Origin of the sequence: Streptomyces sp. NPDC007901, assembly GCF_042959465.1 — a bacterium.
GTDB lineage: Bacteria > Actinomycetota > Actinomycetes > Streptomycetales > Streptomycetaceae > Streptomyces.
Window position 1 is genome coordinate 286,415 of sequence record NZ_JBIBKW010000006.1, and the last position, 55,713, is coordinate 342,127.

The following is a 55,713-nucleotide window of genomic DNA, read 5'->3' on the forward strand; positions in this document are numbered from 1 at the left end:
GCATCACCTGGGTACCGGACGCCACCCTGACCGCCGCCGGCTTCCAGGACGCCTCCACCGGCGCGGCCTACGCACCGGGCACCTACGGCTCCCACACCGGCGGGGTGTTCTTCGTCGGCGTCGAGGGCACCGGCATGATCCACGGCTACGTCCTCAAGGACGACGGCACGTACACCCGCGTCGCCTCCGTCAGCAGCGGCATGGCCGGTGTCATGGAACTCCAGTGGGACCCGCAGGCCGGCCGTCTCTGGGCGGTCTGCGACGACACCTGCTCCGGCCAGCACCGCACCCTGCAGATCAACGCGTCCGGTGTCTTCGCCACCACGGCGATCTACAACCGCCCCACCGGCATGGACAACTTCAACAACGAGGGCTTCGCCGTCTCCGGCTCCGACGCCTGCAGCGGCGGCAGCAAGCCCGTGTGGTGGTCCGACGACAGCAACGACAACGGACACGCGCTGCGCCGGGGCACGATCACCTGCTGACCCCCTGCCCGCGCGCCGACAGCGCGCTGTATCGTACGCGCGGCATCACCCGCACCATCGGCACATAGCGTCAACTCCCGTACCGGCACGTCGAGTTCACCGACGTGCCGGTTCCTTTCGCCGCTCCCGGAGGAACCGTGGCAACCAGCCGCCCCCACCGTTCTCGTGTGCCTCTGACCCGACGCAGATCCCTCGCCCTGACGGCCGCCCTCGCCGCCGTCTGCGGTGTCGCCCTCACCCAGCCCACCCCGGCCCGCGCGGACGCCGCCGACCGCGCCGCCCTCGCCCAGTGGTGGGCCCCCGTGAACTTCCAGGACGTCGACTCCACCGGCGAGACCGCGCTCGGCGGCAAGTCCGACTACCTCACCTCGTACGACTACGACGGTGACCTCAACGGCCGGAACAACTGGGAGAACACCAGCCAGTTCCCGCTCGCCGCCCACGTCTACTACTCGGTCGTGCAGACCCCGTCCTTCTCCTACCTGCTGTACACCTACTTCCACCCCCGTGACTGGTCGGACGGCGTCCTCGACAACTACCAGGAGGACCTGACCGAACACGAGAACGACGCCGAGGGCGTCCTCGTGGTCGTGGCGAACGACGGGTCGGCGCACGGCCGGTTGAAGGCCGCCGTCACCGTCGCGCACAGCAACTTCTACTCCTGGGTGCCCTCCGGCAGCGACTTCACCAGCGGTCAGGAGAGCGTCGACGGCACCCTCAAGCTCCAGGGCGACCCGCACGACGACGGCCACGGCCGCCCGTTCACCACCCAGCAGCCCAACACCCATGCCGCGTGGGCCGAGGGGTACCTCTCCAAGGAACGCGACCAGTACGCGAACGGCGACGGGGTCGTCTACTACCCCGGCGCCACCGCCGAGGTGCCCTCCGGCTCCGACGACCGGGACGTGCAGTACACGCTGACCGACGTCTTCGCCTCCGGCGGCATGTGGGACAGGCGCACGCTGACAACGTTGTTCGCGACCACCACCAACTTCGCCGGGGACGACAGCTCCAACCCCTACGGCGCCGAGTGCGGCGAGGGCGGTGTCCTCGGCCCCGCCAACGGCGCCTGCGACACCGACGCGGCCAACCCGCCCTGGGCCTGGGACGACGCCGACGACCTCCCCGGCCGGGGCTACCTCGCCACCAACCCCGCCGAACTCGTCTGGGACTACTTCGACTGGCCCGGCAAGCCCTCCGCGCCCGACCTCGCCTACACCTGGGACCAGTACAACGGCATCACCTCCTGATCGGGAGGCCCTGCGCTACCGCGCCCCGGCCAGGTTCGTCATCACCTGGTTCAGCTGCTCCTCGGACAGCGGGGGTGCGGGTGGCGGGTGGGCCGCCTCGGTACGCAGGCCGTCGAGCACGAAGGCGACCCCCCCGGCGCCAGGCGTCGGGGGCGCTGTCCTTGGCGGCCCGGGACAGCAGGGCGTTGGTGCCGAAGACGAACAGCAGGTCCGCGTGGGTGAAGTCGGGCCGCAGGGCGCCGGCCGCTGCGCACGCTCGATGACGCGCGACGCGGCGGTGTGCGAGCGCTCGCAGACGACATCAGGCGGGTGGCGTCCGGATAGCGGCCGGTGACCACGTCGCTGATCGCGGGGTCGGTGACCTGGAGTTCGCAGATCGTCTCCATGTAGAAGGCGAAGCCTTCCCAGGCGTCCTCGTGGTCCAGGGCCTGCCGGCCCGCCCGGTCGAACTGTTCCGCGCGGTGCTCCCCGAGCTCACCGAACGCGGAGCCGGCGCCCTCCTGATGACCACCGGCTTCACGGCCGCACAGCCGATGCCGCAGCTCAGCGGCCCGGGCCCGGTGATGGCCGCCGCCCGCAACTACGTGTACTCGCTCAACGCCGAACTCGCCGGTACCGGCGTCTACGCCGGCACCCTCTCCATCGCCGCCCTGATCATCGGCAGCGAGCAGGCCGAGGCGGCCGACAAGGCCCAGGAGGACGTCCGGGCCGCCGGCATGGAGGTACCCGTCGTCCACCCCGACGAACTCGCCGAGCACTACTGGGACATGTACACCCGCCGCGACCGCGTCGAGCAGGTCCACCCCGCGGCGGCCGCCGTATGAGCGCCGCCCCTGTGACGAAGAAGGGACACCCGGGGCCGACGCCCCGCAGCACGCCGCGACCGCCCCCGTCCTCACGGTTCTCGGCTCCGACGCCGCCGCCGTCTGCGCGGACGGGGTGTGCACGCTGTGAGGACGCTCCGCATCGACGTGTGGTCCGACGTCGTCTGCCCCTGGTGCCACATCGGCAAGCGGCGCCTGGAGACCGCCCTCGGCCGGTTCGAGCACGCCGACGAGGTCGAGGTGCACTGGCACAGCTTCCAGCTCGAACCCCGCCCACCCCCCGGGGCGACCGGCGGCCCGTCCTGGACACGCTCGCCCACAAGACCGGGGCGTCGCCCGCCCAGCTGCGGGCCATGATCCGCCAGGTCACCGAGCTCGCCGCCGCCGAAGGGCTGCGCTACGACCTCGAACGCGCCGTCGCCGTCAACACGATCGACGCCCACCGGCTGAGCCACCTCGCCGAGGCGCACGGGCTGGGGGCCGAGATGCACGAGCGGCTGCTCCGCGCCCACCTGGGCGAGGGCGAGGCGGTCGACGACCCCGACACCCTTCGTGCGGCTCGGCGGCGAGGCCGGCGTCCCCGAGGACGAGATCCGGCGGATGCTCGCAGGGGACGCCTATGAGGCGGCGGTCGCGGCCGACGTCCGCGAGGCCCGCCGGTACGGCGCCACGGGGGTGCCGTTCTTCGCTCTCGACCGCACCTACGGCCTCTCCGGCGCCCAGCCGGCCGACACGTTTCTCTCCGCCCTGCGCACCGCCCGCGCGGGTGCCGCCGGGGCGGCGCGGCACTGACCGGGGCTCGACGCGCGCGAACGGTCCGGAGCTGGTGTGCTGGGTGAGGGGGTTTTCGGACCGTTCCCGTCGACCCGTTCCGGGAGAGACGTATGAGTACCTACCGAGTCGCGCAGGTGGCCGCCGAGAGCGGGCCGTTCGAGATCGTCGAGCGGGAGGTGCCGAGACCGGGTCCCGGGCACGTGCGGATCGCCGTGGAGGCCTGCGGGATCTGCCACAGCGACGCCTTCTTCGTCAGCGCCGCGCTGCCGGGCATCACGTTCCCGGTGGTCCCGGGGCACGAGATCGCCGGCCGGATCGAGGAGCTCGGCGAGGGCATCGAGCACTGGGGCTGGCAGGTCGGCGACCGGGTGGGCGTCGGCTGGTTCGGCGGCAGCTGCGGCCACTGCAAGCCCTGCCGCCAGGGCGACTTCATCGTCTGCGTGAACATGAAGACGCCGGGCTGGACCTACGACGGCGGCTTCGGCGAGCAGGTGATCGCACCGGTCGACGCCCTGGCCCGCATCCCCGAAGGGCTGACCTCGGCCGACGCCGCACCCCTGGGCTGCGCGGGCGTGACCACCTTCAACGGGCTGCGGCGCAGCCCCGCCGAACCCGGTGACCTGGTCGCCGTCGTGGGCCTCGGCGGGCTCGGCCACCTCGGTGTGAAGTACGCGGTGGCGATGGGCTTCGAGACGGTGGCCGTCGCCCGCGGCGCCGAGAAGGCCGACTTCGCCAAGCAGCTCGGCGCCCACCACTACGTCGACTCCACGGCCCCGACCCCCGTCGCGGAGGCCCTCCAGTCGCTCGGCGGCGCCAAGGCCGTGCTCGCCACCGCGGGCAACTCCCAGGCGATCACGGCGGCCGTGGACGGACTGGCCCCCCGGGGCGAGCTGGTGGTGATCGGCGCCGACCCCGAACCCCTCGGGATCAGCCCGCTCCAGCTGCTCATGACGGGCCGGGTGGTCCGCGGTCATCCGTCCGGCACCGCGCAGGACGTGCAGGACACCATGGAGTTCAGCGCCCTGCACGGGATCCGCCCGACGATCGAGACCGTACCGCTGGAACAGGCCGGCGAGGCCTTCCAGAAGATGATGACCGGGGGTGCGCGATTCCGGATGGTGATCAGCTACGAGTGATCACACCCGGACCGCCCGGGCCGCCAGCAGCGCGATGTCGTCCTCGGAGCCGGCGGCCAGATGGGCGAGGACCGTGTCGAGGATCGTGTCCAGCGGGTCGGTGGGGCTCAGGGACAGCCCCGTCAGCCGCTCCAGACCGCGGTCGATGTCCTCGCCGCGCCGCTCCACCAGCCCGTCGGTATACAGGAGAAGCACACCGCCGCGTTCCGGGGTGACCCGCTGCTCGTACCGGCCGAGCCCGCTGCCCAGCGGCGGGCCGACCGGCACCGGGACCAGCTCCATCTCGCCCTGCGGGGTGAGCCAGACCGGCGGCAGATGACCGGCGCTGGCATAGGTGAGGGTGGCGACGTCCGAGTCGCCGAGGGCCAGGAAGCAGGTGGCCACCCGTTCGAAGCCGGAGTCGGCGACCATGCGGTCGGCATGCTGCAGGATCTGGCGCGGCGAGAGCCCGGCGAGGGCCAGCGCGCGCAGCGTCGCACGGTAGTGGCTCATGGCCACCGCCGCGTCCACACCATGGCCCATCACATCGCCGATGACCAGCATCGTGCGGCCGTCGGGCAGGGCCAGGACGTCGTACCAGTCACCGCCGATCAGCGAGCCGTCGTCGGCGGGCCGGTAGCGGGCGGTGGTCTCGACACCGGCGTGCCGCTGCAGCTGGCCCGGCTCGGTCAGCAGGGCCCGCTGCAGCTCCAGGGCCATGGTGTGCTCGCGCTCGAAGCGGACCGCGCGGTCCAGGGCGCGCGCGGCGCGGGCGGCGAGTTCCCGGGCCACGGTGGCGTCCTCGTTCGAGAACGGCGCCGAGTCCCCGGCCCGGGCCAGCATCAGGATGCCGAGCACCCGGCCGTCCGAGACCAGCGGCGCGAGGAGCACCGCGTGGACACCGGCGGTGATGCACGCGCGGGCCGGCGGCCAGCGCGGGATCAGCGCCCGCCACTGCGCCTCGGTGATCGCGTTGCGCCGCCAGATCCGGCCCGCCGCCAGGTTCCGCCGGGTCCCGGTGCCGCGCGGCCAGCCGACCAGCTCACCGCGCGCGTCCAGCGTCGCGAGCCCGGTGACCAGGCCGGGACGCGTGGCGTACGCCACCAGCTGGGTCGGCGCCCGGCGCGCCGACGGCGTGTCGGAAGGACCGAGTTCCACCCCGGCCGCGTCCGCCAGCTCCGGTACGACGAACTCCGCGAGCTCCCGGCAGGTCCCGGCGACATCGGTGCCGGTGCCGATCCGGGACGCGGCCTTGTCCAGCAGTGCCAGCCGCCGGTGGGCGCGCTCCAGCTCATACACGTACTGCTGCGGCTCGCTGATCTCCAGGCCCACCCCGGCGACGCCCACGACCTTGCCGCTGCTGTCGACCATCCGGTGGTACACACACCGCCACTCGCGCACCTGGTACGGCGAGTCCACCCAGGTCCGCCCGGTCACGATGATCTCGCGCGGCCGTCCGTCGCGCAGGATGTCCCGCAGCACCTGCTCGGGCCGCTGGATGTGCGGCAGCACCTCGTGCAGCTTGTGCCCGATGCAGGCGGCGGCGGGCAGGCCCGTCATCCGGGCCATGTGCGGGTTGACGTACAGATAGCGGAGGTCGGTGTCCAGGACCGCGAAGCCCACGGCCGAGTCCTCGACGATGCCGCGCAGCAGATCGATGTAGCCGATGCCGGCGGGTGGCGCGCCCGGGGTGACGACCGGCCGTGGTGAGGAGGTGTCCCTGTCCACCCGGTCCTCCTCGCCTGCCCCCGCCCTCGGCCGCCCTCATCGTGCACCAGGTCCCTTCGCGGCGCATCTCGGACGGTCCCGCTCACACCGCCCGGGGCGGGTCTGTGCGGCGGCCTTAACCCCCGTTGATCAGGAGCGGTGACGCCGGCGTAATCACCTGTACATACGGTCGAGGTCGAAGGGAAGAGGCTGACCAGCAAGAACAGGGGGCGCCCGTGGCCGCGTCGGACTCGCGCAGCACCGACACCGGCAAGGTGCGGACGGTCTGCTCGTACTGCGGGGTCGGCTGCGGCATGGTCCTGGACATCGGCAGCGGCCCCGACGGCCGCCGTACCGTCCTCAAGGCCTCCGGCGACAAGGAGCACCCCGCGAACTTCGGGCGGCTGTGCACCAAGGGCGCCACCACCGCCGACATGCTCGCCGCACCCGGCCGGCTGACCACCGCGCTGCTGCGGCCCGAGCGGGGCGAGGAGGCCGTCCCCACCGGCGTGGACACGGCGGTGGCCGAGACCGCGCGGCGGCTGCGCGCGATCGTCGACGAACACGGCCCGGACGCGGTCGCCCTCTACGTCTCCGGGCAGATGAGCCTGGAGGCCCAGTACCTCGCCAACAAGCTCACCAAGGGTTATCTGCGCACCAACAACATCGAGTCGAACTCCCGGCTGTGCATGGCCGGCGCCGGCACCGGCTACAAGCTCTCCCTCGGCGCCGACGGCCCGCCCGGCTCCTACGAGGACCTCGACAAGGCCGATGTCTTCCTGGTCATCGGCGCCAACATGGCCGACTGCCACCCCATCCTCTTCCTGCGCCTGATGGACCGGGTGAAGGCGGGCGCCAAGCTGATCGTCGTCGACCCGCGCCGCACCGCCACCGCCGCCAAGGCCGACCTCTTCCTCCAGGTCAAGCCGGGGACCGACCTCGCCCTGCTCAACGGACTGCTGCACCTCCTGTACGAGAACGGGCACACCGATCCCGCGTTCGTCGCGGCGTACACCGAGGGCTGGGAGGCGATGCCGGAGTTCCTCGCCGACTACCCGCCGGACGCCGTCGCCGCGATCACCGGCATCCCGGAGGGCGACCTGCGCGCGGCGGCCCGGCTGATCGGCGAGGCGGGGGAGTGGACCAGCTGCTGGACCATGGGCCTCAACCAGTCCACGCACGGCACCTGGAACACCAACGCCCTGGTCAACCTGCATCTCGCGACGGGAAAGATCTGCCGCCCGGGCAGCGGCCCGTTCTCCCTCACCGGCCAGCCCAACGCCATGGGCGGCCGCGAGATGGGCTACATGGGGCCGGGTCTGCCCGGCCAGCGGTCGGTCCTCGTCGACGCCGACCGGGCCTTCGTCGAGGACGTGTGGGGGTTGGCACCCGGCACGATCCGCGCCGACGGCGTCGGCAAGGGCACCGTCGAGATGTACCGGAAGATGGCCGACGGCGAGATCAAGGCCTGCTGGATCATCTGCACCAACCCGGTCGCCTCCGTCGGCAACCGCAGGACCGTCATCGAGGGCCTGGAGGCCGCCGAGTTCGTCGTCACCCAGGACGTCTTCGCCGACACCGAGACCAACGCCTACGCCGATGTCGTCCTGCCCGCCGCCCTGTGGACCGAGTCCGAGGGCGTCCTCATCAACAGCGAACGCAACCTCACCCTCGCCCGCCCCGCCGCCGACCCGCCCGGCGAGGCCACCGCCGACTGGCGCCTGATCGCCGCCGTCGCCCGCGCCATGGGCTTCGAGGAGGGCTTCTCCTACGACAGCGCGGAGCAGATCTTCGAGGAGATCAAGGGCTTCCACAACCCGCAGACCGGCTACGACCTGCGCGGGGTGAGCTACGACCGGCTGCGCGCGACTCCGGTGCAGTGGCCCGCCGCCTCCGCCGAAGGACCCGACCGCAACCCCCTGCGGTACGTCAACCCCGACGGCACCCTCACCTTCGCCACCGCCTCCGGCCGCGCCGTCTTCCACGCCCGGCCGCATCTGGACCCCGCCGAGATGCCGGACGACGACTACCCGTTCGTCCTCAACACCGGCCGCCTCCAGCACCAGTGGCACACCCTGACGAAGACCGCCAAGGTCGCCAAGCTCAACAGGCTCAACCCGGGCCCGTTCGTCGAGGTCCACCCCGAGGACGCGGCGGCCCTCGGTGTCACCGACGGCGACTCCGTCGAGGTGGCCTCGCGGCGCGGCCGGGCCGTCCTGCCGGCGGTCGTCACGGACCGGGTGCTGCCCGGGGCCTGCTTCGCGCCCTTCCACTGGAACGACCTCTTCGGCGAGTACCTCAGCGTCAACGCGGTGACCAGCGACGCGGTCGACCCGCTCTCCTTCCAGCCCGAGCTGAAAGTGTGCGCGGTGTCGCTGACCAAGGTGTCCACACCGGTGACCGTGCAGGCGCCGGGGACCGAGGAGACTCCGGCCGCCACCGTCGTCGTACCCTCCGCGGCCGTCGTCGCCCCCACGGCCGTGCTGCCCTCCGCCGCCTCCGTGTTCGGTCTCGACCCCGTCCCGCCGCCGGTCCTCACCGATCGCGAACGGCAGTACCTGGTCGGCTTCCTCGCCGGTATCCCGGCCGGCGTGCCCGGTGTGCCCGTGCTGCCGCCGGACGCGCCCTTCACTCCCGAGCACGCGCTGTGGGTCAACGGCACCCTCGCCGGCATGTACTCCCGGTCCGCCACGGCCCCCACGGCCCCGGCCGCCGCGCCCGCCCCCGGCCGTCAGGTGGTGATCCTGTGGGCCTCGCAGACCGGCAACGCCGAGGACTTCGCCGCCGCCACCGCCGAGCGCCTCACCGCGGGCGGCCACGCGGCCTCCCTCGTCGCCATGGACGAGGCCGACCCGGCCGCCCTGCCCACCGGCGCCGACCTGCTGCTGATCACCAGCACCTTCGGCGACGGCGACGCACCGGACAACGGCAGCGGCTTCTGGGACGGCCTCGCCACCCTCGACACCGGGCGCCTCACCGGCCGCCGGTACGCCGTGCTGGCCTTCGGCGACTCCAGCTACGACGACTTCTGCGGGCACGGACGGCGCCTGGACAGCCGGATGGACGAACTCGGCGCGGTCCGGCTCGCGCCGCGCACCGACTGCGAACCGGACTACGAGGCACAGGCGGAGGCCTGGCTGGACCAGGTCCTGATCGCCCTCAAGGGGGAGACCGCGCCCGCTCCCGTCGCGGCCCCCGCCCGCTCCCGCCGCCCCGCCCCCGTCATCGCCCGCCTCACCGGCAACCGGCTGCTCAGCCTGCCCGGCGCCGGCAAGGAGGTCCGCCGCTTCACCTTCGACACCCGCGACAGCGAGACCCCGCTGGTCTACGAGGCGGGCGACGCGCTCGGGGTCCGCCCCCTCAACTCCCGTGCGCTGGTGGAGGAATGGCTCGCCGTCACCGGACTCGACGCCACCTCCGGAGTCGAGGTCAACGGCGTCGGCGAGGTGCCCTTCGCCGAGGCGCTGTCACGGCATCTGGACATCACCCGGATCACCCCGGACCTGCTCCGCTTCGTCGCCGAACGCGCCCGCGACCCGCGCGAGTTGCGCAAGCTGCTGCGCCCCGACAACAAGGACGAGCTGGCCAAGTGGTCCTGGGGGCGGCAGGCGGTCGACATCGCCGCCGAGTTCGGCACCCGGGCCGGCGCGGCGGAGTGGGCGGGCGTGCTCGGCAGGCTGCAGCCGCGGCTGTACTCCATCTCGTCCAGCCCGCTCACCGACCCCCACCAGGTCTCGCTCACCGTCTCGGTCGTCCGCTACGAGAACCTGCGCGGCAGGCCCCGGCAGGGCGTCTGCTCCCCGTTCCTCGCCGACGCCGAACCCGGCACCGAGGTCCCGGTGCACGTCCAGGGCTCCCCGCACTTCCGCCCGCCCGCCGACCCGGCGACCCCGATGGTGATGGTCGGCCCCGGCACCGGTGTGGCGCCGTTCGTCGGGTTCCTGGAGGAACGGCGCGCCCGCGGCCACCGCGCCCCGAACTGGCTGTTCTTCGGCGAACAGCACCGGGCCAGCGACTTCTACTACGAGGAGGAGCTCACCGCCCTGCTCGCCGAGGGCACCCTGAGCCGCCTCGACACCGCCTTCTCCCGCGACCAGCGCGCCAAGGTCTACGTCCAGGACCGGATGCGCGAACACGGCCCGCTGCTGTGGTCCTGGCTCCAGGACGGCGCCCACTTCTACGTCTGCGGCGACGCCTCCCGGATGGCCAAGGACGTCGACCGGGCGCTGAAGGACATCGCCACCGTGCACGGCGGGCTGACCCAGGACGAGGCGACGGCGTACGTCAAGCAGCTGGCCACGGAGAAGCGTTACGTCCGGGACGTCTACTGATCCTCTACTGGTTCCTCTGCGGGTTCCTCTGCTGACTCCTCTACTGATTCCTCGTCAGGTGACGCATGGTGAGGGCGAGGTGGAGCCGGAACCGGCCGTGCGGGGTGCGCACCGACCAGCCCAGCAGATGCTCCGCGTGCGTCAACCGGTCCTGGAGCGTGGAGTGATGGACGTTGATCTCCCCGGCCGCCGCCCGCAGGCTCGCCGTCGACGCCACCGCGTGCAGGGTGCGCAGCATCCAGGGCGCGTCCGCCGCCGCGGTCTCCACGGCGCGGACGTCCGGTGCCGGTTCGGCACTGGGGACCACCAGGGTGGCGAGCAGCGCGACATCGCCCAGCTCGTCGGCGTGCACCACGGGCCGCTCCGGCTCCTGTCCGCCGCCGTCGGAGGTGAACCGCAGCGCGGTACGGGCCGCGTTCCACGAGCGGGGGAGATCCTCGACGGCCACGGCCGGCCCCACGCCCATCCGCCCGGACGCCGGCAGCGCCCGGCCGTCGGCGACGATCCGGGCCGGGCCGTCGGCGACCGCCACCGCCCGTACCCGCGTGTCCGGGCCGGTGCCGTCCAGCCCGAGCGAGCGGGCCGCGTGCAGCCGGGCCGGCAGCGGGGCGCCGGCGTCCAGGACCGTCTCGACCAGCGCGGGATCGTCCACCGGCGATGCCGGGGCCCGGCCCCGGGTGCGGTCGAGCACCGCCCGTACGGCCGCCGAGGCCCGCTCCAGGATCACCGCGTCGACCACGCTCGTCCCCGGGGCGCCGGTCCGCTCCAGCCAGAGCGCGGGCGGCCCGCCCGGCACCAGCGGCGCGCACGGCCAGCCGGGATCGGGCGTGTCCCCGCTGTCGGCACGCCGGCCGTCCGGTTCCACCCGCAGCCGGACCCGCCGCTCAGGGTCGGCCAGCCGTGCCGGGCAGCCGGCGAGCACGGCGGCCCCGCGCACCAGCGCCTCCAGACCGGCCCGGGACTCGGCCAGCCGGTCGAAGTAGGTGATGACCGTGACGGCGGCCCCGGCGTCCGGGTCCACCGCGGCCAGCCGCCCCGCCAGCTCTTTCATACCGCCATCATGCGCCATCCGGCCGCAGGGGGAAGGGGTAGGCAACCGATGCGGTCGCCCGCCCCTCATAGCTGTCGAGACAGCCGTCGACGACAGGAGCCTCTCCCTTGGACCGCAACGCGCCCCCGCGGGCCGCCGCCGGGCCGTCCCGCCGGAGATTCATGGTCTACACGGTGGCCGCGGCCACCCTCACGGTCGCCGCCCCGCTCGGCTGCGACACCTCCGAGGCCGACGGCGCCACCGCGGCCCCCGGGGTCCTGGTCACCGGCACCGACGAGGAGATGCTCGTCCTGGAGGTCACCGCGGACAACAAGGTCGTCGTACGGCTGCCGCGCGTCGAGGTCGGCCAGGGCATCACCACTGCCGTCGCCATGATGATCGCCGAGGAGCTGGACGCCCGCCTCACCGACGTGCGGATCCCCCTCGCCGACGCCCGCAGCAAGGGCAACCAGTACACCGGCGGCTCCAGCTCGGTCAGCTCGCTGTACGGCCCGGCCCGGCAGCTGGCCGCCACCGCGCGGGCCCGGCTGGTGACCGCGGCCGCCCGCCGCTGGCACCTTCCCGCGCACTCCCTGCGGACCTGGCACGGCCGGGTCCTCGCCCCCGACGGCCGGACCGCCACCTTCGGTTCGCTCACCGCGAGCGCCGCCCGGATCCGCACCCCGGATGTGTCGAGCAAGCCCAAGCCGGCCTCCCGGCACAAGGTGATCGGGAAGCCGACGACCAGGATCGACGCCCGGGACATCGTCACCGGCGCCGCGAAGTACGCGGGCGACCTGGCGGTGGCCGGGGCGAAGCCGACCGTGGTGGCCCGGCCGCCGACGCTGCGCGGCAAGCTCGTCTCCCTCGACGACACGGCCGCCCGCGCCCTGCCCGGCGTGCACGCGGTCGTGAGGATCTCCGGCGGGGTCGCCGTCGTCGCGGACACCTTCCACCACGCCTTACAGGCCCGGGACGCCCTGAAGATCACCTGGGCGCCGGGCCCGCTGGCCGCTCTCTCGGACAAGGAGATCCGCTCCCGGCTGCGGGCGGCGGTACCCCGCCTCGGCAGCCCGCCGCGCGGATCGACGCAGATCGAGGGCGAGTTTGCGTTCGCCTTCGTCAGCCACGCCCCGATGGAGGTGCTCACCGCGATCGCCGACGTCCGCTCCGACCGGGCCGAGCTGTGGTTCTCCACGCAGACGCCGATGGACGCCCGGGAGACGATCGCCGGACTGCTCGGGCTGCCGAAGACCGCCGTGCGGGTCCATGTGATGCGCGGTGGCGGCTCGTTCGGGCGGCGGCTCAACTTCGACGCGGCCATCGAGGCGGCCCTGATCTCCAAGGCGGCCAGCAAGCCGGTGAAGCTGATGTGGAGCCGCAACGACGACACCCGGCACGGCAGGATGCGCCCCGCGAGCCACCACCGGATCCGGGCCAGCGTGGCCGGCGGCCGGGTGGTGGCCTTCCAGCACATGACGGCCTCGGTGGGGGAGTCGTCCGACGAGACCGCCCTGACCGCCCAGTCGGCCGGGGTGCGGCCGCTGCCCAGCGACAGCGGCCTGTACAACTTCGGCCGCGTGGGCGGCGATTCGGGCGGCATCGAGCTGGCGGTCCCGCTGGGCGCCTGGCGGTCGGTGGACTCCGGCACGTCGCGCACCGTGGAGGAGATCGTCGTCGACGAGATCGCGCGCGCCCTGCACCGGGACCCGGTCGCCTTCCGGCGCACCACCCTGCGCGGCAAGGAGGTGCGGGCGGTCCTCGCCAAGGCGGCCGCGGCCGGGCACTGGGGCCGGGCCATGCCCGCCGGGACCGCCCAGGGCGTGGCCGTCCACGAGGAGTACGGGTCCGCCGTGGCCTGCCTCGCCGAGATCGACGCCACCGACCCGAAGAACCCCCGGGTCACCAAGGTGGTGATGGCCGCCGACGTCGGTACGGCCGTCAACCCGCGCGGCCTGGAGGCCCAGCTCATGGGCACCGCCGTCGACGGCATCTCCACCGTGCTGCGGGCCGGGCTGCACATCGACCGGGGCGCGGTGCGCGAGGGCAGCTTCGCCGACTTCCACTACGCCCGCCAGCGGCACGCCCCGCTGGAGTTCGAGGCCCACATCCTCCCGTCCGGCCGGGAACCCGGCGGCGCCGGCGAGCTCGGCGTCCCCGCCGCGTCGGGCGCGGTCGCCAACGCCTACGCCCGCGCCACCGGCACCAGGCCGCGCAGCTTCCCGCTCGACTTCTGACCCACCGCCTCCCGACTCCCAGAAGGCACCGATGCGTTCGTACTCCTTCGTCCTCAACGGCAAACCGGTCACCGTCGAGGCCCCCGACGACATGCCCCTGCTCTGGGTCCTGCGCGACCTGCTCGGCGTCACCGGCCCCAAGTACGGCTGCGGGGTGGGCGTCTGCCGCGCCTGCACCAGCCACCTCGACGGCGAGGAGATCCAGCCGTGCACGGTCCCGGTCGCCGACTGCGCGGGCCGCACGGTCACCACCATCGAGGGCCTGGCCGACGGCGACACCCTGCACCCCGTCCAACAGGCCTGGCTGGACTGCGACGTGGCCCAGTGCGGGTTCTGCCAGCCCGGCCAGATCATGGCGGCCGCCGCTCTCCTCAAGCGCACCCCGCACCCGACGGACGCCGACATCGACGCGATCGAGAACGTCTGCCGTTGCGGCACCTACTCCAGGATCAGGGAGGCGATCAAGAAGGCGTCGGCGAACGGGGCTTGAGTCCACCAAAGACGCCAAGGCGTAGACGAAGGACACCCGGGCCGAGACGATCGGCCGACGACCGTGCCACTCCTCCCGCCCGACCATGGGGCCATCCGACGAGCGGGAGGCATCACGTGAGGACAGCACGGGGGAGTGCGGCCGCCGCCCTGGCCGTGGCGGCCGCACTGGCATCGACGGCCGGTGCACCGGCCCCGCACCACCCCTCCACCACCCGGCTCTACGTGGCCCCCTGGGGCGACGACCACGGGCCCGGCACCCTCGACCACCCCTTCGCCACCCCGGCCCGCGCCCAGCGCGCGGTACGGGCCATCGCCCCGCGCATGACCTCGGACGTCACGGTGAACCTGCGCGCCGGCACCTACCGCCTCACCGCCCCGCTCCGCCTGACCACCGCCGACTCCGGCCGCCACGGCCACCGGGTGGTCTACCAGGCGTACGGCTACGGCACCGCGCACCAGGAACCGGTCACCCTCAGTGGCGGCCGCCCGGTCACCGGCTGGCATCCCGACCCCGGCCGGCCCGGCGTCTGGCGCGCCGACGTCGGCGCCCTGGAGACCCGCCAGCTCTACGTCGACGGCCGCCGGGCGCCGCGCGCGGCCCTGGGCGCCCCGCTGCCCGGGAAGGTGAAGCTCACGGCGACCGGCTACACCACGACCAGCAGGACCCCGCTCTCCTGGCACCACCCCGCCGACCTCGAGGTCGTCTACCGCTACGACTACGTGGAGGGCCGTTGCGGGGTGGCGGCCGTCTCCGCGCGGACCGCCGGCCGCACCGCGATCACCATGGACCAGCCGTGCTGGAGGATGGCCCGAGCCCTCTACGGCGCGGACGCCCTGGCCCGCACCCACGACGTCGAGAACGCCCCCGAGTTCCTCACCAGGGCCGGAAGCTGGTACCTGGACCGCTCCCGCCCCGCCCGCCACACCCTCCTCTACCGCCCCCGCCCCGGCGAGGACATGGCCCGCACGGAGGTCGTCGCGCCCGTCCTCCAGACCCTCCTGAGCGGCACCGGCGGCTCCGCCTCCCACCCGCTCCACGACCTCGCCCTGCGCGGCCTGACCTTCGCCCACGCCACCTGGCTGGCCCCGAACGAGCCGGCCGGGTTCGCCGCCGCCTGGAGCATGTACATGCGCCCGGGCAGGGGCGGCGACATCATCGCCCGTACCGTCCCCGGCAACGTCGCCTTCCGGTACACCGGCCGCGTCACTCTCACCGGAAACCGCTTCACCCACCTCGGCGCCCAGGGCCTCTCCCTCACCGCCGACAGCTCGCACACCACGGTCACCGGTAACGTCTTCACGGACATCTCGGACGGCGGCATCGCCGTCGGCGTCCTGCCGCCCGCCACTCACGGCACCAGCCGCGGCAACCGCGTCACGGACAACTGGATCCACCACATCGGCACCGAGTACCGAGCCGCCTCCGGCATCTGGAACAGCGCCACCCAGGACACCCTCGTCGCCCACAACCAGGTCGACCACGTCCCCTACACCGGCATCCTCTCCGGCCCCAGCGAGGACCTGCGCGGCCTGACCCGCCGCAACCGCATCGTCGGCAACCGGGTCTTCGCCAGCAACCGGCTGCTGGCCGACGGCGGCGGCATCTACCTGCGCGGCGAGCAGGGCCCCTCCTACGCCGACGGCGCCCTGGTCGCCCGCAACGTCGTCACCGACAGCCCGCAGGGCGTGTGGAACGTCGGCATCTACACCGACGACTCCAGCAACCGCGTCACCGTCCGCGACAACGTCGTCCACGACTACGTCGCCTCGATCGGCGGCTGCAGCGAGAACTGGGGCGGCCGGCCGGTCCGCAACATCCGCTACACGGGCAACTACTGGGACGACAAGGTCCCCGGCTGGCTCGCCCGCCGCCCCTACCCGGGAGCCTGGCCCCCCGCCCCCGACTGCGGCGACCCCCGGCACCTCCACTTCACGCACAACACCCTCCTGACCCCGGCCGCCCCCTGCGCGGCCCGCCCGGCCTGCACGGCCATCGCGACCACCGCGGGCCCGAGGCCGCCGTACCGCAGGGCGCTCGGCCTGCGCTGACCAGGGGTTTCCCCACCCGCCCCGTCAAGATCGCATCACGCGGCACCCTCGAACGGCTCCGCCCCGAACCGGCCGACCTGCTGCCGAAGACGGACGGCGCCCGGATCACCGGCTTCCGGCTCTCCCTCCTCAAGGGCATGGGCAGCGGCCGGGGCAGCGCCGAGACCGGGTTCATCCGCAGCGTCGACGACGCCGTGCAGCGGTTCTACGGCACCGTGGCGGTCCACCTGGACCGGGCGACGACCCGACGGGCGCCGGCCAAGCAGCCGGAGCCCGTCGGCTGACGGCCGCTCAGCCCGCCAGCAGCCGCCGCAGCCAGTTCACATGGGCCGCCCGCGCCGACTGGGAGAGGGCGGCTTGCGGGGCGAAGCCGTCGAAGCCGTGGAAGCCGCCCGGCCAGACGTGGAGTTCGGCGACGCCGCCGGACTGCCAGATGCGGGACGCGTAGGCGACGGTCTCGTCCCGGAACGTCTCGGCGGAGCCCACGTCGAGGAAGGCCGGCGGGAGGTTCGTGAGGTCGGCGGCGCGGGCGGGCGCCGCGTAGGGGGAGACGTCGGGGCCGCCGCGGGCCGCGCCGAGCAGGGCGGTCCAGCCGGTCTCGTTGGCCGTGTGGTCCCAGACGCCGAGCCCCTTCATCTGGTGGCTGGAGGGCGTGTCGTTGCGATCGTCGAGCATGGGGCACATCAGCATCTGGCCGATCACGGCCGGGCCCCCGCGGTCCCGCAGCAGCAGGGCCAGCGCCGCCGTGAGGCCACCGCCCGCGCTGGCCCCCGCGATCACGATCCGCTCGGCGTCGCCGCCGATCTCCGCCGCGTGCCCCGCCGTCCACAGCAGCCCCGTGTACACGTCCTCGACCGGCGCCGGATGCGGATGCTCGGGCGCCAGCCGGTACTCCACCGACACCACCACCGCACCCAGCTCCCGCGCCCAGGCCAGCGGGACGTCCACGCCCACCCGGTTGTTGCCGATCACCATGCCGCCGCCGTGCACGTGGTAGATCACCGGCAGCGGCCCGGCGGTCGCGGGGGCGACCGGGCGGCAGATCAGGAGGGAGATCTCCGGGGCGTCCGCCGGACCGGGCACCGTGCGGTCCTCCACCGCGAACGCCCCGTCCATCGTGAGGTCCAGCTCGGCCAGCAGCTGTATCCCCGCGCCCTCCCGGATCGTGGCGATGTCGGCCATCGTGAACGCCGGGGAGATCACGTCCTTGATCAGCTCCAGAGCGGCGGAGAGTTCGGGGTCGAACGGGGGCGGTACAGAGGTCATGGCGGCTCCTCACGGTCGTACGGTACGGCTGGTACGGCCATGATCCGCGCGGCCGTGCCGTGGCCCGGGCCGCCGGACGGCGGAAGCTCTCCGCCATCCGGCGGGTGCCCGGTGCCCGGGGCGACGCGCCGCCGGTGCCGGGCTTGACTTCGAGCGCGCTCGAAGATCTAGCGTCGGGACGTCAGACGACGATCCGGGCGGAACGGAGAACGGCCATGCGCGTGGGCGTGCACATCAACCGGTTCGACCGCCCCGGCGGCGGGCCCGCCCTCGGCGCCGAACTGGCCGCCGCCGGTGCCGCGGCCGAGGCGGCGGGCGTCAGCTGGGTCTCGGTGATGGACCACTACTTCCAGATGGAGTTCAACGGCGGCGCCGAGGACCCCATGCTGGAGGCCTACACGACGCTGGGCTACCTCGCCGGCCGCACCTCCACCGTGCGGCTGGGCGCCCTGGTCACCGGAGTGACGTACCGTCATCCCGGCCTGCTCGCCAAGATCGCCACCACCCTCGACCTGGTCTCCGGCGGCCGGGCCACCCTGGGCATCGGGGCCGCCTGGTACGACCGTGAGCACCACGGCCTCGGTGTGCCCTACCCGCCGCTCGCGGAGCGCTTCGAGCGCCTGGAGGAGACGCTGCGGATCTGTCTCCAGATGTGGGACCCGGAGAACAAGGGCCCCTTCGAGGGCAGGCACTACCGGCTCGCCGAGACGCTCTGCGTACCGGCGCCGGTCAGCCGGCCGCACCCGGAGATCATGATCGGCGGCGGGGGAGAGAAGAAGACCCTGCGGCTGGTCGCCCGGTACGCCGACGCCTGCAACCTGATCCCCGGCTCCCCCGAGGAACTCCGGCACAAGCTGGACGTGCTGCGCGGGCACTGCGACACGGTCGGACGGGACTACGACACCATCCGCAAGACCATCGCGTACGGCGGCGAGCCGGCCACCACCGGCGACCTGGACGCCTTCACCCGGGACATCGAGGGGTACGCCAAGCTCGGCCTCGACACCGTCATCCTGTCGCCGCGCCTGGGCGAGACCTCGGGATGGATCGAGAGCTTCGCCGCCCCGGCCGTCGAGCGGCTCGCCGGGATCGAGTGAGCCGCGGGACGCGCGAGGAGGCCGGAGCTCTTCAGCTCCGGCCTCCTTTTTTACGCGGGGGTGCCTCAGGCGGCCGCGCCCACGTTGCCGTGCAGGCGCGCGACGACCTCGGTCAGCTGGGCGGCGACCTCGGCGTCGTCGGACGGGTGGGTCTCGGCGAAGCGGACCACGGAGCCGGGGATGGAGAGCTTGATGTCCTCGATCACCTTGCCGCCGGCGATGCCGACGGCCTTGCGGGTCTCGTCCTGCGCCCACACGCCGCCGTACTGGCCGTAGGCGGTGCCGATGACGGCGACCGGCTTGCCGCCGAAGGTGCTGGCGCCGTACGGGCGGGACAGCCAGTCGATGGCGTTCTTCAGGACGGCCGGGATGGTGCCGTTGTACTCGGGGGAGAAGAGCAGGAAGGCGTCGGCGGCCTGGGCGGCGGCACGCAGCTTGGCGGCGGCGGCCGGGACGTTGCCCTCGACGTCGATGTCCTCGTTGTAGAACGGGATGTCGGCGAGGCCCTCGAAGACCTCGACCTCGGCACCCTCGGGAGCGAGCTTCACGGCCGCCTCGGCGAGCTGGCGGTTGTGCGAACCGGCACGGAGGCTGCCGACGAGCGCAAGGATGCGGACAGACATGGGGGAACTCCAAGGGGGATGAAACACTGCCGTTACGAATCCGGACCGGGGTCCGGTTAATTTCTAGCATCACAAACGGACCGCGGTCCAGTTCTGTTCCCGATGCTTTACGCTGTCTTCATGTCCAGCGTCCTGCCGCCCTTCCCGCAGCCTCAGGAGCCCTTCGACACACCGCAGTTGCTCGAAGTGGGACCCTCCGCTCCCGAAGAGCCGTGCCTGCGTGCCGACGCGGCCCGCAACCGTGCCCGGCTGCTGGAGGCCGCCGCCCGGCTGATCGCCGAGCACGGGGTGGCCGGCGTCACCATGGAGGCGGTGGCCGCCGCGGCCGAAGTGGGCAAGGGCACCGTCTTCCGCCGCTTCGGCGACCGCACGGGGCTGCTGATGGCCCTCCTCGACCACTCGGCGCGGCAGCTGCAGGCCGACTTCCTCGGCGGGCCGCCCCCGCTGGGCCCCGGCGCCCCGCCGGTCGAGCGGCTGCGCGCCTTCGGCGTCGCGGTGCTGTACCGCGCGGTCGAGCAGCTGGACCTGCAGCTGGCCGCCCAGCCCGAGCCGACCCGCCGCCACGCCCACCCCTCGGGCCGCGCCCTGCGCACCCATGTCACGGTGCTGCTGCGGCAGATCGAGCCGGACGCCGACTGTGAACTGCTCGCCCAGACGCTGCTGGCCTATCTCGACCCCGCCCTCATCCACCATCTGACCAGGCAGTGCGGGATGCCGATGGAGCGCCTGGAGGCAGGGTGGGTCGACCTGGTCGCCCGCGTCACGCGGACGGAGCCGCCCCGCTGACGTCCGGCCGCCCGGCGGTGAACAGGTCGACCAGGCCGCGCGGCGCGTCGGCGTCGAACAGCAAGGCGCCGCCCGCCGTCGACTCCGCCGCGGCCGCCGCGGCGCGCGGGAACATCCCCGCCTCGTAGGCGGCCAGGGCGGCCTCGGTGTCGCCCGGGTGCGCGAGGAGGGCCAGGCCCAGTTCCGCGCCGTCGATCAGGGCCAGGTTGGCGCCCTCCCCGGCGAACGGCGACATCAGGTGCGCCGCGTCACCGAGCAGGGTCACGCCGGGCACGCGGTCCCAGCGGTGGCCGGCCGGCAGGGCGTGGATCCGCCGGGGCACCAGTTCGCCCTCGGCGTCCGCGACCAGCGCCCGCAGGCTCTTGTCCCAGCCGTCGAAGGGCCGCAGTACGGCCTCCTTGGCCCCCTCGCTGTCGGTGAAGTCGATCCCGTCCAGCCACTCCTCGGGAGCCTCGACCGCCGCGTACACATGCAGGCCGCCGTCGCTCTCCCGGTGGGCCAGGAAGCCCCGGCCCGCGCCCAGCGCGAACAGCATGCCGCCGCCGACGACCTCGGCGCTCACCGGATGCCGTACGTCCGCGTCCGGCAGGTCCGCCTCCGTGAACGACACCCCGCAGTACGCGGGCAGGGCGTCCGAGACCAGCGGGCGCACCCGCGACCAGGCGCCGTCGGCGCCGACCAACAGGTCGGTGGTGAAGGAGCCGCCGTCCGCCAGGAGCACCTCGTGCCGGCCGTCGCCGAGCGGGCGGGCGCCGGCGACCTTCGCGCCCCAGCGGATCACGCCCTCGGGCAGCGAGCCGAGCAGCAGCCCGCGCAGGTCGCCGCGGTCGATCTCCGGACGTCCGCCGGTACCGTCGTCCACCGCCTCGTAACGGACCCGGGCGTCCTGGTCCAGGACCCGCACCGCCTGGCCGCCGGCATGGACGTGCGTCAGGAACTCCTCGTGCAACCCGGCCGCGCGGAGCGCCGCTTGGCCGGACTCCTCGTGGATGTCGAGCATGCCGCCCTGGGTGCGGGCGGCGGGGGAGGCGTCGAGGTCGAAGACGGCGGTCTCGACGCCGTGCGCGTGCAGCACCCGGGCGAGCGTGAGCCCGCCGAGTCCGGCGCCGATGACCGCTATGGGGTGGTGGGGTGTCGACATGGTGGTCTCCTAGTCGTGGGGTTCGGGTACGGCGGTGTGCTCGATGCCGCTGATCAGGGCCTGGAACGCCCAGGACGCGCGGGCACCGGGCGACCCGGTCATGAGCAGTCCGGACGCGGCGGCGATGTGCGGGTGGGTCCGCTCCGACACCTCGGTCAGCGCGTGACCGAGCGCGTCCCAGTCCTCCTGGGAAGCCCCGCCCGCGTGCTCGGCGGCGGTCGCGGTGGCGCGCTGGAGCAGCAGGTCGACGCCCCAGGCGGCCCGGTCGCGCGGCACCCCGCCCTCGGCGAGCAGGCTCAGCAGGGTCTCGATCAGATTCAGGTAGTTCGGGCCGCTCGGCCAGGCGGTCAGCGCGGAGCGGGCCAGGCTCGGGTACTCCAGGAGCATCCGGGTGTACGCGAGGAGCACCTGCTCCAGCCGCTTTCGCCAGTCGCCCGCCGCCGGGGCCGGTGCCACGCCGCCGAGCAGCTCGTCCAGGACCGCGGCGTGCAACTCGGCGGTGTTGCGGACGTAGACGTACAGCGAGGCCGGTCCGGTGTCGAGTTCCTGGGCCAGGCGCCGCATGGTGACCTTCTGCAGACCCTCGGCGCGCAGGATCTCCACGGCGGCGGTGACGATGCCCTCCCTGGTCAGGGCGGGCTTGGCGGGACGCTCGCGGCGGGAGCGGGGGGTGGCTGGCATGCCCCGACTCTAACGAACATGTTCGCTCCGAACAAGTTCGTGACGAACATGTTCGTCCCATGGGTTGGCGGGCCCAATTCGTCCAACCGTGAACCACCTTGACCCGCCGCCACCCTCACCCGGGGCTTCTGCCAAGATGCCGTACGTCATGGTGCAGATCCCGAAACCGCCCTCGGCAGCGTCGCCGACTCCGCGCTCGGTCCCCACGAGCGCCGATGTGGCCCGCCTGGCCGGCGTCTCCCGCGCGACCGTCTCCTACGTCCTCAACAACACCAGCGCCGTACGGATCAGCGAGCCCACGCGGCGCCGCGTCCACCAGGCCGCGAAGGAACTCGGCTACGTCCCGCACGCGGCCGCCCGCAGCCTGCGCGCCGGGCACAGCCGGATGGTCCTGATGCCCGCCCCGGCCATCCCGATGGGACCGCTCTACGGCCAGTTCATCAACGACCTGCAGTGGGCCCTCAGCCGCCTGGACTACACCGTCGTCCAGTACGGCACGGCGGGCCTGCGCGGTGACGAAGCCGCCCGCGCCTGGGCCGAGTTGCGGCCGGTCGCGGTACTGGTCCCCGACGCCGAGCTCGGGCCCGAGGGCGTCGCCGTCCTCAAACGGGCCGGCGCCCGCGCCGTGGTCACCTTCGGCCCCGAGCGGGTCGACGGCGCCCATGCCCTGCTGATGGACCACGACGCCGTCGGCCGTTGTGCCGGCGCCCACCTGTACGCCTGCGGCCGGCGCCGGATCGGCGTGGTCGTCCCCGAGGAGACCGGGCTGGAGACCTACTCCCGGCCCCGCGTCGAAGGCGTCCGCCAGGCCCTGCGCGGCACCGACGCCACGCTCACCGAGCTGCCGCTCGCCTACACGGAGGAGTCGGCGGCCGAACTCGCCTCCCGCTGGCGGGAGTCGGGGATCGACGCGGTGTTCGCGTACAACGACGAGTACGCCATGCTGTTCATGCGCGCCCTCCAGGACGAGGGCATCCGCATCCCCGAGGAGACGGCCGTGGTCGGTGCCGACGACCTGATGCTCGGCCGGCTGCTGCGCCCCCGGCTCTCCACGATCCACATCGACCTGCCGTCCGGCCGCGACCTCGCCGAACTGGTCGACCGCGCGGTGCGCGACTCCGGCGGCGAACCCGAGACGCACAACGTGCTCGGCGCCGCCGTGGTGCGGCGCGACTCCACCTGATGGGTCACTCTGGTCGGGGGGGCGGTGCTTTTCCGCGCCCTCTGGCTAGGATGTTGCGCGCTCAACCAAACGGCTCATGGGCGCGCCGTGAGCCGCGCAACCCGGTGATCGATCGGAGAGCCGTCATGCCGCTGCTCGACCCCAAGACCTGGCAGGCCAGCGCCCTGTCCGGCCCGCAGTACGCCGTCACCGAGCCCGCCACCGGCGACACGCTCGACACGGTCACCCTCGCCGCCCCCGCCGACGTCTCCCCGGCCGCCGCGGCAGCCCGGGCCGCACAGCGCGACTGGGCCCGGGCGCCGCACTTCCTCCGGGCCCAAGTCCTGCGCAAGGCAGGGGACTTGTTCACGGAGCACGCCGACGAACTGCGCGAGTGGATCGTCCGCGAGTCCGGCTCCATACCCGGCAAGGCGGACTTCGAACTGCACGTCGCCGCCCAGGAGTGCTACGAGGCCGCCGCCCTCGCCTCCCGCCCGGCGGGCCAGGTGCTGCCCAGCGAGGCGCCCCGGCTGTCGTACACCCGCCGGGTCCCGGTCGGTGTCGTCGGGGTGATCGCGCCGTTCAACGCGCCGCTGATCCTGTCCATCCGCTCGGTGGCCCCCGCACTGGCCCTGGGCAACGGGGTGGTCCTGAAGCCCGATCCGCGCACCGCCGTCTGCGGCGGGCTCGCGCTGGCCGCCGTGTTCGCCGCGGCCGGGCTGCCGGAGGGACTGCTGCAGGTGCTGCCCGGCGCCGCCGACGTCGGCGCGGCGCTGGTCGACGACCCGCAGGTGCCGGTCATCTCCTTCACCGGCTCGACGGCGGCCGGCCGCGCCGTCGGCGAGGCCGCGGGCCGCCGGCTGAAGCGCGCCCACCTCGAACTCGGCGGCAACTCCGCCCTGATCGTGCTGGAGGACGCCGACCTCGACGCGGTGATCTCCACGGCCGCCTGGGGATCCTTCTTCCACCAGGGCCAGATCTGCATGACCACCGGACGGCATCTGGTGCACGCCTCACTCGTCGACGAGTACGTCGAACGCCTCGCCGCCAAGGCCGACTCGCTCGCCGTCGGCGACCCGCACCGCGAGCAGGTCCACCTCGGCCCGATCATCGACGCCGGCCAACTCGCCAAGATCCACGGCCTGGTGGAGTCCAGCACCGCCCACGGCGCCCGGCTCGCCGCCGGCGGCACCCACGAGAACCTCTTCTACCGGCCCACGGTCCTCGCCGGCGTCGACGACCGCACCCCCGCCTACGCCGAGGAGGTCTTCGGACCGGTCGCGCCGGTGCGCGCCTTCGCCGACGCCGACGAGGCCGCCGCGCTCGCCGCCGACAGCTCCTACGGGCTCTCCCTCGGCATCGTCACCCGGGACGCGGCCCGCGGACTGGACCTCGCCGAGCGCATCCCGACCGGTATCGTCCACATCAACGACCAGACCGTGAACGACGAGGCCGTGGCCCCCTTCGGCGGAGTCGCCGCCTCCGGCACCGGTGCCCGGTTCGGCGGCGAGTCCAACCTGGAGGCGTTCACGGACGTGCGGTGGACGACCGTACGCGCGGATGTGGCACCGTACCCCTTTTAAGTTCCGCTAGGGGGTCTAACTCCCGTTAGGGGGTGTCACTCGCCCGGGGTGCCGCCCTGCTGCGCGGCGATGCTCTTGCGGACCTCGTCCATGTCCAGCTTGCGGGCCTGGCCGATGACATCCGTCAGGGCGGCCTCCGGCAGGGCGCCCGGCTGGGCGAAGACGGCGACCTGGTCGCGGACGATCATCAGGGTCGGGATCGACTGGATGTTGAAGGCCGCGGCCAGCTCCGGCTGTGCCTCGGTGTCGACCTTGGCGAAGACCAGGTCGGGGTTGGCCTCGGCCGCCTTCTCGTAGACAGGGGCGAACATCCGGCACGGGCCGCACCAGGCCGCCCAGAAGTCGATGAGAACGAACTCGTTCTCGGTGACCGTCTGGTCGAAGTTCTCCTTGGTGAGCTCCACGGTGCTGCTCATGCGTGCTTCCCTCTTCCTGATGTGGGGGCGTCCCGGGCTGGGGCGAAACCGCTCCCCACAACATGTCCGACCGGGCAGGTATTCCGCCTGCCTACCCGTGTGGCCCCGGCGCACGCCACCCGCGAGACTGGCCCCATGACGGAAACGGAATCCATCGCTTACGACGTAGTGGTGCTCGGAGCCGGGCCCGTGGGGGAGAACGTGGCCGACCGCACCCGTGCGGCCGGTCTCTCCACCGCGGTCGTGGAGAGCGAACTCGTCGGCGGCGAGTGCTCGTACTGGGCGTGCATGCCCAGCAAGGCCCTGCTGCGCCCGGTCATCGCCCAGGCCGACGCCCGCAGGCTGCCCGGGCTCGCCCAGGCGGTCCAGGGCCCCCTCGACGCCCCCGCGGTCCTCGCCCGCCGCAACTACTTCACCTCGGACTGGAAGGACGACGGCCAGGTCGCCTGGCTGGACGGCATCGGCGCCGACCTCTACCGCGGACAGGGGCGCCTCGCCGGACCCCGCGCGGTCACCGTGACCGGCCCCGACGGCACCCTCACCACGCTCACCGCCCGGCACGCGGTCGCCGTCGCCACCGGCACCCGCGCCCAACTGCCTCCGCTGCCCGGACTCGCCGAGGTGAAGCCCTGGACCAGCCGGGAGGCCACCAGCGCCCAGGAGACGCCCGGCCGGCTGATCGTGGTCGGCGGCGGTGTGGTCGCCACCGAGATGGCCACCGCCTGGCAGGCCCTCGGTTCCCGGGTCACCCTTCTGGTCCGCGGCAAGGGGCTGCTGAACCGCATGGAGCCGTTCGCCGGCGAACTCGTCGCCGACGCGCTCAAGGAGGCCGGTGTCGACGTCCGCACCGGCACGTCCGTCCGGTCGGTGACCCGCGAGAACGGCACGGTCGTGGCCGTGACCGACGCCGGGGACCGGATCGAGGCCGACGAGATCCTCTTCGCCACGGGGCGCATCCCGCACACCGACGACATCGGACTGGACACCGTCGGGCTGGAACCGGGCTCCTGGCTGTCGGTCGACGACACGCTGCTGGTCGAGGGCACCGACTGGCTGTACGCCGTAGGGGACGTCAACCACCGGGCGCTCCTCACCCACCAGGGCAAGTACCAGGCCCGGATCGCGGGTGCCGTCATCGCGGCGCGCGCCTCGGACACGGCGGTGCCGGACGCGCCGTGGAGTGCGTACGCGGCCACCGCCGACCACGACTGCGTCCCGCAGGTCGTCTTCACCGATCCGGAGGCGGCGGCCGTCGGGCTCTCCTTCGCGGAGGCGGAGCAGGCCGGGCACCGGGTGCGGGCCGTGGACGTCGAGTTCTCGTCGGTCGCCGGGGCCGGGCTGTACGCCGAGGGCTACAAGGGGCGGGCCCGGATGGTCGTCGACCTGGACTCGGAGACCCTGCGCGGGGTCACGTTCGTGGGGCCGGGGGTGGGTGAGCTGATCCACTCGGCGACCGTGGCGGTCGTCGGGGAGGTGCCGATCAGCCGGTTGTGGCATGCGGTGCCGTCCTACCCGACGTTGAGCGAGGTGTGGCTGCGGCTGCTGGAGGCGTATCGGGGGTAGGGCCGAAGAGGAATGGGGCGTGGGTTGCCTGCGGGCCGGTGGGGGCTGGTCGCGCAGTTCCCCGCGCCCCTGACGGGGCGCTGCGGCTCACGGAAGTTTGAAGCCCAGGCCCTCTGCTGCCGACTTGGGACTCGGCTCGGTCCAGCGTCTCGCCATCTCCTCGTTCGACGACAGTGACCGCAGTTCCGCGCGGTCCAGGTAGAGCATGCCGTCGAGGTGGTCGGTCTCGTGTTGGACGATGCGGGCCGGCCAGCCCGTGAAGACCTCGTCGAGCGGGTGGCCGTGTTCGTCCTCGGCGCGCAGGCGTACCTCGCCGTGCCGGGAGACGACCGCCTGCCAGCCCGGCACGCTCAGGCAGCCCTCGAAGAAGGCGGCGCGGGTGGGGGCGGTGGGCGCGTAGGTGGGGTTGACGAGTACGCGGAAGGGCTGCGGGACCCGGCCCCTGGCCAGCGCCACCTCCTCCGGTACCGGTGCCGGGTCCTCGATGACCGCGATGCGGAGGGGGACGCCGACCTGGGGTGCGGCGAGGCCCACGCCGGGGGCCGCGTGCATGGTGATGCGCAGTGCCTCGACGAACCGGGCCAGGAGGGCGGGGGCCAACTGGCCTTCGTAGGGGTCGGTTCCGCGCCGGAGGACCGGGTCGCCGGCGGTGACGATGGTCAACGGGCCGCCGGGGGCGAGGAGTTCCTCGATCTGTTCGGCAAGGGGTGCGCGATCACTGGGGGATGCCATCGCGTCAGGATGCCATGAACGGGAGTGTGACGCGGGTCACTTTGCATGAGGGGAACTCGGGGCGCCCACCGTCCGACTACTGGACCGTCACCGCTCAGCCCCGAGTCCCCCGGAGAACCCGCCGATGTCCACCGCTCCTCCAGCCACCACGGACGAGGTCCCGCAACCCACCGCCCCGGCCGCCCCGCCGAGCCGCTGGGCGCCGCTGCGCCCCCTCGTCCTGCGCCTGCACTTCTACGCCGGTGTCCTGGTCGCCCCCTTCCTGCTCGTCGCCGCCACCACCGGCCTGCTGTACGCCTTCTCCTTCCAGGCCGAGAAGCTGGTGTACGCCCACGAACTGACCGTCCCGGTGGGCAAGTCCGAGTTGCCGGTCTCCGAGCAGGTCGCTGCGGCCCGCAAGGCGCACCCCGAGGGCACGGTCTCCGCGATACGGCCGTCGCCCGAGGCGGGCGCGACCACCAGGGTGCTGCTGTCGGGCGTCGAGGGCGTGAACCCGGACCACACCCTCGCGGTGTTCGTCGACCCGTACACCGGCAAGGTGCGCGGCGCGCTCGAACAGTACGGCTCCACCGGCGCGTTGCCGCTGCGCACCTGGATCGACGAACTCCACCGCGATCTGCACCTCGGCGACACCGGCCGGCTCTACAGCGAGTTCGCGGCGAGCTGGCTGTGGGTGATCGCGGGCGGCGGCCTGGTGCTGTGGTTCTCCCGGCGGCGGGCGCTGCGCAAGGTGCGCGGCACCAGCGGGCGGCGGCGCACCCTCGGCCTGCACGGCACCGTCGGCGTCTGGGCCGCCGCCGGGTTCGTCTTCCTGTCGGCGACCGGCCTGACCTGGTCCGCCCACGCCGGCGCCAACATCGACGAACTGCGCACCTCCCTGGGGCAGGCGACCCCGTCCGTGTCGGCCGCCGCGAGCGGCGGTGAACACGCCGGGCACGGTACGGCGGCCGGGACCGGCGGCGACGCCGAGCACGGGGTCGGCCTCGACAAGGTGCTGGCCGCCGCGCGCGCCGAGGGGCTGGGCGACCCCGTCGAGATCGTCCCGCCCGCCGACGCGAACAGTACGTACGTCGTCAAGCAGGTCCAGCGCAGCTGGCCCGAGAAGCAGGACGCCGTCGCCGTCGACCCGACGACGGGCGAGGTGACCGACGTGCTGCGGTTCACCGACTACCCGGTGCTCGCCAAACTCACCCGCTGGGGCATCGACCTGCACACCGGCATCCTCTTCGGCCTCGTCAACCAGCTCGCCCTGGCCCTGCTCGCCCTCTCTCTGATCCTGCTGATCCTGTGGGGCTACCGCATGTGGTGGCAGCGCGGCCGGGGCTCCGCCTTCGGCCGGCCGATCCCGCGCGGGGCCTGGGCGGAGGTCCCGCCGTACCTGCTCGTCCCGGCCATGGCGGTGATCGCGGTGCTGGGCTACTTCGTGCCGCTGCTCGGCATCCCGCTCGCCGCGTTCCTCGCCGTCGACATCGTGCTCGGCGAGATCGCGCACCGGCGGGGGCGGCGATCGTACGGAAGGGGCGCCGGCGTGAAGTAGCGTGGTCAGACACGCTGTCGCCGGAGGGAGACGGGATCATGGCGCGGGCCCGGCGGGGGCAGGGGGAGCTGGAGGGGCAGGTGCTCGGCGCGCTCCGCGAGGCCGAAGGGCCCGTCACCGCCGCCTGGGTGCAGGAGCGGCTCGGCGGCGACCTCGCCTACACCACCGTGGTGACGATCCTGACCAGGCTGCTCGCCAAGGACGTCGTCGCCCGCGAACGGCAGGGCCGCGCCTTCCTGTGGACGCCGACCGCCGACGTGGCCCGGCTCGCCGCCCTGCGGATGCGCCGGCTCCTCGACGGCGAACGGGACCGGGAGGCCGTCCTGGCGAGCTTCGTCACCGCGCTGCCGCCCGGTGACGAGCAGGTACTGCGGGCGCTCCTGGAGGCCGCAGGGCCAGGCCCGGTGAACACTCGGCGCACCTCGCCCACCGGCCACGGCGGTACGGAAGACTGACCGGCCATGGGGGTCTTCGTCTTCCTGCCGCTGGTCCTGCCGCTGACCGCCTGGCCCGTCGCCCGGCTGGCCGAGGGGCGGCTGCACCCGCGCACCGCCACCCGGCTGCTCACCGCGGTGGCCGTGGTCATGGCCGTGTGCAGCACGCTCTGCCTGGCCCTGCTGATGGTGATGGGCACCGCCCAGCTCCCCGGCAACCCCCTACCGGACGGCTGGTCCGACCCGGAGGTACGGGCCGCCGTCCCGCACGACGAGATCGCGGGCCGCGCCGCCATCCCCGCCCTCGGTGTGGTGGCCGTGCTGTGCGGGCGTGCCCTGCACCGGCACCGCCGGAGCACCCGGCCGGCCCGGCGGGCGCTGGCCGGACTGCCCGGCCGGGAGGTGGCCGTCCTTCCCGACGCCACCCCCTACGCCTACGCGCTCCCGGACCGGATCGTCGTCACCACCGGGCTGCTGGGCTGCCTCGCGCCCGCCGAGCGCCGGGCCCTGTTCGCCCATGAACGCGCCCATCTCGCCGCCCGGCACCACCGCCACCTGCTCGCCGTGCATCTGGCGGCCCGTGCCAACCCCTTCCTGCGACCGTTGCGCACCGCCGTCGTCTACACCGCGGAGCGCTGGGCGGACGAGGAGGCGGCCCGCGCGGTGGGGGACCGGCGCACGGTCGCCCGGGCCATCGGCAAGGCGGCGCTGCTGTCGACGGGCAGTCCGGCGCCCACCCTGGCCGCGTCGGCCGCCACCGGCCCGGTGCCGCGCCGGGTCGCCGCCCTGCTCGGCCCCGCCCCGGTGGCCCGTGACTGGCCCTCGGCGTTCACCGCGGCCGGACTCGCCGTCTGGGGCGCGGCGGCCGGCGCCCTGGTGTCGGCGATGTCCTCGGCGAACTCGGCGATCACCCTGTTCCTGATCCTGCACGCGGCAACACCCTGGTGACGGCCGAAGGGCCCCCGGGAAACCGGGGGCCCTTCGTTTCGTCCGCCGCCGTTCACTCCTCCGGGAAGTCCCCGGCCAGCGCCGAGGCGAGGCGCAGGTGCGGCTCCGCCTCCTCGTGCCGGGCCTGGCGCTGGAGCGTGCGGCCCAGCATCAGCCGGGCGTAGTGCTCCACCGGGTCGCGCTCGACGATCGTGCGCAACTCGGTCTCGGCGCTGCGCAGTTGGGCCGAGTGGTAGTAGGCGCGCGCCAGCAGCAGCCGGGGTCCGGTCTGCTCCGGCACCTCCTCGACCAGCCCGGCGAGCACCCGCGCGGCACCCGCGTAGTCCTTGGCGTCGAAGAACAGCTGGGCGCGGTCCCAGCGTTCGGCGAGGGTTCCCTGCTCGTAGTACGTCGTGTCCACTCGTGACCTCCTTCGACGCCGTCAACGGAGGCGGTTGGTTGAATATTCCACTACTGGGCCGGTCGCCGGGACGCGCTCCAGGACGCCGCCCGCGAACACGTCGTACAGCGGCAGCGTCTCCAGATGGACATAGCCGATGTGGCAGTCGCAGCTGGTCAGCGGGCATGCGCGGGGGCGCAGGGCGGCGCGGTAGGAGCCGTCGTAGAGGTTGCCGAGCGGGGCCGGGACGAAGTGGCAGCGGCGGACCGTGCCCTCGCCGTCCACGGAGACGACCGACTCCCCGGTCCGGCAGGGCAGCCCCGCGCTGGCGTGCGGGTGGCGGCTGTAGGGGAAGAGCGGGTCGAGGGCCGTCCACAGGTCCGCCTCCGCGTCCGTGTAGGTGTGGCCCTCGGCCGCGTTGACCCAGAGGTAGACGTGCCCGGGCAGGTCCGCGCGCAGCCGCCGGGCCGCTTCGAGATGGCCGGGGAGCCCGACGATGCCCACGCTGAACCGGATGCCCCGGGCGGCGAGGTCGCGGCACTTGCCGAGGAAGCGGTCGTAGGGGGTCTGCCCGGGGTGGTAGGTGCACCACAGCGCGAGCGTGTCCGGGTCGGCGTCGGCGAGCCAGTCGGTGCGGCAGCTGAGGTTGGTCTGGATCGCCACCCGGCGGATGTGCGGGAGGCGGGACAGCTCCGTGAGGGTGCGCCGGTACCAGGACCGGACCAGGCCCTCGCCCCAGGGCGTGAACAGGATCGAGAGCCGGTCCTCGGTCTGCCGCTCCGCCCAGTTCGCGAACCGGGCCAACGCGGCACGGTCCGCGCGGAGTTGGTCCGTGCTGTCGCGCCGCTTGGCGAACGGGCAGTAGGGGCAGTCGTAGTCGCAGGAGGCGAGCGGGCCCCGGTAGAGCAGGGTCAGGTCCATGGCCGGGCCGTCACTTCCGCTCGTAGGCGGCCATCGCGGCCCGCACCGCCGGGGAGAACAGGCCGGGTCCGATCGCGTCGGAGTGCGCGAGACCCTCGGGGGTGAGGCGCAGGACCGTGCCGTCGTCGGTCAGCCAGCCGCGGTCGGCGAACCGGCCGAGTTCGGCGGTGAAGTGGTCGCCGGGGGCCGCGCCGAAGCGGGTCCGGTAGTCGTCGTGCCGCAGCCCCTCCGCCTGGAGCAGGGACTGCAGGAGATGCCGTCGCCGGGCCTCGTCCACGCCGATCCGGCGGCCGATCTCGGCGTGCGCGAAGTCCCCGGCGGGGCGGGAGACGTAGTCGTCGACGATCCCGCGTATCTCGTGCATGTCCACGGCGTAGTCGAAGGAGTAGTGCAGCCCGGAGGTGTACGAGCGGGCGCCGCAGCCCAGCCCGATCATGCCGTCGGTCTGGCAGGCATAGTCGTCGGCACCCTGCGGCGGGGCGTCGGCGCGGCGGAACATGCGCATCGACTGCTGGGTGTAGCCGTGGGCCAGGAGATGGTCGCGGCCGGTCCGGTAGAGGTGCAGGCGCTGGGCGTCCCAGGCCGGGTCGGCGTCGGCGGCGGAGCGGCGGCCGAGCCCGGTCAGGGGGCGGACGTAGAGCGGGTAGAGGTACAGCTCCTCCGGGTGCCAGGCGAGGGCCGCGTCCAGCGAGCGCAGCCAGGTCTGCTCCGTCTGGCCCTCGATGCCGTAGATCAGGTCGATGTTGAGCACCGGGATGCGGGCCTCCCGGATCCGGGCCAGGGCCGCCTCCACGTCCGCGCGGCGCTGCGGTCGTACGGCCGCCCGTGCTTCGGAGCCGACGAAGCTCTGCACGCCGAGGCTGAGCCGGGTGGTGCCGCGCTCGGCGAGGACGGCGAGCCGGTCGGCGGTCGCGGTGGCGGGCGAGGCCTCCACCGAGAGGGGGACGGCGCGCAGGTCGGCGCCCATCCGCTGCTCGGCTATGTCGCAGAGCCGGGTCAGCTCGGCGGCGGTGAGGAAGGTGGGGGTGCCGCCGCCGAAGGCCGCCGTGGCGAACCGCACGCCGTCCGGGTCGCCGAGGGCCTCGCGTACGGCGCCCGCCTGGCGCTCCAGGGCGTCCAGGTAGGCGCCGGTGAGGCCGTCGGGGGCGCCGATGCGGGTGAAGAGGTTGCAGAAGCCGCAGCGGACCTCGCAGAACGGGATGTGGAGATAGAGGGAGAGGGCGTTCTTCGGCTCGGCGGCCCACAGGTCGCGCAGCGCGGGGCGGTCGGGCAGCCGGCGGTAGGCGGTCTTGTGGGGGTACGCGTAGACATAGCTCTGGTAGGGGCTGGTCGCGGTCGCGGTGGTCATCGGGCGGCCTCCGCCGGGTCCAGGAAGAAGTGGGCGTACGGCACGGTCCACACGGACTCGTGGCCCAGGCGGTGGCCGGTGTAGCCGTCGTCGCCGTAGGCGGTGCCGTGGTCGGAACAGACGATCGCGAAGCAGCGGCGCCGGCTGCTCGCGGCGGCGAACAGGCGGCCGATGTGCCGGTCCACGTACGCCAGGGCGGCGGCATGGGTGGCCCGGCTGTCGCCCGCCTCGCGGGTGGCGCCCGGCAGATGGAACCAGTTGGGCTGGTGCAGGGCGGAGACGTTGACGAAGAGGAACAGCCGCTGTTCGCGGGGGAGTTCGCGGACGATCCGCTCGGCGCGGGCCACCTGGTTCTCGAAGGAGTGGGGCGAGGTGACGCCGAACTCCGGCTCCCAGTGCGCCTCGTGGAAGAGGCCGGGCAGGACGGAGCCCAAGGGGCCCCGCTTGTTGAAGAAGCCGACGCCGCCGACGCACACGGTGCGGTAGCCGGCTTCGGCCAGACCGGAGACCAGGTCCGGGGTGTCGTAGACGAAGGTGCCGGGGGCGGTGGTCTCGCTGCCCGTGAAGCTCGCCGCGAACAGGCGGGGGTGCGGGCCGGGGGCGGCGGGGGTCGGCAGGAAGCCCGCGAAGATCGCCTGGTGGGAGGCGTAGGTGAAGCTGCCCGGGGCGTGCCGCTCCTCCCAGACGCCGCCGGGGAGATGGCGGGCGAGGTGGGGGAGGCGGCCCTCGGCGGCGAGTTCCACGGCGACGTCGTGGCGCAGGGTGTCGAGGGTGACGAGGAGCAGGTCGTGGCTGCCGACCACCTCGGTCATGTCCGGCTCAGCGGCCGGGGCGGGCGAGGGCATGCGGGTCGTCCTTCGGTGTACGGGTGAAGCGGTGCAGGGCGGCCGTGACCTGGGCGGCATAGGTGTCCAGGCCCTCGGCGCCGCTGCCGGGCAGGCCGGTGAGGCGGGGCAGCAGGTCGCCGAAGGCGTTCACCTCGCCGACCGCGGCCCGCCGCCAGCCGATCGCGGGCAGCAGGTCGACGCCGACGCACAGGGTGCGCGGGAAGCAGGCGGCGGCCCGCTCGCACACCCCGAGCACGTCGGACCAGCGGGCGCCGGCCGCCTCGACCGCCTGCCGGGCCGCCGCCAGGTCGCCCCGCCGGCCGCCGAGATGGAGGTTGGTCAGCGGGGTGCGGCTGGTGCGGACGACCGCGTGGGTGGCCCGGCCGGCCACCACCACGACCCGTAGATCGGCGGCCCGCCCCTGCTGGGAGGCCTTCGGCAGCCACCGCTCCAGGTGCAGCCCGTCCGGCGCGAGCGCGTCCACGATCGCGGCGATGTCCGCCTCGGTCTCGTACCGGCGCACCTTCAGCGAGTTGTGCAGCGCGCCGTCGGCCGTGCGCTCCACCGAGGTGGTCGCCCGGATCCGGCCGCCGCCCGCCGACTCCACCGCCAGCACACCGGACGCGGAGGAGCCGTGCGCCGGTTTGACGAAGAGCCGGGGCATCCGGTGCTCCCGCATCAGCGCCCGCACGTCGTCCCAGCCGCGCACCGGTGCCGCGCCCGGGCCCGAGGTGGGCGAGGCGGGCACCGGCACCCCGGCCGCGTCGAGCACGGCGTGGCAGCGGCGCTTGTCGAAGAGCACGGCGAGGTCGTCGGGGTGGTCGAGGCGCAGGCCGCCGCGCAGGGTGTCCAGCGCGGCGGTGAACCCGGCGTACCAGCGGGCCGAGCCCTCCACCCGGGTCGGTTCGCGGTCGCCGCGCAACAGCCGGTCGACCTCGGCGTTCTCGCCGGGGGAGTCGATCCGGACGATCTCCTCGGCGTCGAACCCGGCACCCCCGGCCCGCAGCACGTCGAGCCAGGGGACCACGCGTGGCGCGGGCAGCCCGGCCGCGCGGACCGCGTCCGCGAAGAGGGCGACCCGGCGGTTCTCGGGGTTGCCGAGGACCGCGAACCGGGTGCCCGCGGGCATCGGCCGACGGCCGTACTCCGAGGGGGTGTTCGCCATGCGGGGGCCGGTCACTCGCCCACGGCCACGTACCGCCACACCGTGCCGTCGTCGTCCTTGTCCTCGTCGGCGTCGTCGCGGTCGAGGTCCACCTCGACACCGGCGGGTATCAGGGTCGAGCGGACCCGGTCCTGGAGCTGCTCGGTCAGGTAGTTGTGGTGCAGGTCGAGCTTCTTGAGATGGGTGAGCGGCCGGCCGTCCAGCAGCGCGGCGGCCCCGTCGTCGGTCAGGACGCCCATCGACAGGTCGAGCACCTCCAGCCGGTCCAGGACGGGGGAGTCGGCCACGGCGGCGGCGACGGCGTCCTGCATCTCGCTGTTGCGCAGCGCCAGATGACGCAGGGCCGGCAGCCGGGCGCCGGACAGGATCCCCTCCAGATCGGCCACCTCGCTGTCACCGCCGTAGTCCGGCGTGCCCAGCCACAGGTCCAGGTGCTCCAGGGCGGGCAGGTCGCTCGCACCCACCCCGCGCACCACCGCGGCGGGCAGCCCACCGGCCTCCATGGTCAGCCGGCGCAGCCCGGTGTGCCGCAGCGCGGTGAAGCCCAGCCCCGAACCGCCGCGCACCCCGAACTCCGCCAGTTCCGGGAAGGCTTCGAGCAGCGGGCCGACATCGGTCTGGTTGATCCAGGAGATCTCGCACTCCTCCATCACCATGTCCCCGAGGAACAGCGCGCGCAGCGCCGGGAGCCGGTCCCGCGCGGCCAGCAGTGCCTCGATCACGGCGGACGGATCGGTGTCGTACGCCTCCTGCCAGGCGCCGACTACCAACGCCCGCACCCGGGTGGTGTCGACGGCGGCGAGGAAGCGGGCGAACGCGTCCGCCCAGTCCTCGTCCGCGTCGTACACGTCACTGGTGATCCGCCAGGCGACCGTCTCCGCGTCGGGCAGCCGGTCCGTGGGCGCGCCCGGGCCGGGGAAGGTGTGGGCGGGCAGCCGGTACAGGGCGGAGAGATGGTGTTGGAGGGTCATGGGCTGCTCCTGTGACGGAAACGGGTGCGCTCGGTGATGATCGCAGTTGTACCAAGCGGCACTGACAACGCGGTGTCCCCTCGGTGGTCTTGTTCGACCCTACGAACTTTCTGTGTGACGGGTACACAACACCGGGCATCACTGATAGGAAACCTTCCTATCGGTAGGCGCAACAACTCCCCACCCCCCACCACCTTCTGGAGCCCCCGTGAGTCATCCGAACGACGCGACCACGAACCCCGTCCTGACCTCCCGCCGCGCCCTGCTCGCCCTGCTGGGCGTGTCCGTGGCCGCGGCCCCGCTGCTGCGCCCGGTGCACGCCTCCGCCCTCTCCACGGCCGCGAGCTGTGTGGGCCTCGACGACCCGGCGAAGAAGGAGATCGCCATGAAGCTGGTGTCGAGCGCGGAGAACTCCTCGCTCGACTGGAAGGCGCAGTACAAGTACATCGAGGACATCGGCGACGGCCGCGGCTACACCGCCGGGATCATCGGATTCTGCTCCGGCACCGGCGACATGCTCGATCTCGTGCAGCTCTACACCGACCGCAAGCCCGGCAACGTGCTCGCCAAGTACCTGCCGGCGCTGCGCCGGGTCAACGGCACCGACTCGCACAGCGGCCTCGACCCGAACTTCCCCTCCGACTGGCGCAAGGCCGCCCAGGACAGCGCGTTCCAGCAGGCCCAGAACGACGAGCGCGACCGCGTGTACTTCAACCCGGCCGTGCAGCAGGGCAAGACGGACGGGATCGGCACGCTGGGCCAGTTCACCTACTACGACGCCATCGTCATGCACGGCGACGGCGACGACCCCACCAGCTTCCGCAACATCCGCAAGCGCGCCCTCGGCCACGCCAAGCCGCCGGCCCAGGGCGGCAACGAGAAGACGTACCTCAACGCCTTCCTCGACGCCCGGGTCTGGGCCATGAAGCAGGAGGAGGCACACAGCGACACGACCAGGGTCGACACCGAGCAGCGGGTCTTCCTGAACAAGGGCAACCTGTGCCTGAACACCCCGCTGGACTGGAAGGTCTACGGGGACAGCTACCACATCGGCTGACCACCGGCCGACCGCCCCGGGCTGTCGTACCGCCGTGTCACGGTGCGGTACGACAGCCCGCCCGCGCTACGGCTTGATGCCCACCCCGGTCCACAGGCTGACCTCCGCGTCGGTGGCGGTCGGTTCGGTGTCCGGGCGCCAGCGGTGCCCGACCGAGACACCGGGGTCGAGCAGGTCGAGCCCCTCGAAGAAGCGCGCCACGTCCTCCCGCGAGCGGAACTGCACCGGAGTACCGGCCCCGTTGTAGATGTCCGTGACCTTCTTCCAGGTGTCCGGGTCGAAGTCGGGCGTGCAGTGGCTCAGGGCGAGCGCGCTGCCCGAAGGGAGCACGTCCAGCAGCCGGCTCACGATGCCGTACGGGTCCTGCGCGTCCGTCACGAAGTGCATCAGGGCGTTGAGGGACAGCGCCACCGGCTGTTCCAGGTCCAGGACCGTGGCCAGCTCCGGGGCGTCCAGCAGCGACTGCGGGTCGTTGACGTCCGCCTCGATGTAGGTGGTGCGCCCCTCTGACGTGCTGCGCATCAGGCGCTCGGCGTACTTGAGGACCAGCGGGTCGTTGTCGGCGTACACCACCCGTGCCTCGGGGACCACGGACTGGGCCACCTGGTGCAGGTTGGGCTCGGTGGGGATGCCGGTGCCGATGTCGAGCCACTGCCGGATGCCGTGCTCCCGGGCGAGCACCCGGGTGGCGCGGTGCATGAAGGCACGGTTCTCGCGGGCGCAGACGAAGATGCCCGGGTAGGCCGACGCCACGGTCTCGGCCGCCTTCTTGTCGACCTCGAAGTGGTCCTTGCCGCCCAGGTAGTAGTCGTACATCCGGGCGGAGTGGGGCCTGCTGGTGTCGATGTCCCGCGCCGCGTGCGAGGTGGTCATGCTGTCCCTTTCGGTGGGTGCGTGGGGGGAGAGGTCGGCCGGCGGAGGTCAGCCGGTGGTGAGGTGGTCGGCGAGGCCCCGCTTGATCCCGGTGACGAACGCCGTGATCTCCTCCGGGGTGTAGATCAGCGCCGGGCCGGCGGGATCGGTCGACTGCCGCAGCGCGATCCGGCCGTCGGAGAGCTGCTTCGTCTGCACGCACTGCCCTCCGTTGGGGCCGCTCCAGGGAGACTCCCAGCCCTGCTCACCGAGGTCCGAAGCGGGCATGCCGTTGTACACGTCGTGGGCACTGCCGTCGATGATGGTCATGCGTACTCCTTGCGCATGCGGTTCAGGAGCGCCCTGCTGTGCGCGTCGGAGGTCAGCAGGGACATGCGGTTGTGCGCCTCCAGGTGGGCGACGACGTCGGAGCGCTGGTCCAGGTACATCGCGCCGGAGAGGATCTCGCTGTAGACGATGTCGGGAAGCTCGGGCTCCGCGAACCGGAAGTAGGTGAACGGGGCACAGGCGCCCACGTGGGCGCCGGCGGTGAACGGGACGACGTCGACGCTGACGTGCTCCAGCTCCGAGAGCTCCAGGATCCGATCGATCTGCTCGCGCATCACCTCGGGGCCGCCGACCACCCGGTGCAGGACGGCCTCCTCCATCACGACCCACAACGTGGGCGCGTCCGCCCGCTCCAGCAGGGCCTGCCGGCGCAGCCGCAGGTTCACCCGCCGCTCCAGGTCCTCGTCGCGGTCGTTCGGGAAGCCGCCGCCGAGCACCGAGCGCGCGTACGCGTGGGTCTGCAGCAGCCCCGTGACGTAGTGCGGCTCGTAGGTGCGCACGGTCTGGGCCCCGGTCTCCAGGCTCACGTAGGCGCTGAACCACGTGGGCAGCACATCGCGGTAGGTGTGCCACCAGCCCGGCTCGTTGGCCCGCTCGGCGAAGGCGACGAACTCGTCCCTCTCCTGCCGGTCGGCGCCGTAGGTCTCGAGGAGCTTCTCCACGTACAGGGGCTTGAGCGCCACCTCCGCCTTCTCCAGCCGGCGGATGGTCAGGGGAGTGACCCGAAGCGCCCGTGCCGCGTCCTCCAGGGACACGCCCGCCCCCTGGCGCCGCTCCTGGAGTCTGCGGCCCAGGATCATGCGCAGAACGGTGGGCGCACTGGTGCTGCCCGCGTTCGAACGGCCTTCGCTCACGCCCTACCTCCTGAGGGACTGTCACCGGGTCGAGTGTGACAGGCACTTGATGAAGCGACCATACGGATACCCGCATCCTGAAATTATCAGGGAGTCGGTTGCAGGCTGAACTTGCGGGCGCGCATAGTTACTTGAGTAAATCGCGTGCACGATCACGGGCAACGTCCGCCTCCCGTGGAGACGTTGCCCTGCCCTGCCTGTTCCCCGCCGCGCCCGCCTTACGGAAGGCAACACCGTGTCCCCCCACACGACTTCCCCCCGCGACCTGTTGGACGTCGCCGACCCCGCCCAGGCGCACTGGATCGAGCTGCCCTCGCACCGCTCCAGTGTCAGGGTCGCCCGCCGCTCCGTGAGAGCCCGGCTGAGCGAGTGGGGGCTGCCCCGCACGCTCTGCGAGGACGCGGTCCTGCTCGTGTCCGAACTGGCCACCAACGCCGTCATCCACACCCTGAGCGTGCGCATCCTGTGCGGGATGGGCCTGGTCGCCGACGGCTGCGTACGGCTCGAGGTCCACGACCACGACTACTCGGGCCGCGGCCTGCCCCGCTGCGAGCCCGGCCCCGACGACGAGGGCGGCCGGGGGCTGCTGCTCGTCGAGCAACTCGCCCACTCCTGGGGCGTCGACCGCTCCAGGCTCACCAGCGGCCACGCCGTGTGGGCGACACTGACGGCCTGAGAGCGGCGCCGGGCACCCAAGGGGGTCTTGGGGTGCCGTCCGGGCGGGCCGGGGAACCCGCCCGGACCGATTCCGCCGGAAACCGGCGGAGCCGGCGCCGGTCCGGTGAGCGCGGTCGCCCCGTAGGGGGCGGGGCGACCGCGCTCACCGACGCGCAGGGCACGCAGAGTGATGTGGAGTGCGCGCCTGGTGAAGGCTGCGCAGGCGTGTGCGTGCCCGGCTTCTCGGCCGTCCGCCCGATTTCCGGCCCGGTGGGCCCGGGCCGCTTGAGCCGCCCCGTGACGGGCACCAAGTAACTATGGAAGGCGCGCCCGTGATCGTGCAGCCGCCGGGCTCCGACGGCGGCCGGAAGGTCACGATCCGTGGAGAGTACGTCGGCACCGCGTATCACCTGCTCGACATCGTCGAGTTCCTGCGCCGGGCGGGTCTGCCCGAGGCCAGTACGACGGTCGACGACCCCGAGCTGATCGAGTGGCGCGGCATGGGCCCGAAGGCCTGGACCGCGGCCGGCTGACCGGCGGCCCGGAGTGGGCCGCTTTCCGTCGGTGCGCCGTTCGGTGCGGCACGCCCTCGGATGGGGGTCCGCCGTGTGGGTGACGCGCGCGAAGCCCGTCCTGGCGCGGAAGCCGGGGATTACGGCCCGGTGGAACACCTCTCACGTCCAGGTAAACGCCGGATAAAAGTGGCAAAAGGGACGTCTCTCTGGACAGACTGAATCCGCCGGTTCGTGATCAGGAACATCCACGTTCTTCAGGAGATCGCATGGTGGAGCAGTCCTCCGAGGTCGTGTCGGAGCCGGACGAACCTGCCGTCGCCCTGAGCGACACCGGCCCCGGCGCGGCGGACACCGAGCGGCGGTTCGCGCAGGTCCTGGCCGATCTCCTCGGCACCGAGCGGGTTCCGGCCGACGGCCACTTCTTCACCGACCTCGGGGCGAACTCCCTGGTCATGGCCCAGTTCTGTGCGCGCATACGCAAGACCGCGGATCTGCCGTCGCCGTCCATGAAGGACATCTACCGGCACCCCACGATCCGCGGCCTGGCCACGGCCCTCGGCGAGACCGCCCCCGCCGGCCCGACGGCCGCTCCCGTACCGGCGCCCGTACCGGATCCGACGGCCGGGACGCGCGGGAACGGGCGGAGCCACCTGCTCTGCGGAACGGTGCAGCTGCTGGTCTTCCTCGGCTACTCCCTCGTCTCCGGATTCGCCACCGCCGCGGGTTACGAGTGGATCGCCACCGGCAAGGGCCTGGCCGACGTCTATCTGCGGTCCGTGCTGTTCGGAGGCACCGCCTTCGTGGCGCTGTGCGTGTTCCCGGTCGTCGCGAAGTGGCTGCTCATAGGCCGCTGGCGGCCCGCCGAGTTCCCCGTCTGGGGCCTGACGTACCTGCGCTTCTGGCTCGTCAAGGTGCTGCTGCACGCGAACCCGATGGTCTTCCTCACCGGGACCCCGCTGTACGTGCTGTACCTGCGGGCCCTCGGCGCGCGGATCGGCAGGGGAGTGACGATCCTCTCCCACTCCGTCCCGGTCTGCACCGACCTGCTGACGATCGGCGCCGGCACCGTGATCCGCAAGGACTCCTTCCTCCTCTGCTACCGGGCCTACGCCGGACACATCCAGACCGGCCGGATCACCCTCGGCGAGAACGTCTTCGTCGGCGAGAAGACCGTGCTCGACATCGACACCTCGATGGGGCACGGCGCCCAGCTCGGCCACTCCTCCGCCCTGCACCGCGGCCAGGCGGTCCCGGACGGCGAGCACTGGCACGGATCCCCGGCGGAGCCCACCCGGGTCGACTACGTCAGGGTCGCCCCGGCCCCCTGCGGCACCCTGCGCCGCGCCTGGTTCGGCCTCGGCACCCTGCTGCAGCTGCTGTTCCTGTACGTCCCGCTGCTGGTCGGCGGCGTGTACATGCTGTTCACCGAGATACCGGCGATCGGCAAGCGACTCGATCCGGAGACGGCCGCACTCGCCCCGTCGGCACTCCTCCCCGACGCCCTGGTGCTCTCCCTCGTCCTGTTCTTCGGGTTCCTCGTCCTGGGCCTGGCGGCCCTGTGCACCCTTCCGCGTCTGGTGGGCCTCGTCGTCAGACCCGACAAGGTCTATCCGCTCTACGGATTCCACTACGCGCTGCAACGGACCACGGCCCGCATGACGAACATCAAGTTCTTCGCCTGGCTCTTCGGCGACAGCTCCTACATCGTGTACTACCTCCGCGGCCTCGGATACGACCTGTCACGCGTCGAGCAGACCGGGTCGAACTTCGGCACCGAGGTGCAGCACGAGTCACCCCTGCTGGTCTCCGTCGGCAGCGGAACGATGGTCGCCGACGGCCTCTCCGTCCTCAACGCCGACTTCTCCAGCACCTCCTTCCGGCTGTCCAGAGCCACCATCGGGCCGCACAACTTCCTCGGCAACAACATCGCCTATCCGGCGGGCGGCAGAACCGGGGACAACTGCCTGCTCGCGACCAAGGTGATGATCCCGCTCGACGGCGAGGTCCGCGAAGGCGTCGGGCTCCTCGGCTCCCCGTGCTTCGAGATCCCCCGCACCGTCGAGCGCGACACCCGCTTCGACCACCTCAGGACCGGCGACGCGCTGCGCCGCCGGCTCGCCGCGAAGAACCGCTACAACCTCCGCTCGATGGCGCTCATGCTGTTCGTGCGCTGGCTGCACACCTTCGCGCTCACCCTGTTCGGACTCGCCTCCGTGGATCTGTACGGCGTGCTCGGACAGGCGGTGATCGCCGGCTACCTGGCGCTCACGCTCGCCTTCTCCACCGTGTACTTCATCCTGGTGGAGCGCTGCATCGGGTCGTTCCGCGCGCTGCGCCCCCGGCTGTGCTCGATCTACGAACCGTACTTCTGGTGGCACGAGCGGCTGTGGAAGGTCCCGGACCACTTCCTCAACGTCTTCAACGGAACCCCGTTCAAGGCGCTGGTCTGGCGGCTGCTGGGGGTGCGCATCGGCCGCAGGGTGTTCGACGACGGCTGCTACCTGACCGAACGCACCCTCGCCACCATCGGCGACGACTGCACGCTCAACGCCGGCAGCAAGATCCAGTGCCACTCGCAGGAGGACGGCACCTTCAAGTCCGACGTCACGACGCTCGGCACCGGCTGCACCCTGGGCATCGCCGCCCATGTGCACTACGGCGTGACCATGGGCGACGGCGCGGTGCTCGCCCCCGACGCCTTCCTGATGAAGGGCGAGGAAGTCCCCCCGAACGCCCGCTGGGGCGGCAATCCCGCGATCGAGATGCCGGAGCGCGGCAGCCCGCCCCGCGCCGCCGGCCGGGCCACGTCAGCAGTCAACGCCGCCACGGCGACCGTGAGTTGAGGAAGGCCATTCGATGGGAACGCGCGTGGAAGCGGACCGGGAGTTCTGGAGCCGGACACTGACCGCCGGCGGTGCCACCGGTGTGCCGCGGTGGGTCCGGGATCCGGTCCCCGGCTCGGCCGAGCACGGGATGCCGGTGCCGGACGACCTGACCGGGGCCGTACGGGAACTGGCCCGGCGGCGTGAACTGACCGTCGACGCCCTGCTGCTGGCCGCGCACCTGAAGGTGCTGGCCGTGCTCTCCGGCGAACCGGAGGTGGTCACCGGGTACACCCCCGGCGGGCGCGGCGCACCCCTTCCGTGCCGGACGGCCGTCCCCGCCGGCTCCTGGCAGGCCCTGTTCACGGCCGCCCGGCAGGCCGAGGCCGACCTGCTGGCACACCGGGAGTACCCGGTGGCGGAGCTGCGCCGGGAACTCGGGCTGACCGAGCCGTCGTACGACGTCGTGTGCGGCCCCCTCGCAGCCGACGCGAGCCACGCGGACCACAGCGCCCTGCACGTGCGCTGGTCCGACGCGGACGGCCGGTTGACCCTGCACCTGCGCCACCGCACCGACGTCCTGGACGCCCCGGCCGCCGCCCGCGTCGGCGGCTACCACCTGACGGCGCTGCGCCTGATGACCTCGGAACCGGACGCCGACCACACCCGGCGGAGCCTGCTGTCGGCCGAGGAGGAACGCGAGCAGCTGGAGGGCCTCGCCGGGCCGAGCCGGCCGCTGCCCGACGCGCGGGCCCACGAACTGTTCGAGCAGCGGGCGAGGACCCACCCGGAGGCCGTCGCCGCCGTCCACGGCGAGCAGGAGTGGACCTACGGCGAACTCGACCGCCGCGCGAACCGGCTGGCGCGCGCCCTGCTGGCGCGGGGCCTGGGCCGGGAGGACGTGGTCGCCGTCGTCACCGAACGCGACCTCGACTGGCTGGCCGCGGTCCTGGCGGTGTTCAAGGCGGGCGGCGTCTACCTGCCGATCGAGCCGCACTTCCCGGCCGGCCGCATCATGGCAACGCTGTCACGGGCGGGATGCCGGCTGGTCCTGACCGAGACCGGCAGCACCGACACCCTCGACGAGGCCCTGGCCGGCCTGCCCGGGGTCGAGAGACTCCTGGTCGAGACGGCCTACGCCGAATCGCACGCCGACTACGGCCCCGACGTCCGGGTCGACCCCGGCCAACTCGCCTACATCTACTTCACGTCCGGCTCCACCGGCGAGCCGAAGGGCGCGATGTGCGAGCACGCGGGGATGCTCAACCACCTCCATGCCAAGATCGACGACCTGGCGATCGGCGAGGGCAGCGTGGTGGCGCAGACCGCCCCGCAGTGCTTCGACATCTCCCTGTGGCAGCTCCTGGCCCCGCTGCTGGCCGGCGGACGGACCCTGCTGGTCGAGCAGGACGTGATCACGGACGTGGAGCGGTTCGTCGACACCCTGGAACGCGGCCGGGTGGCCGTGGCCCAGCTCGTGCCCTCCTACCTGGAGGTCGTGGTCTCGTACCTGGAGCGCCACCCCCGCACCCTGCCCGACCTGCGCCGTGTGTCGGTGACCGGCGAGGCGCTCAAACGCGAGCTGGTCCAGCGCTGGCTCGCGGTCCAGCCGGGCATCGCCCTGCTCAACGCCTACGGTCTGACGGAGACCTCGGACGACACCAACCACGAGCTCCTCCGGGAGGTCCCCGACCGGGTCCTGCTCGGACGGCCCGTCACCAACGTGCGCGTCTACGTCGTCGACGAGCACCTGGCCCTGGTGCCGCTCGGCGCCCCGGGACTGATCGCGTTCTCCGGCGTCTGCGTCGGCCGCGGCTACGTCAACGACCCCGAACGCACCCGGGAGGCGTACCGCACGGACCCGTACCGGCCCGGCGAACGCCTCTACCTCGGCGGCGACTGGGGACGCTGGCACCCCGGAGGCAAGCTGGAGTTCCTCGGCCGCCGGGACAGCCAGGTCAAGATCCGCGGCTTCCGCATCGAGATCGGCGAGATCGAGAACACCCTGCTGCGCGCGGACGGGATACGCGACGGCGCGGTGGTCGTCGCCGAGCGTGGCGGCGGGAGCAAGCACCTGATCGCCTTCTACAGTGGCGAACGGCGCCCGCCGGAGCTGCTGCGCGACACCCTGGCCGCGGCACTGCCCGCCTACATGGTCCCCTCCGCCTTCCACTGGCAGGACAGCCTTCCGCTGACCGCCAACGGCAAGATCGACCGCAAGGCCCTGACCAAGCTGGCCGAGACGGCACCCGGCACCGAGGGACCCGGAGCGGCGGCCGGGGACGAACTCAGCCCCGCCGAACGGCGGCTGGCGGCCGCCTGGGCCGAACTGCTCGGGGTGCCCGAGACCCGGATCGGCCGCGGCGACCACTTCTTCGACTCCGGCGGCACCTCCCTCACCGCGGTCAGGCTCTCCCTCGCCCTCGACCGCGCGGTGTCCCTCAAGGACATCACCCGCCACCCCGTGCTCGCCGACCTCGCCGCCCTCCTCGACGGCACCGCCGCCGGACGGCGCACCGAACTGCTGCTGCCCCTGGCCGGCGGCAGCGGCACACCCGACTGCGCCCTGGTCTGCTTCCCGTACGCGGGCGGCAACGCCGTGAACTACCAGCCGATGGCGACCGCGCTGGCGGGCAGCGGCCTGGCGGTCCTCGCCGTGGACCTGCCCGGCCACAACCTCGCCGCACCCCCCGAACCGTTCGCGACGATCGAGCAGGTCGCCGAGCGGGTGGCCGACGAGATCACGGCCCGCGGCCTGACCCGGGTCATGCTCTGGGGCCACTCCTCCGGAGCCGCCCCGGCCGTCGAGACGGCCAGGCGGCTCCAGGAGCGCGGCGCGCCCGTGACCCGGGTCTTCCTCGGCGCGCACCTCCTCGGCACCGCCACCGCACGGCACACCGCCGCGACCGAACTGACGAGCCGTGGCGACACCGAGATCGCCGCCCGGCTGGCCACGGACGGCGGCCACACCGAACTCGCCGAACTCAACGAGCTTCACGCCGCACAGATCGCCGCCGCCTACCGGCACGACTGCCTCGGCGCCCACCGCTACTTCCAGCGTGCCCTGGAAGCCCCACCCCCGGTGAAGCTGGCCGCGCCCGTCTCCGTGGTGATCGCCGCCGACGACCCGCACACCGCCGGCCACACCGGGCACCACCGGGACTGGCTGCTCCTCGCCGACCACGTCGAACTCCACGAACTCGCCGACGGCGGCCACCACTTCCTGCGCACCCGTCCGGCCGAGGCGGCCCAGGCCGTCCTGAACACCGTCCTCCCCCTCGCCTCCTCCTGACCCGTCACACCCCAGGCGGTCGACCGAAAGGAACCCGAGATGCCGTTCTCATCCCTGGCATCACCGCTCGACGTGGAGCGGCGACCGGACAAACCGGCACTGCTGCGCGTCGATCCCCCCGACGACGCCCCGAGGTGGACGGCCGAGCACCGCGAGGCGCTCCGCGCACAGGTCGCCGAACACGGCGCACTGCTCGTCCGCGGCCTGGGGCTGCGGGACACCGACCGGATCGGTGCCGTCTTCGCCAAGCTGGCCGGCGACCTCATGACGGAGCGGGAGGCCTTCGCCCCCCGCGAGGCCCACGGCCCCGGGCTCTACGCGTCCACCCCCTGGCCGGACAACCAGCCGATGTGCATGCACCACGAGCTGAGTTACGCGCTCGAGGTGCCCGGCCTGATGCTGTTCGCCTGTCCGACCGCGCCCGAGCAGGGCGGGGCGACGGCGGTGGCCGACGCCGAAGAGGTGCTGCGGGCGCTGCCCACCGGCCTCACCGAACGGTTCGAGCGGGAGGGCTGGATCCTCACCCGCACCTACAACGAAGAGATCGGGGCGAGCCTCACCGAGTCCTTCGGCACCGGCGACCGCACCGAGATCGAGCGGTACTGCCGGGCCAACGCCATCGACTTCAGCTGGCAGCCCGACGGATCGCTGCGCACCCGGCAACGCCGCAACGCCGTCGTACGCCACCCGGTCACCGGCCGGCGCTGCTGGTTCAACCAGATCGCCTTCCTCAACGAGTGGACCCTGGCCCCCGAGGTCCGCGAGTACCTCGTGGACGTCTACGGCGCCGACGGACTCCCCTTCAACACCCGCCACGGCGACGGCACCCCGATCGGCGAGGACGTCGTCCAGCTCATCAACAGCACCTACGAGGCGCACACCCGCCGCGAGCCCTGGCGCTCCGGCGACCTGCTGCTCGTGGACAACATCCGCACCGCGCACAGCAGAGAGCCGTTCACCGGAGAACGGCGGGTGCTGGTCGGCATGGGCGAACCCGTCCGGCCGGCCGACGACTGCCCGGCCCTGGAGGCGAGCGAGCGATGACCGATGTCCTGTCAACCACCGCACAGCGGGCCGTGCCCGGCCGCCCGGAGGTGCCGACCTTCTCGGTGATCTCCGGCGAACAGGTCCAGCAGGCCCTGAGCGGACGTGAGAAACAGCTCGTGGAGCTGGTCGAGACCGCCTACCGGCTCCATGGCGCCGGAGACTCGGTGAACCCGCCGTCGTACTTCCTGCGCTTCACCGACCGCCCCACCGCGCGGATCATCGCCCTGCCCGCCTCCATCGGCGGACCGGTCCAGGTGGACGGCCTGAAGTGGATCTCCAGCTTCCCGGAGAACGTGGGCGCCGGGCTGCCGCGGGCGTCCGCGGTGCTCATCCTCAACGACCACGACACCGGCTACCCGTTCGCCTGCCTGGAGAGCTCGATCATCAGCGCCACCAGGACGGCGGCCTCCGCCGCGCTGGCCGCCGACTGGCTCAGCCGCAACCGCACCCGCCCGACCCGGGTCGGTTTCTTCGGCACCGGCCTGATCGCCCGCTACATCCACACCTTCCTGCACGGCACCGGCTGGGAGTTCGAGACGGTCGGCGTGCACGACCTGTCCACCGACAGCACGGCCGGCTTCTGCGGCTATCTCCGCCAGCACGGCACCACCGGGCAGGTCACCGTCCACGACAGCGCCGAGGACCTGATCCGCTCCAGCGACCTGGTGGTGTTCGCCACCGTGGCCGGCGAACCCCATGTCACCGACCCGGCCTGGTTCGCCCACAACCCCCTGGTCCTGCACGTGTCGTTGCGCGACCTCGCCCCCGAGGTCCTGCTCGGCGCGGCCAACTTCGTCGACGACGTCGACCACTGCCTGAAGGCCGACACCTCACCCCACCTGGCCGAACAGCGCACCGGCAACCGGGACTTCCTCAACGGAACCCTCAACGACGTCATGCTCGGACGCGCCGCGCCGCCGGCCGACCGTCCGGTGATCTTCTCGCCCTTCGGTCTCGGCGTCCTCGACCTCGCCGTCGGCAAGTACGTCTACGACGAGGTGTCCCGGACGGGGAACCTCCGACTCATCGACGACTTCTTCCACGACCTGCGCCGGTACGGCTGAGCCCGTCGACGTCGGCCTGGCACCAGGAGGCCCGCCGTGCCTGTCATCTCCGCTCCCCATGCCTTCAACGAGGGCGACCTCTTCGTCGACCTGGAGTCGATCTGTGGACACCAGCTCTATCTGAAGTGCGAGGCCTTCAACTTCGCGGGATCCATCAAGCTGAAGGCCGCCAACGAGATGGTGGAGAACGCCGAGCGGGACGGAATCCTGAAAGCGGACTCCGTCCTTGTCGAGTCCTCGTCCGGGAACCTGGGCGTCGCACTCAGCATGATCGCCGCGAGCAAGGGTTACCGGTTCCTGTGCGTGACGGACTCCCGTTGCAACCTGTCGACCAGACTCCTGATGGCGGCCCTCGGCAGCGAGGTGCACATCGTGGCCGACCAGGACTCCAACGGCGGTTTCCTGGGCACGCGGATCGAGTACGTCCGGAAACTGTGCGCGTCGGACGACAGATACGTGTGGCTCAGCCAGTACACCAACGCCGGCAACTGGACCGCCCACTACCGTACGACGGCCCCGGAGATCGCCCGCCGGTTCCCGGAACTGGACGTCCTGTTCGTCGGGGCCGGCACCACCGGGACCCTGATGGGCTGCGCCCGCTACTTCCGGGAGTGGCACCGCCCGGTGCGGATCGTCGCCGTGGACGCCATGGGCTCGGTGGCGTTCGGCGGCGAGCCGGGCCGCCGGATGATCCCCGGCCTCGGCATGAGCATGCGCCCGCCGCTGCTCGACGAGTCCCTCGTGGACGAGGTGATCCGGGTCGAGGAGCCGGACACCATCCGGATGTGCCACCGCATGGCCAGGCACGGCTTCCTGTTCGGCGGCTCCACCGGCACGGTGGTCAGCGGCGCGACGGACTGGCTGGCCCGCCACGACGCCCGTGACCTCACCGCGGTGGCCATCGCCCCGGACCTCGGCGAGCGCTACCTCGACACCATCTACCAGACCAACTGGCTGCAGGACCTCTACGGCGACCAGGTGCTCGTCGAGGACGGCGACCGGGTGCCCGGCACCGCGGACGACGACCAGGTCCTCGGCACCGGGGACACCTCGCCGCCCAAGCCCCTGCCCCGGGAGCCCAAGTCCGCCTCCCGGGCACCGGCCCGCCGCCGCAACTCCTAGCCCCACCCCGAGCCCGGCCCCTCGGGACTGCCCGTACGGCAGTCCCGAGGGGCCGCGGCGTGTCCGGTGCCGGCCCGCTCAGTAGCGCACGTGCAGGGCGAGCAGTCCGCGGGTGCGCATCGACGGACGCCAGCTCAACTGGTCCACCGGCATGTCGAGTTCGAGACCGGGAAAGCGGTCCAGGAGCGCGCCGAGGGCGATCTCGGTCTCCAGCCGGGCCAGCGGCGCGCCCAGGCAGTAGTGGATGCCGTGGCCGAGGGCCAGGTGCCCGGTGGCGTCCCGGCCGAGGTCGAGCCGGTCGGGGTCGGGGAAGCGGCGCGGGTCGCGGTGGGCCGCCGCCAGGGACAGCAGCACGGTCTCGCCCGCCGGCACGGTGACCCCGCCCAGGGTGACGTCCTCCGTCGGGAAACGGCGGATGGCGAGCGGTGCGGGCCCGTCGTAGCGCGCCAGTTCCTCTACGGCCGGACCGAGCAGGGTCCGATCGGCACGCAGCGCGGCCAGTTGGGCGGGGTCGCGGAGCAGGGCGAGGGTGGCGTTGCCGATGAGGTGGACGACGTTCTCGTACCCGGCGAACAGGATCAGGAAGACCAGGGACATCAACTCGTCCTCGCTGAGCCGGTCCTCCTCGTCCCGTACCGCGATCATCGCTGAGACCAGGTCGTCGGCGGGCTCGGCGCGCTTGCGGGCGAGCAGCCGGGCGAAGAAGCCGAGCAGCGCCCCGACGGCCTCCTTCGTCCGCTCCGGCCGGGCGGGGTCGGGGACGACCAGGGCGTCGGTCCAGGACCGGAAGTCCGGCCGGTCCTCCTCCGCCACCCCCAGCAGCTCGCAGATGACCACGATGGGCAGCGGCCCGGCATAGGCGGCGATCAGGTCGGCGCGGCCCAGCGGGGCGATCGCGTCGAGCAGCGAGTCGGCGGTCCGCCGGACGGGTTCGCGCAGCAGGGCGACCCGGCGCGGGGTGAACGCCTGCGACACCAGGCGCCGCACCCGGGTGTGGTCCGGCGGGTCCATGTTCAGCAGGTTGGCGTCGAGCGCGGGCGGCAGCGCGAACCCGCGGTAGCCGCCGGGCTTCGCGTGCGCCTTGTCCAGGGAGAACCGCGGGTCGGCCAGTGCCTGCCGCACGTCCTCGTACCGGGTCACCAGCCAGGCAGGCAGCCCGTCGGTTCCGGCGACGCGGTGCACGGGCCCGGCCTCCCGGAGCCGGGCGTACACGGCGTACGGGTCGGCGAGCAGCTCCACGGGGTCAACGGCGGCCGGGCCAGGGGGCGTTGTACGGGCGTCCATGCCTCACACCCTAGGGGCACCGGCACCCTGGGCCACCGCCGCGCTCCCCGTCCGGGCCCGTCCGGAGAACCACGCGCACAGCCCCACCACCAAGGCCGCTCCGCAGGCGTAGACCGGCAGCCACAGGGTCGTGGTGGCGGAGAGACAGTCGGCGACGGCGGTATGGCTCTGGACCTCCTGGGCCTGGGCCAGGGCCGTACCCGCGCGAGGGGCCAGGTCCGCCAGCGCCGCCCGCGTGTGCAGGCTCTCGTACGTGCCCAGCGCGCCGCAGCTGTCCCGGGTGCCCGGCATCGGGAACAGCCACGCCCAGCGCTGCAGCATGGGGGCCAGGGTGATCGCCACGCACAGACCGGCCACCAGCGAGAACGCCACCAGGTTCCGTCCGTACCCGGAGCGCAGGCCCGGTGTCCAGGCCGGCAGCCGGTAGAAGGCGAGCATCACCGCGAGCAGCGTCACCCCGATGTAGGTGGCGAACCACTGCCAGGAACCCTGCGCGAGCGAGGCCGCCAGCACCGCGCCCAGCGCGATCCCGATGACGCCGGGCTGACCGGCGGACTCGGCACCGGCACGGGCGGCCGCCGGCTTCGTGGCCGTCCGTGCCGCCTGAGCCGTCCGGGCTTCCCGGGCCGCCTGGGCTTCCTGGGTGCGATGATCGTCCACGTTCACTCCCGCCTGGTCCGGCTCATCAGCATCCAGGCGCCGCACCGCGCCGTCCCGGCGCCATGCCGGTCCGCCCCGGAGCCTGGCCCGATCGGCGGCGGCCTGCGCGACGCCGGGTCAGGAGGCAGGGACGCCGTCGGCCGTGTCGGTGGCGCGGAGCAGCCGCAGGAACGCCTTCACGCCCGCGATGATCTCCTGGTTGTCGGTGAGGCGGTTCACCGTGGACTCGAACTCCCTGCCCAGCGCGAGGATCCTGCGGTCCGCGTCCTGGCTCCGCTCGTACGTGCTCAGGGCCAGCGCGTCCACGGCACGGCGCAGTTCGCCGAGGGCCCGGTACTGCTCCTCCGCCTTCTCCTCCAGGACCCGCGTCCCGGCCTCGGCACGGTTCAGCCGGGCCCGGACCTCGACGACGTCGTCCCGCGGATACGTGACGTCCTTCAGGAGGGTGCCCAGGCGCCGCCGGAGCTGGCCGAAGTACGCGCCGGCCGGCCGGAAGAAGGTGCTCAGCAGGAAGAACCCTGCGAACCAGTACCCCGTGAACCCACCCGTCCCCCAGGTGACCGCGACGACGACCACCGCCGTCAGCACATGACCGGCGACCGCGGCCCGCAGCATCGTCCGGGCGATCCGCGCGGCCTCGGCGTCCCGGCTGGGGGAGACCGTCATGCCCTTCTCTCGGCTGACCGCGATCTCGGCGAGCACCGCGTGCGCACGGAAGTACAGGTTCCAGGGGACCGTGAGCAGAAGCAGCAGCCACAGCAGACTCAGTACGCCCGCCCCGACGGCGAACACCACGGCGGGCGGTGCCCCCGCCACATACGCGAAGACCAGCGCCGCGAACGCCGCCCCGACGGCCACCACCGCCGCCAGAAACCTTCCCATGCCCCCGCCTCCTGTCCACCCGCCGACACCGCCCATCGTCCTTGGCCCGGCCCGAGGCGGCATGAGTAGGCGTACTCAGTCCGCCTGGCCGGGCCGGCGCCGACGCTCGCGCCAAAAGCCTTTGCGGGCGCCGCGGTCCGGATGGTGGGATGGCACGGTGATCAGCCATGACGAGGCGGCGGCCGTCCGGCCGTTGACCCTGGCCTGGGTGGGCCGGCAGCTGCAGCCCGGCGAACGGATCGTCAGAACCGAGGCACTGCACGGCGGGATCACCGCCGAGATGCGGAGGCTGACCATCGGCACCCGGGACGGAGACCTCCGCGACCTGGTGCTGCGGACCTTCGTCGACCCCTACTTCGTGGAGCACGCCGAGGAGTTGCTGACCCGGGAGGCCGGCGTCCTCGCGCTGCTCACCGCAACCGGGGTGACGGCTCCCGGACCCGTCGCCGTCGATCCGACCGCCGCGCACTGCGAGTATCCGTCGCTCCTGATGACCCACCTGACGGGCCGGACCGTCCTCGACGACGAGGGCCTGGAGGCACGCGTCCCCCTCCTGGCCCGTCAACTCCGGGCGATCCACGCACTGCGGCCCGCAGAGCGGCCCGGGGAGTACCGGGCGTGGACGACCGCCGACGCCGTCGTCCCGCCGGACGGCGCCGACGCGGCGGCCTGGGCCGCGGCGGCCGACGTGATCCGCCGCCCTGCGCCGCCGTACGAGGGGCGGTTCCTGCACCGGGACTTCCACCCCGGCAACGTGCTGTTCGACGTGGCGCCTTCCGGCCCGGCACGCCCCCGGATCACGGGGGTCGTCGACTGGGTGCAGACCTCCTGGGGTCCGGCGGACCTCGACGTGGCGCACTGCTCCAGCAACCTCGCGATGCTGCACGGCCCGGCCTGGGGTCTGCGGTTCGCCGAGGCGTACGAGGAGGCCGGCGGGGCGCTGGCCGCGACCGCGGGCGAGCGGCTGTACTGGCGGTTGCTCGACGCCCTGTCGTTCACGCCGGGCCTCGAGTGGGTGGCCCGGCCGTGGCAGGAAGCGGGGCGGACGGAGCTGACCACACCGGCCGTTGAGGCACGCTTGGACGCCTACGTCATCGCCCTGCTGGACGCGTTGGGCTGAGCCGAGTCCCCTCATCGCGCGGCCGTTCGGCCTGAAGTGTTCCCGCGGTTGGTCGCGGGTGCGAGCGCCTCGTCGGCGCCCAGCACCTCCTGCAGTATCCCCGGGGGCGATTCGCCTGCGCTGAACAGCGGCTCACGTGGCCCGGTCCTTCTCCTTGGCGACGGCGGCGGAGGCGAGCGTGGCGCCGGTGAGGCTGCCCCAGAGGGCTGCCGGGCCGTGGGGGGCGAGCGCGGTGATGACCACGGGGGAGACGGCGAGGCCGAAGCCGGTGGAGAGCTGGAAGCGGGCGAGGGCGCGTCCCAGGACCTGGCCCAGGCCCGCGGCGCACTGCAGGAGGCCTTCGCGGAACGGCTGCTCGCGGACCCGGCCACGGTGCGGGCGCGGGTGCGCGGCACGCTCGAAGAGTGCGCCGAGGCGTTCTTCGACGGCGCCTGGGCGGGCGTCGCGGTGCGGCTCGCCACCGCTCTGCGACTGAAGAACGAACTGCTCAGACGCCAGGGCGTCGGGGCCGCACTGGCCTCGGTCTCCGGCGCGGTCACCCTGGCACCGGAGGGCGACTGCATCGTCGTGGACAAGGTGCAGGACAAGGCGACCGCCGCGCGCGGCGCCGGGGTCACCTTCATCCCCAGCGTCTTCGGCCGCCCGCACCTGGTCGCGGTCCACGCGCCCGGATGGCACCCGGTGGTGCAGTACCCCGCCGCCGAGCCGAGCCCTGCGGAGCAGGTCTCCCTGGAGACGGTCACCCTCCGGCTGGAGGCGCTCGCGCATCCGGTACGGCTGCGGCTGCTGCGCACGCTGGCCCGCGGCCCGCACACCACCGGCGAACTGGCCCACTTCTGGGAGCTCTCACCCCCGGAGGTCTCCCGCCACCTCGCCGTCCTGCGCCGCGCGCGCCTGCTCACGTCCCGGCGGCACGGCCGGTACGTCCGCTACTCCCTCGACCTGCCCGACCTGACGGCGCTGGGCACCGACCTGCCGGCGGCCGTACTGCGCTGACCGGCGGCCCGGCCGTCCTGACGACCGGCCGGTCAGATCGCCTGCCACTGCGGCTTGTTGGCGAAGGTGTACCGGAAGTAGTCCGCCTGCTTCAGCAGGGAGGCCGCCGCCTCGTCCACCACCACGGTGGCATGCGGGTGGAGTTGCAGCGCCGACGCGGGACACATCGCGGCGAGCGGCCCTTCCACGGTCGCAGCGACCGCCTCGGCCTTGCCCTCGCCCGTGGCGAGCAGGACGAGATGCCGGGCCTCCAGGATCGTCCCGATTCCCTGGGTGATCACGTGGTACGGGACCTGGTCGACGTCCCCGTCGAAGAACCGGGCGTTGTCGGCGCGCGTCTGCTCGGTCAGCGTCTTGATCCGGGTCCGTGAACGGAGCGACGAGCAGGGCTCGTTGAACCCGATGTGCCCGTCGGTCCCGATCCCGAGCAGCTGGAGGTCGACACCGCCGGCCGCCGCCAGCGCGCCGTCGTACGCCTCGCACGCGGCCCGGACGTCCGCCGCCGTGCCGTCCGGGCCGAGGAACGCGTCCGCGCCGATGCCGAGCGGTTCCAGCACCTCGCGGCGCAGCACCGAGCGGTACGACTCCGGATGTTCGGCCGGCAGCCCCACGTACTCGTCGAGCTGGGCTATGCGGGCCCGGGAGGTGTCCACGGCGCCGGCGCGGACCTTGGCCGTGAGCGCCTGGTAGACGGGCAGCGGGGTCGAGCCCGTGGCCACCCCGAGCAGCGCGTCCGGCTTGCGCCGGAGCAACCGGGCCATGGCCTCGGCGATCAGCTCGCCACCCGCCGCCGCGTCCGGAACGATGACGACCTCCACGTCAGCCCCGCCCGCCCGTGAAGACGGCCGCCACCTCGGGGATGCGGTCGATGTAGCCGTCGAGGAGCTTGCGGCCGACGTCGACCGAGTCGACGAGGGGGTGGAGCGAGAACGCCTTGACGGCATCCGCGCGGGAGCCGGTCACCGCCGCGCTGATGGTGAGTCGTTCGACCGCCTTGACCTGCTGCATCAGTCCGGCCTGGTGCAGATCGGGCTGGGTGACGGTGAGCGGGTGGACACCGTTGGCGTCGACGGTCACCGGGACCTCGACGACGGCGTCCTCGGGGAGCGCGGACACGGTCGTGCCGTTGCGCACGTTGAGGATCATCGTCGCGCGTTCGTTGCGGCTGACCGCCGCCATCACGGCGAGGGCGACCCCGGCGTAGCCCTGGTGCGCGGGGTCCGGCCGGAAGTCCGCGTCGGCCTCGGCCTCGCCCTGCACCGCTCCC

At 73.0% G+C, this 55,713-nt stretch carries 50 protein-coding genes and 3 pseudogenes (2 of these 53 only partly in view); 30 read left to right on the forward strand and 23 right to left on the reverse strand.

What is annotated here, in order from left to right; translation table 11 throughout:
• The 7 genes from ACFZDK_RS21665 to ACFZDK_RS21695 form a co-directional block, all read left to right on the forward strand.
• Window positions 1-485, forward strand: the final stretch of a protein-coding gene (locus tag ACFZDK_RS21665; RefSeq protein WP_390974640.1) for a lamin tail domain-containing protein. It extends 934 nt beyond the left edge of the window; 485 of the gene's 1,419 nt are visible here — the last part of the coding sequence; its start codon lies off the left edge, out of view; its stop codon occupies window positions 483-485.
• A gap of 167 nt (window positions 486-652) precedes the next feature.
• Window positions 653-1,735, forward strand: a complete 1,083-nt coding sequence (locus ACFZDK_RS21670; protein ID WP_390974642.1) for a hypothetical protein — start codon at window positions 653-655, stop codon at window positions 1,733-1,735.
• A gap of 416 nt (window positions 1,736-2,151) precedes the next feature.
• Entirely contained in the window at window positions 2,152-2,559 is a 408-nt protein-coding gene (locus ACFZDK_RS21675) for a hypothetical protein (protein WP_390974644.1), read from the forward strand.
• 126 nt (window positions 2,560-2,685) lie between these two features.
• Window positions 2,686-2,916, forward strand: coding sequence for a DsbA family protein (locus ACFZDK_RS21680; RefSeq protein ID WP_390974646.1), 231 nt, complete (start codon window positions 2,686-2,688; stop codon window positions 2,914-2,916).
• On the forward strand, window positions 2,913-3,182 hold the full coding sequence (locus tag ACFZDK_RS21685; protein WP_390974648.1) for a DsbA family protein: 270 nt from the start codon (window positions 2,913-2,915) through the stop codon (window positions 3,180-3,182). Before ACFZDK_RS21680 ends, ACFZDK_RS21685 begins: the two co-directional genes overlap by 4 nt.
• A complete protein-coding gene (locus tag ACFZDK_RS21690; protein WP_390974651.1) occupies window positions 3,112-3,351 on the forward strand; it encodes a DsbA family protein in 240 nt (79 codons plus the stop codon). Before ACFZDK_RS21685 ends, ACFZDK_RS21690 begins: the two co-directional genes overlap by 71 nt.
• Before the next feature lie 92 nt (window positions 3,352-3,443).
• Window positions 3,444-4,469, forward strand: coding sequence for an alcohol dehydrogenase catalytic domain-containing protein (locus ACFZDK_RS21695; RefSeq protein WP_390974653.1), 1,026 nt, complete (start codon window positions 3,444-3,446; stop codon window positions 4,467-4,469).
• On the opposite strand, the gene ACFZDK_RS21700 is transcribed toward ACFZDK_RS21695, so the two are convergent.
• The gene (locus ACFZDK_RS21700; protein ID WP_390974655.1) at window positions 4,470-6,176 is read right to left on the reverse strand and encodes a SpoIIE family protein phosphatase; all 1,707 of its coding nucleotides are present in this window, start codon (window positions 6,174-6,176) and stop codon (window positions 4,470-4,472) included.
• Window positions 6,177-6,469: 293 nt separating this feature from the next.
• Here ACFZDK_RS21700 and ACFZDK_RS21705 point away from each other — a divergent pair, with 293 nt between their 5' ends.
• On the forward strand, window positions 6,470-10,486 hold the full coding sequence (locus tag ACFZDK_RS21705) for a molybdopterin-dependent oxidoreductase (RefSeq protein WP_390975041.1): 4,017 nt from the start codon (window positions 6,470-6,472) through the stop codon (window positions 10,484-10,486).
• A gap of 40 nt (window positions 10,487-10,526) precedes the next feature.
• On the opposite strand, the gene ACFZDK_RS21710 is transcribed toward ACFZDK_RS21705, so the two are convergent.
• A complete protein-coding gene (locus ACFZDK_RS21710; protein ID WP_390974656.1) occupies window positions 10,527-11,537 on the reverse strand; it encodes a helix-turn-helix domain-containing protein in 1,011 nt (336 codons plus the stop codon).
• A gap of 161 nt (window positions 11,538-11,698) precedes the next feature.
• On the opposite strand from ACFZDK_RS21710, the gene ACFZDK_RS21715 reads away from it, so the two are divergent.
• The 4 genes and pseudogenes from ACFZDK_RS21715 to ACFZDK_RS21730 form a co-directional block, all read left to right on the forward strand.
• The gene (locus ACFZDK_RS21715) at window positions 11,699-13,753 is read left to right on the forward strand and encodes a molybdopterin cofactor-binding domain-containing protein (protein ID WP_390975043.1); all 2,055 of its coding nucleotides are present in this window, start codon (window positions 11,699-11,701) and stop codon (window positions 13,751-13,753) included.
• A gap of 31 nt (window positions 13,754-13,784) precedes the next feature.
• Window positions 13,785-14,243 carry a 2Fe-2S iron-sulfur cluster-binding protein gene (locus ACFZDK_RS21720; RefSeq protein WP_390974658.1) on the forward strand — a complete coding sequence of 153 codons (459 nt, stop codon included), beginning with the start codon at window positions 13,785-13,787 and terminating at the stop codon, window positions 14,241-14,243.
• A 116-nt stretch (window positions 14,244-14,359) separates the two neighbouring features.
• Complete coding sequence (locus ACFZDK_RS21725) at window positions 14,360-16,294, forward strand: right-handed parallel beta-helix repeat-containing protein (protein WP_390974659.1); 1,935 nt, start codon at window positions 14,360-14,362, stop codon at window positions 16,292-16,294.
• Between the two features lie 38 nt (window positions 16,295-16,332).
• Window positions 16,333-16,578 (forward strand): annotated as a pseudogene (locus ACFZDK_RS21730) (TerD family protein); the annotation flags it as partial.
• Window positions 16,579-16,585: 7 nt separating this feature from the next.
• Here the strand turns inward: ACFZDK_RS21730 and ACFZDK_RS21735 are convergent.
• A complete protein-coding gene (locus tag ACFZDK_RS21735) occupies window positions 16,586-17,560 on the reverse strand; it encodes an alpha/beta hydrolase fold domain-containing protein (protein WP_390974661.1) in 975 nt (324 codons plus the stop codon).
• Between the two features lie 215 nt (window positions 17,561-17,775).
• Here ACFZDK_RS21735 and ACFZDK_RS21740 point away from each other — a divergent pair, with 215 nt between their 5' ends.
• Complete coding sequence (locus tag ACFZDK_RS21740; RefSeq protein WP_390974662.1) at window positions 17,776-18,657, forward strand: TIGR03560 family F420-dependent LLM class oxidoreductase; 882 nt, start codon at window positions 17,776-17,778, stop codon at window positions 18,655-18,657.
• A 65-nt stretch (window positions 18,658-18,722) separates the two neighbouring features.
• Here the strand turns inward: ACFZDK_RS21740 and ACFZDK_RS21745 are convergent, their stop codons facing one another.
• Window positions 18,723-19,280: an NAD(P)H-dependent oxidoreductase gene (locus tag ACFZDK_RS21745; protein WP_390974663.1), complete on the reverse strand. Its 558-nt coding sequence runs from the start codon at window positions 19,278-19,280 to the stop codon at window positions 18,723-18,725.
• A gap of 102 nt (window positions 19,281-19,382) precedes the next feature.
• Here ACFZDK_RS21745 and ACFZDK_RS21750 point away from each other — a divergent pair, with 102 nt between their 5' ends.
• Window positions 19,383-20,066, forward strand: coding sequence for a TetR family transcriptional regulator (locus ACFZDK_RS21750; RefSeq protein WP_390974665.1), 684 nt, complete (start codon window positions 19,383-19,385; stop codon window positions 20,064-20,066).
• On the opposite strand, the gene ACFZDK_RS21755 is transcribed toward ACFZDK_RS21750, so the two are convergent.
• Together ACFZDK_RS21755 and ACFZDK_RS21760 are read right to left on the reverse strand one after the other, a co-directional pair.
• Window positions 20,041-21,207 carry an FAD-dependent monooxygenase gene (locus ACFZDK_RS21755; protein ID WP_390974666.1) on the reverse strand — a complete coding sequence of 389 codons (1,167 nt, stop codon included), beginning with the start codon at window positions 21,205-21,207 and terminating at the stop codon, window positions 20,041-20,043. The genes ACFZDK_RS21750 and ACFZDK_RS21755 overlap by 26 nt on opposite strands.
• A gap of 9 nt (window positions 21,208-21,216) precedes the next feature.
• Entirely contained in the window at window positions 21,217-21,888 is a 672-nt protein-coding gene (locus tag ACFZDK_RS21760; protein ID WP_390974668.1) for a TetR/AcrR family transcriptional regulator C-terminal domain-containing protein, read from the reverse strand.
• A gap of 136 nt (window positions 21,889-22,024) precedes the next feature.
• On the opposite strand from ACFZDK_RS21760, the gene ACFZDK_RS21765 reads away from it, so the two are divergent.
• Window positions 22,025-23,071, forward strand: coding sequence for a substrate-binding domain-containing protein (locus ACFZDK_RS21765; protein ID WP_390974669.1), 1,047 nt, complete (start codon window positions 22,025-22,027; stop codon window positions 23,069-23,071).
• A gap of 125 nt (window positions 23,072-23,196) precedes the next feature.
• Window positions 23,197-24,633, forward strand: coding sequence for an aldehyde dehydrogenase family protein (locus tag ACFZDK_RS21770; RefSeq protein WP_390974671.1), 1,437 nt, complete (start codon window positions 23,197-23,199; stop codon window positions 24,631-24,633).
• 35 nt (window positions 24,634-24,668) lie between these two features.
• On the opposite strand, the gene trxA is transcribed toward ACFZDK_RS21770, so the two are convergent.
• Window positions 24,669-25,049, reverse strand: a complete 381-nt coding sequence (gene trxA, locus ACFZDK_RS21775; RefSeq protein ID WP_390974672.1) for a thioredoxin — start codon at window positions 25,047-25,049, stop codon at window positions 24,669-24,671.
• Window positions 25,050-25,184: 135 nt separating this feature from the next.
• On the opposite strand from trxA, the gene ACFZDK_RS21780 reads away from it, so the two are divergent.
• Window positions 25,185-26,612 carry an FAD-dependent oxidoreductase gene (locus ACFZDK_RS21780; protein WP_390974674.1) on the forward strand — a complete coding sequence of 476 codons (1,428 nt, stop codon included), beginning with the start codon at window positions 25,185-25,187 and terminating at the stop codon, window positions 26,610-26,612.
• Between the two features lie 87 nt (window positions 26,613-26,699).
• Here the strand turns inward: ACFZDK_RS21780 and ACFZDK_RS21785 are convergent, their stop codons facing one another.
• A complete protein-coding gene (locus ACFZDK_RS21785; protein ID WP_390974675.1) occupies window positions 26,700-27,344 on the reverse strand; it encodes a peptide deformylase in 645 nt (214 codons plus the stop codon).
• A 124-nt stretch (window positions 27,345-27,468) separates the two neighbouring features.
• On the opposite strand from ACFZDK_RS21785, the gene ACFZDK_RS21790 reads away from it, so the two are divergent.
• From ACFZDK_RS21790 to ACFZDK_RS21800, 3 genes are read left to right on the forward strand one after another with little or no spacing between them, the layout of a single operon-like run.
• Window positions 27,469-28,881, forward strand: a complete 1,413-nt coding sequence (locus tag ACFZDK_RS21790; RefSeq protein ID WP_390974677.1) for a PepSY domain-containing protein — start codon at window positions 27,469-27,471, stop codon at window positions 28,879-28,881.
• Window positions 28,882-28,919: 38 nt separating this feature from the next.
• Window positions 28,920-29,336, forward strand: coding sequence for a BlaI/MecI/CopY family transcriptional regulator (locus ACFZDK_RS21795; RefSeq protein WP_390974678.1), 417 nt, complete (start codon window positions 28,920-28,922; stop codon window positions 29,334-29,336).
• A 6-nt stretch (window positions 29,337-29,342) separates the two neighbouring features.
• On the forward strand, window positions 29,343-30,263 hold the full coding sequence (locus tag ACFZDK_RS21800; RefSeq protein ID WP_390974680.1) for a M48 family metalloprotease: 921 nt from the start codon (window positions 29,343-29,345) through the stop codon (window positions 30,261-30,263).
• Window positions 30,264-30,315: 52 nt separating this feature from the next.
• Here ACFZDK_RS21800 and ACFZDK_RS21805 read toward each other — a convergent pair whose 3' ends face one another.
• From ACFZDK_RS21805 to ACFZDK_RS21830, 6 genes are read right to left on the reverse strand one after another with little or no spacing between them, the layout of a single operon-like run.
• Window positions 30,316-30,663, reverse strand: coding sequence for a tetratricopeptide repeat protein (locus tag ACFZDK_RS21805; protein WP_390974682.1), 348 nt, complete (start codon window positions 30,661-30,663; stop codon window positions 30,316-30,318).
• A 21-nt stretch (window positions 30,664-30,684) separates the two neighbouring features.
• Entirely contained in the window at window positions 30,685-31,563 is an 879-nt protein-coding gene (locus ACFZDK_RS21810) for an STM4011 family radical SAM protein (protein WP_390974683.1), read from the reverse strand.
• 10 nt (window positions 31,564-31,573) lie between these two features.
• Window positions 31,574-32,911 carry an STM4012 family radical SAM protein gene (locus ACFZDK_RS21815; RefSeq protein ID WP_390974684.1) on the reverse strand — a complete coding sequence of 446 codons (1,338 nt, stop codon included), beginning with the start codon at window positions 32,909-32,911 and terminating at the stop codon, window positions 31,574-31,576.
• Window positions 32,908-33,723: an STM4013/SEN3800 family hydrolase gene (locus tag ACFZDK_RS21820; protein ID WP_390975045.1), complete on the reverse strand. Its 816-nt coding sequence runs from the start codon at window positions 33,721-33,723 to the stop codon at window positions 32,908-32,910. Before ACFZDK_RS21820 ends, ACFZDK_RS21815 begins: the two co-directional genes overlap by 4 nt.
• Before the next feature lie 7 nt (window positions 33,724-33,730).
• Complete coding sequence (locus tag ACFZDK_RS21825; protein ID WP_390974686.1) at window positions 33,731-34,903, reverse strand: STM4014 family protein; 1,173 nt, start codon at window positions 34,901-34,903, stop codon at window positions 33,731-33,733.
• Between the two features lie 11 nt (window positions 34,904-34,914).
• Complete coding sequence (locus tag ACFZDK_RS21830; RefSeq protein WP_390974687.1) at window positions 34,915-35,874, reverse strand: STM4015 family protein; 960 nt, start codon at window positions 35,872-35,874, stop codon at window positions 34,915-34,917.
• A gap of 208 nt (window positions 35,875-36,082) precedes the next feature.
• On the opposite strand from ACFZDK_RS21830, the gene ACFZDK_RS21835 reads away from it, so the two are divergent.
• Window positions 36,083-36,931 (forward strand): chitosanase, encoded by an 849-nt coding sequence (locus ACFZDK_RS21835; protein WP_390974689.1) that lies wholly within the window; start codon window positions 36,083-36,085, stop codon window positions 36,929-36,931.
• 66 nt (window positions 36,932-36,997) lie between these two features.
• On the opposite strand, the gene ACFZDK_RS21840 is transcribed toward ACFZDK_RS21835, so the two are convergent.
• From ACFZDK_RS21840 to ACFZDK_RS21850, 3 genes are read right to left on the reverse strand one after another with little or no spacing between them, the layout of a single operon-like run.
• On the reverse strand, window positions 36,998-37,804 hold the full coding sequence (locus tag ACFZDK_RS21840) for an SAM-dependent methyltransferase (protein ID WP_390974691.1): 807 nt from the start codon (window positions 37,802-37,804) through the stop codon (window positions 36,998-37,000).
• Window positions 37,805-37,852: 48 nt separating this feature from the next.
• A complete protein-coding gene (locus ACFZDK_RS21845; protein ID WP_390974693.1) occupies window positions 37,853-38,113 on the reverse strand; it encodes a DUF397 domain-containing protein in 261 nt (86 codons plus the stop codon).
• Window positions 38,110-38,985: a Scr1 family TA system antitoxin-like transcriptional regulator gene (locus ACFZDK_RS21850; RefSeq protein WP_390974694.1), complete on the reverse strand. Its 876-nt coding sequence runs from the start codon at window positions 38,983-38,985 to the stop codon at window positions 38,110-38,112. The genes ACFZDK_RS21845 and ACFZDK_RS21850 overlap by 4 nt, the downstream gene beginning before the upstream one ends.
• A 235-nt stretch (window positions 38,986-39,220) precedes the next feature.
• Here ACFZDK_RS21850 and ACFZDK_RS21855 point away from each other — a divergent pair, with 235 nt between their 5' ends.
• The 7 genes from ACFZDK_RS21855 to sbnA all read left to right on the forward strand — a co-directional run bounded on the left by ACFZDK_RS21855 (window position 39,221) and on the right by sbnA (window position 49,504).
• Window positions 39,221-39,661 carry an ATP-binding protein gene (locus ACFZDK_RS21855; protein ID WP_365683456.1) on the forward strand — a complete coding sequence of 147 codons (441 nt, stop codon included), beginning with the start codon at window positions 39,221-39,223 and terminating at the stop codon, window positions 39,659-39,661.
• Between the two features lie 298 nt (window positions 39,662-39,959).
• Entirely contained in the window at window positions 39,960-40,175 is a 216-nt protein-coding gene (locus ACFZDK_RS21860; RefSeq protein ID WP_390974696.1) for a hypothetical protein, read from the forward strand.
• 248 nt (window positions 40,176-40,423) lie between these two features.
• Window positions 40,424-43,000 (forward strand): Pls/PosA family non-ribosomal peptide synthetase, encoded by a 2,577-nt coding sequence (locus ACFZDK_RS21865; protein ID WP_390974697.1) that lies wholly within the window; start codon window positions 40,424-40,426, stop codon window positions 42,998-43,000.
• Window positions 43,001-43,013: 13 nt separating this feature from the next.
• Window positions 43,014-46,271 carry an amino acid adenylation domain-containing protein gene (locus ACFZDK_RS21870; protein WP_390974699.1) on the forward strand — a complete coding sequence of 1,086 codons (3,258 nt, stop codon included), beginning with the start codon at window positions 43,014-43,016 and terminating at the stop codon, window positions 46,269-46,271.
• A 39-nt stretch (window positions 46,272-46,310) separates the two neighbouring features.
• Window positions 46,311-47,315 carry a TauD/TfdA family dioxygenase gene (locus ACFZDK_RS21875; protein ID WP_390974701.1) on the forward strand — a complete coding sequence of 335 codons (1,005 nt, stop codon included), beginning with the start codon at window positions 46,311-46,313 and terminating at the stop codon, window positions 47,313-47,315.
• Complete coding sequence (gene sbnB / locus ACFZDK_RS21880) at window positions 47,312-48,382, forward strand: 2,3-diaminopropionate biosynthesis protein SbnB (RefSeq protein WP_390974702.1); 1,071 nt, start codon at window positions 47,312-47,314, stop codon at window positions 48,380-48,382. The genes ACFZDK_RS21875 and sbnB overlap by 4 nt, the downstream gene beginning before the upstream one ends.
• 36 nt (window positions 48,383-48,418) lie before the next feature.
• Entirely contained in the window at window positions 48,419-49,504 is a 1,086-nt protein-coding gene (gene sbnA / locus ACFZDK_RS21885; protein ID WP_390974703.1) for a 2,3-diaminopropionate biosynthesis protein SbnA, read from the forward strand.
• A 78-nt stretch (window positions 49,505-49,582) separates the two neighbouring features.
• Here the strand turns inward: sbnA and ACFZDK_RS21890 are convergent, their stop codons facing one another.
• The 3 genes from ACFZDK_RS21890 to ACFZDK_RS21900 all read right to left on the reverse strand — a co-directional run bounded on the left by ACFZDK_RS21890 (window position 49,583) and on the right by ACFZDK_RS21900 (window position 52,330).
• Complete coding sequence (locus ACFZDK_RS21890) at window positions 49,583-50,788, reverse strand: cytochrome P450 (RefSeq protein WP_390974704.1); 1,206 nt, start codon at window positions 50,786-50,788, stop codon at window positions 49,583-49,585.
• 3 nt (window positions 50,789-50,791) lie between these two features.
• Window positions 50,792-51,448, reverse strand: a complete 657-nt coding sequence (locus ACFZDK_RS21895) for a hypothetical protein (protein WP_390974705.1) — start codon at window positions 51,446-51,448, stop codon at window positions 50,792-50,794.
• A gap of 117 nt (window positions 51,449-51,565) precedes the next feature.
• The gene (locus ACFZDK_RS21900) at window positions 51,566-52,330 is read right to left on the reverse strand and encodes a hypothetical protein (RefSeq protein ID WP_390974706.1); all 765 of its coding nucleotides are present in this window, start codon (window positions 52,328-52,330) and stop codon (window positions 51,566-51,568) included.
• A gap of 157 nt (window positions 52,331-52,487) precedes the next feature.
• On the opposite strand from ACFZDK_RS21900, the gene ACFZDK_RS21905 reads away from it, so the two are divergent.
• Window positions 52,488-53,450 carry a phosphotransferase gene (locus ACFZDK_RS21905; protein WP_390974707.1) on the forward strand — a complete coding sequence of 321 codons (963 nt, stop codon included), beginning with the start codon at window positions 52,488-52,490 and terminating at the stop codon, window positions 53,448-53,450.
• Between the two features lie 132 nt (window positions 53,451-53,582).
• Here the strand turns inward: ACFZDK_RS21905 and ACFZDK_RS21910 are convergent.
• Window positions 53,583-53,756, reverse strand: a pseudogene (locus tag ACFZDK_RS21910) (MFS transporter); the annotation flags it as partial.
• On the opposite strand from ACFZDK_RS21910, the pseudogene ACFZDK_RS21915 reads away from it, so the two are divergent.
• A pseudogene (locus ACFZDK_RS21915) lies at window positions 53,754-54,446 on the forward strand (DUF5937 family protein); the annotation flags it as partial. The pseudogenes ACFZDK_RS21910 and ACFZDK_RS21915 overlap by 3 nt on opposite strands.
• 32 nt (window positions 54,447-54,478) lie before the next feature.
• On the opposite strand, the gene nagB reads toward ACFZDK_RS21915, so the two are convergent.
• Both nagB and ACFZDK_RS21925 read right to left on the reverse strand, forming a co-directional pair.
• On the reverse strand, window positions 54,479-55,264 hold the full coding sequence (gene nagB / locus ACFZDK_RS21920; protein WP_390974708.1) for a glucosamine-6-phosphate deaminase: 786 nt from the start codon (window positions 55,262-55,264) through the stop codon (window positions 54,479-54,481).
• 1 nt (window position 55,265) lies between these two features.
• Window positions 55,266-55,713 carry the 3' end of a 6-phospho-beta-glucosidase gene (locus ACFZDK_RS21925; RefSeq protein WP_390974710.1) on the reverse strand. The gene runs 923 nt beyond the window's last position, so the window shows 448 of its 1,371 coding nt (coding positions 924-1,371); the start codon falls outside the window, past its right edge; its stop codon occupies window positions 55,266-55,268.

What these genes read in the sequence shown, in the direction of transcription:
- ACFZDK_RS21735 (WP_390974661.1), bottom strand. Translation starts at nt 17,560, where the DNA reads ATGACCTCTGTACCGCCCCCGTTCGACCCCGAACTCTCCGCCGCTCTG.
- ACFZDK_RS21685 (WP_390974648.1), top strand. Translation starts at nt 2,913, where the DNA reads ATGATCCGCCAGGTCACCGAGCTCGCCGCCGCCGAAGGGCTGCGCTAC.
- ACFZDK_RS21875 (WP_390974701.1), top strand. Translation starts at nt 46,311, where the DNA reads ATGCCGTTCTCATCCCTGGCATCACCGCTCGACGTGGAGCGGCGACCG.
- ACFZDK_RS21810 (WP_390974683.1), bottom strand. Translation starts at nt 31,563, where the DNA reads ATGGACCTGACCCTGCTCTACCGGGGCCCGCTCGCCTCCTGCGACTAC.
- ACFZDK_RS21840 (WP_390974691.1), bottom strand. Translation starts at nt 37,804, where the DNA reads ATGACCACCTCGCACGCGGCGCGGGACATCGACACCAGCAGGCCCCAC.
- ACFZDK_RS21720 (WP_390974658.1), top strand. Translation starts at nt 13,785, where the DNA reads ATGCGTTCGTACTCCTTCGTCCTCAACGGCAAACCGGTCACCGTCGAG.
- ACFZDK_RS21900 (WP_390974706.1), bottom strand. Translation starts at nt 52,330, where the DNA reads ATGGGAAGGTTTCTGGCGGCGGTGGTGGCCGTCGGGGCGGCGTTCGCG.
- ACFZDK_RS21865 (WP_390974697.1), top strand. Translation starts at nt 40,424, where the DNA reads ATGGTGGAGCAGTCCTCCGAGGTCGTGTCGGAGCCGGACGAACCTGCC.
- ACFZDK_RS21765 (WP_390974669.1), top strand. Translation starts at nt 22,025, where the DNA reads ATGCCGTACGTCATGGTGCAGATCCCGAAACCGCCCTCGGCAGCGTCG.
- ACFZDK_RS21760 (WP_390974668.1), bottom strand. Translation starts at nt 21,888, where the DNA reads ATGCCAGCCACCCCCCGCTCCCGCCGCGAGCGTCCCGCCAAGCCCGCC.
- ACFZDK_RS21790 (WP_390974677.1), top strand. Translation starts at nt 27,469, where the DNA reads ATGTCCACCGCTCCTCCAGCCACCACGGACGAGGTCCCGCAACCCACC.
- ACFZDK_RS21780 (WP_390974674.1), top strand. Translation starts at nt 25,185, where the DNA reads ATGACGGAAACGGAATCCATCGCTTACGACGTAGTGGTGCTCGGAGCC.
- ACFZDK_RS21755 (WP_390974666.1), bottom strand. Translation starts at nt 21,207, where the DNA reads ATGTCGACACCCCACCACCCCATAGCGGTCATCGGCGCCGGACTCGGC.
- ACFZDK_RS21795 (WP_390974678.1), top strand. Translation starts at nt 28,920, where the DNA reads ATGGCGCGGGCCCGGCGGGGGCAGGGGGAGCTGGAGGGGCAGGTGCTC.
- ACFZDK_RS21750 (WP_390974665.1), top strand. Translation starts at nt 19,383, where the DNA reads ATGCTTTACGCTGTCTTCATGTCCAGCGTCCTGCCGCCCTTCCCGCAG.
- ACFZDK_RS21745 (WP_390974663.1), bottom strand. Translation starts at nt 19,280, where the DNA reads ATGTCTGTCCGCATCCTTGCGCTCGTCGGCAGCCTCCGTGCCGGTTCG.
- ACFZDK_RS21695 (WP_390974653.1), top strand. Translation starts at nt 3,444, where the DNA reads ATGAGTACCTACCGAGTCGCGCAGGTGGCCGCCGAGAGCGGGCCGTTC.
- ACFZDK_RS21890 (WP_390974704.1), bottom strand. Translation starts at nt 50,788, where the DNA reads ATGGACGCCCGTACAACGCCCCCTGGCCCGGCCGCCGTTGACCCCGTG.
- ACFZDK_RS21740 (WP_390974662.1), top strand. Translation starts at nt 17,776, where the DNA reads ATGCGCGTGGGCGTGCACATCAACCGGTTCGACCGCCCCGGCGGCGGG.
- ACFZDK_RS21860 (WP_390974696.1), top strand. Translation starts at nt 39,960, where the DNA reads ATGGAAGGCGCGCCCGTGATCGTGCAGCCGCCGGGCTCCGACGGCGGC.
- ACFZDK_RS21770 (WP_390974671.1), top strand. Translation starts at nt 23,197, where the DNA reads ATGCCGCTGCTCGACCCCAAGACCTGGCAGGCCAGCGCCCTGTCCGGC.
- ACFZDK_RS21870 (WP_390974699.1), top strand. Translation starts at nt 43,014, where the DNA reads ATGGGAACGCGCGTGGAAGCGGACCGGGAGTTCTGGAGCCGGACACTG.
- ACFZDK_RS21705 (WP_390975041.1), top strand. Translation starts at nt 6,470, where the DNA reads ATGGTCCTGGACATCGGCAGCGGCCCCGACGGCCGCCGTACCGTCCTC.
- ACFZDK_RS21710 (WP_390974656.1), bottom strand. Translation starts at nt 11,537, where the DNA reads ATGAAAGAGCTGGCGGGGCGGCTGGCCGCGGTGGACCCGGACGCCGGG.
- ACFZDK_RS21830 (WP_390974687.1), bottom strand. Translation starts at nt 35,874, where the DNA reads ATGACCCTCCAACACCATCTCTCCGCCCTGTACCGGCTGCCCGCCCAC.
- ACFZDK_RS21800 (WP_390974680.1), top strand. Translation starts at nt 29,343, where the DNA reads ATGGGGGTCTTCGTCTTCCTGCCGCTGGTCCTGCCGCTGACCGCCTGG.
- ACFZDK_RS21820 (WP_390975045.1), bottom strand. Translation starts at nt 33,723, where the DNA reads ATGACCGAGGTGGTCGGCAGCCACGACCTGCTCCTCGTCACCCTCGAC.
- ACFZDK_RS21825 (WP_390974686.1), bottom strand. Translation starts at nt 34,903, where the DNA reads ATGGCGAACACCCCCTCGGAGTACGGCCGTCGGCCGATGCCCGCGGGC.
- ACFZDK_RS21715 (WP_390975043.1), top strand. Translation starts at nt 11,699, where the DNA reads ATGGTCTACACGGTGGCCGCGGCCACCCTCACGGTCGCCGCCCCGCTC.
- ACFZDK_RS21785 (WP_390974675.1), bottom strand. Translation starts at nt 27,344, where the DNA reads ATGGCATCCCCCAGTGATCGCGCACCCCTTGCCGAACAGATCGAGGAA.
- sbnB (WP_390974702.1), top strand. Translation starts at nt 47,312, where the DNA reads ATGACCGATGTCCTGTCAACCACCGCACAGCGGGCCGTGCCCGGCCGC.
- trxA (WP_390974672.1), bottom strand. Translation starts at nt 25,049, where the DNA reads ATGAGCAGCACCGTGGAGCTCACCAAGGAGAACTTCGACCAGACGGTC.
- ACFZDK_RS21845 (WP_390974693.1), bottom strand. Translation starts at nt 38,113, where the DNA reads ATGACCATCATCGACGGCAGTGCCCACGACGTGTACAACGGCATGCCC.
- ACFZDK_RS21815 (WP_390974684.1), bottom strand. Translation starts at nt 32,911, where the DNA reads ATGACCACCGCGACCGCGACCAGCCCCTACCAGAGCTATGTCTACGCG.